Below are 57,317 nucleotides of genomic sequence, written 5' to 3'. Positions count from 1 at the left end.
GGTGATGGACAGGAAGCCGTCCTCGTCCATGACGCCGAGGTCCCCGGAGTGCAGCCATCCGTTCTGGTCGATGGTTTCTTCCGTGGCCTTCTCGTTATTGTAGTAGCCGCGCATGACGTTGTAGCCCCGGCAGCAGACCTCGCCCTGCACCCCGGCCGGACATTCCTCCCCGGTTTCGGGGTCCACGATGCTGACCTCGATCTCGGGCATGGAGCGGCCCACGGTCTCGGTCATCTGGCGCATGGTGTCGCCGATGCGGGTCTGGGTCATGACGGGGCTGGTCTCGGTCAGGCCGTAGCAGATGGTGATCTCGCTCATGTTCATGCGGTCGATCACCTGCTTCATGACCTCCACCGGGCAGGGGGAGCCCGCCATGATGCCGGTGCGCAGCGAGGAGTAGTCGAACTTGTCGAAGATCTTGTGCTGCAGGATGGCGATGAACATGGTGGGCACGCCGTAGAGGCTGGTGCACTTTTCCTGCTCCACGGCCACCATGACCTGCATGGGGTCGAAGTCCTCGAGGATGACCATGGTCACCCCGTGGTTCACGCAGGCCAGCACGCCCAGCACGCAGCCGAAGCAGTGGAACAGCGGCACGGTCAGGCACAGCCTGTCCTCGGCGGAATAGTTCATGTTCGCGCCGATCCAGTAGCCGTTGTTGCCGATGTTGTAGTGCGTGAGCTGCACGCCCTTGGGGAAGCCCGTGGTGCCGGAGGTGTACTGCATGTTGACCACGTCGTGCGGGTCGAGCGACTCCTGCCGCCGGGCGTACTCCTCCTCGGAGACCACGGCGGACATGCCGATGATCTCGGGGATGTTGTACATGCCCCGGTGCTTCTCCAGACCGAGGTAGAAGACGCGCTTGAGGTGCGGAAAGCGGTTGGTGTTGAGCCTGCCGCGCTCCTGCGAGCGAAGTTCCGGTATGAGCTCGTAGGTGGTGGAGAGGTAGTCGTGGTCGCGGTACTGGCCGATGATGAACAGGTTCTCGCACTCCGAGTTCTGGAGCAGGTACTCCAGCTCGTGGGTGCGGTAGTGCGTGTTCACGGTCAGCAGCACGGCGCCGATCTTGGCCGTGGCAAACTGCAGGGCCACCCAGTAGGGGACGTTGTTGGCCCAGACTGCGACCTTCTCGCCCTTTTTCACGCCCAGCGCCATGAGGCCCTTGGCGAGGTCGTCCACCAGCTCGCCGAACTCCTTCCACGTCAGGCGGAACTCGCGGTCCACATAGACCACGGCCTCCTGATCGGGGTACTGCTCGACGGTCTCGTCCAGAATCTGGCCGAGCGTTATTTCGCGAAGCGGTTGTTCTCGATGCATTGCTGCTCCTTCGGCTATTCGGGGAAATAGAGCACGGCGTATATCTCGGCCTTTTCGTCGCCGTGGGCCGAGACGTTGTGCGGCACTATGGAATTGAAATAGATGCTGTCGCCGGGACCGAGCACGGACTCTTCCTTGCCGTAGGTCACGGAGAGCTGGCCGGAGTGGACGATGATGAACTCTTCGCCCTCGTGGGAGGACAGGGTCTTGTCCTCACCGGATTCCGGAAGTATTTCAATGAAGAACGGTTCCATGTGGCGGTCGCTCTTTCCCTTGCCGAGGGAGTAGTACTTGAATTCGGCCACGTCCTTGTGGCGGTGCATGGTGAGCTCTTCCTCGCGCTCGTCCAGACGGACCACCAGCGGGTCGCGGCTGACTTGGTCGTCGAGGAAGGTGCCCAGCCGCACGCCGAGGGCGCGGGCGATCTTGAGTAGCGGTCCTAGGGAGGGGTACATGTCGTCGCTTTCAACGGCCTTGAGGAACTCGGCTTCGAGCCCCGTGCGTTCGGCAAGTTCATCAACGGTGATGTCCTGCTTTTCCCGGAACGACTTGATGCGGTCGCCAATCTTGCTATCCATGTACGGATCCTCCTTTTCCACCGGGCCCGGCCCGGCGACCGGCTCCTGCCGGCGTTTGTCAGTGAAACCTCTACCGTAAGCAGGGCGTTTACCCGAATCCGTGGCAAAAGTCACGAGGGGCGGGCCCCTCTTGCCGGGGACGGATTGTTACTTTACCATGCTTGAACGGGTGGCCGGATTGCGTATAATCCGAATCTGCACGACCGTGTTTCATGGCATATTCAGGAGAAGATCAGTGGGCAGGGAAAACGTCGCCGGCGACGACACCGCGGGCATGGACTTGAACGCCGAAAACGGCGGCCAGCGAAGGATTTCCGGTCTTTTTTCCACGCAGAACGTGGAAAAAGTCGGCACGGGCACCACCTCGCGCAAGACCATCAGCAAGATGTACTGGTACGCCATCGAGCGGCCGGACGGCGACGTGGTTGAGGTGCAGCCGCTAAACAAGCACAACATTCCGTCCGGGCCAAAGACCGAGGTGCCCAAGGAAGACTTTCTCGAACGCTTCAGCCCCGAGCCGGAGTATTATCAGAAGGAAGTCTACCCCTGCATGCGCGAGCTGGACGCCACTCTGGAACGCGCCGAGCAGCAGCGCAAGGACGGCGCCCTCTACAGCGCGCAGTTCGAGTACGAGCAGGCGCTGGACATCGACGAGGACAACGTGCGCGCCAACTTCGGCCTCGGGCTGACCTACATGGAGCGCGGCGATACCAACAGGGCCAACGACATTTTCAAGCGCCTCGTCACCCTCGACGCGGCCTTCTCGCCGGAGCACAAGCACCTGTTCAACGAGTTCGGCATCAACCTCAGAAAATCCAAACTCTACGAACAGGCCGTGGACTACTACGCCCGCGCCGTGGAGATGACGGATTCCGACGAGAATCTTCACTACAACATGGCCCGCGCCTACTTTGAAAAGGGTCAGGCCGAGGAGTGCAAGGACCAGCTCCAGCAGGCGCTGCTCATCAATCCCGACCATGAAGAAGCCGCCAAGTTTCTCGATTTCATAGAGAAGCGCATGGAGACTTCGGAAGGTGCCTAGCGACATCAGGCTGGAGGGCGTCTCGTTCGCCTATCCCGGGGGCCGTCCCGTGCTGGATCACGCCGACCTGTCCGTCCCGAAGGGCGGATACGTCGTTGTCCGCGGCCCGTCCGGCGCCGGAAAGTCCACGCTGCTGCGGCTGCTTTGCCGCCTCGAAGAGCCCGGCTCAGGCCGTATCCTCTTTCGCGACACCCCGTACGCCGACATGAAGCCCGAAGCATTGCGGCGTTCCGTGGCCTACGTGCACCAGACCCCGAACATGGTTCCGGGGACCGTGCGCGAGAATCTGCTGCTGCCCTACGGGTTCCGGGTCAACGCCGACATCCCGGTGCCGGACGGCGAAAGCCTGCGCTCCATGCTGGACTCCCTGCTGCTCTACGACGTCTCGCTCGACGCGGACGCTTCCGGCCTGTCCGTGGGGCAGGCGCAGCGCCTCTGCCTCGCCCGCACCCTCATGACCGTGCCGGACGTGCTCCTGCTGGACGAGCCCACGGCCTCGTTGGACGCGGACAGCGCGGAGGTGGTCCTCGAAGTGGTCGACAGGTTCTTCGGCGAGGACCGCACGGTGCTCATGATTTCCCATTCCGAGCGGGAGCCCGCGCAGGCCACCCACCGGCTGACCCTCGCCGAGGGCCGCACGGAGCTTTCCGCATGAGCGCTCAGGTCATCGACATCGGCCTCTGGCAGCTCTGCCTGTGCCTCGTGTTCGTGCTCACTGCCGGAGCCGCGTCCCTCTGGTATCGCCTCGGGCTGGGGCGGGACCTGCTGGTGGGGACCGTGCGCGCCGTGGCCCAGCTCTTCGCCATGGGCTACGTGCTCAAGTTCGTGTTCGCGCTGGAGATGGCCGGGCCGGTCATCGGCCTGTTCCTGATCATGACCGCCACCGCCGCGCATCTCGTGCGGGGGAGGGTGAAGGGATACGCCGTCCCCGTGGGCATCCCGACGTTTCTGTCCATGTTCATCTCCTACGGGCTGGTCTCGTTTCTGGTGGTAGGCGTCATCGTGGGCGCGAAGCCGTGGTGGACACCGCAGTACTTCATCCCGTTGGCGGGGATGATCGTGGGCAACTCCATGTCCGCCATCGCCCTGTCGCTGGAGCGCATGTTCTCCGAACTCAAGGCGCGCCGCGAGGTCATAGAGATGCAGCTGTGCCTCGGGGCCACTCCGTACGAGGCCGCGCGCGGCATCATGGCAGATGCCATCAGGGCGGGAATGATTCCGTCCATCAACTCGCTCATGGGCGTGGGGCTGGTCTTCCTTCCGGGCATGATGACCGGGCAGATTCTTGCGGGCGCGGACCCGCTGGTCTCCATCCGCTACCAGATAGTGGTCATGCTCATGCTGGTGGCTGCCACGGCCATCGGTTCCGTGCTGGTGACTCGGCTGGTCTTTCGGCGGTGCTTCTCCGAATCTGGCCGTCCGGTGCTGCGGGGATGACCGGAATGTCCGCACCGGTCACGGGCTGGGGCGGCAAGTTCGTTGCCTGAATCACCCTGTTCTGATACCTGTTTGTTCGTTCATGAATATTTATGCGAGGAAGACTGGCCGCTTCGGACGCCTCCCCGGCACAGGAGACCTCCCTTGCGGAGCGTGACCGCATTCAGCGTGGACCGTGTTCGAGGCTTTGCTGAAACAGGCGTCTGCCGCTGCATCGCCGACTGCACCGGTCTGGGCGTCCCCGTCAGGGCCCGGCGCCTTGGCGATGTGTCCGCTGAAATCATGGTCGCCGGAGGCCCGGCGCCGCCTCAGGAACAATAGAGAATGGAACGCAAGCGCATATATCTTTCGCCGCCGCACATGGGCGGCACGGAACTCGATCAGGTGCACCGCGCCTTTGATTCCAACTTCATCGCGCCGCTCGGCCCGCAGCTTGCGGAGTTCGAGCAGCGCTTCGCGGATCTGTCGGGGTTCGGCCACGCTGTCGGGTTGAGCAGCGGCACCGGGGCGCTGCATCTCGCGCTGCGTTGTCTCGGGGCCGGAGAGGGCGATGTGGTGATTTTTTCCACGCTGACCTTCATAGGCTCTGTCACGCCTGCGCTGTTCCTCGGTGCTGAGCCCGTATTCGTGGACTCGGACACCGAATCGTGGAACATGGACCCCGCGCTGCTTGAACAGGCGCTCGACCGCCTCGCCGCCGAGGGCCGCAGGGTGGCCGCGGTCATACCCACGGACATCTACGGCCAGAGCTGCGATCTGGACGCGATCCTTGAGATTTCGGGCCGTCACGGCATCCCGGTGGTCTGTGATTCGGCCGAGGCCGTGGGCGCGCTCTACAAGGGGCGCCACGCGGGAAAGGGCGCGCTGGCAGCGGCCTATTCCTTCAACGGAAACAAGATCATCACCACCTCGGGCGGCGGCATGCTGTGCACCGACGACGAGCCGCTGGCCGAGCGTGTCCGCTGGTTCTCCCAGCAGGCGCGCGAGCCCGAGCCGCACTATGAGCACAGCACCTTCGGCTACAACTACCGCCTCAGCAATGTGCTGGCAGGCATCGGCATCGGCCAGCTGGACGTTTTGCCGGAACGGGTGAGGCGCAAGCGCGAAATTTTCGACTTCTACCGGACCGAGCTCGGCGAGCTGCCCGGGGTCGACTTCATGCCCGAACCGGAGTGGAGCGCCGCCACGCGCTGGCTGACCGTCATGACCCTTGACGGCGCCTTCGGCGCACAGCCGGAAGCCGTGCGGCTGGCGCTGGAGGCGTTCAACATCGAGTCGCGCCCGGTCTGGAAGCCCATGCACCTTCAGCCGCTTTTCGCCTCCTCGCGGATTTACGGCGGGGGCGTGTCCGAGGACCTGTTCCGTCGGGGGCTCTGCCTGCCGTCCGGCACCGCCATGAGCGACGAGGACCTTGCCCTGATCGCGGACATCGTGAAGGGGTGCGCGGCATGAAACGGCTGGCGAACTTCGGGAACATGAACTTCTGGCTCATGCTGGTCGGGGACATGGTGGTGTTCACCTTGTCCGTGCTGCTGGCATTCTCTCTGCGGTTCGATTTCGACATCCCGTCGCAGTACGTCGAAAGAATGTTCCAGATGATCGCCTTCGGCGTGCCTCTCAAGTCACTGCTTTTCCTGTTCTTCGGCATGTACAGGGGCATGTGGCGCTACACCAGCCTCGACGACTTCTGGCGGCTGGTCAAGGTAACGGTCCTGCAAAGCGGGCTGGTGATCGCGGCCGCTGCGTTCGGTCAGAATTTCGAAGGCTACCCCCGTAGCGTCTTCCTGCTGGACTGGGGGCTGACCACGGTCATGGCGAGCAGCCTGAGGCTGGCCATCCGGGCCATGTACGCCCGGGGCGAGTCCATGCGTCTGCCCAAGGCCGCGCCGCGCCGGCTGCTGCTCATCGGAGCCGGTGATTCCGGTGAACGCATCCTGCGCGACATTCAGGCCGATCCGTCCGTGGGCGTGGTCATCGGCTTTCTCGACGACGACCGTTCCAAGCTCAGTCGGACCATTCACGGCGTTTCAGTGCTGGGAACCGTGGACGACCTGCCGGAGGTGGTGCGCTCGTACGACCCCGAAGAAATTTTCATTACTGTCTCCAACAACCTCTCGGCCGAGCGGATGCGCCGACTGGTGGATATGTGCAAGGCCACCGGGCTGCCGCACAAGGTGCTGCCGCCCATGAGCGAGATCGTGGACGGCAAGGTCAGCCTCGGCAGCCTACGCGAAGTGAATTACCGAGACCTGCTCGGGCGGACGGAGGTGCGCCTCGAGACCGGACGCATCCGCGGGTACATCGAGGACCGCGTGGTGCTGGTGACCGGCTGCGGCGGCAGCATCGGGTCGGAGCTTTGCCGCCAGATCGTGCGTTTCGGCCCCGCTCACATGGTGCTGGTGGACGCCTCAGAATACAACCTGCACTCCATCGAGATGGAGCTGCGCCACGAGTTCCGCTTCACCCGGTACTCAACGGTTTTGGGAAACATCGCCGACCAGTCGCTTCTGGACGCGGTCTTTGCCTCGCACCGGCCCGCGGTCGTTTTTCACGCCGCCGCGTACAAGCACGTTCCCATGCTGGAGCGCTGCCCGTGGCAGGCCGTGCACAACAACGTGCTGGGCTCGCGCTGCGCCATGGAGGCCGCGGTGAAGCACGGCGTTGACCGCTTCGTGGTGGTCTCCACGGACAAGGCGGTGCGACCCACCAATGTCATGGGCGCCACCAAGCGCGTCACCGAGCATCTCATGCGACACTATCAGGGGCAGGGCACCCGGTTCATGGCCGTTCGTTTCGGCAACGTGCTGGGCTCCAGCGGTTCGGTGGTGCCGCTGTTCCGCAAGCAGATAGAGCACGGCGGCCCCGTCACCGTCACCCACCCCGACGTGACGCGCTACTTCATGAGTATTTCGGAGGCGGCGCAGCTTATCCTTCAGGCCGGGAGCATGGTCGAGAACGGACGCGGCGGGGAAATCTTCGTGCTTGAGATGGGCAGGCCCGTGCGCATCGTGGACATGGCCCGCGACCTGATCCGTCTCTCGGGCATGGAGCCGGACAAAGACCTGCGCATAGAGTATACCGGCCTTCGGGAAGGGGAGAAACTTTACGAGGAGCTCATCACCGAGGGCGAGGACGTGGTCCGGACCGAGCATGAGAAAATAATGGTTCTGGACACGGACCGGCACATCGCGCCCGAAACCCTCCTCGACCACCTCGACTGTCTGGCGGAAGCCGCCAGAGACCATGACGCGCAGGCGATTCGCAGCGTCCTGCGGAAACTCGTCCCCGAATACCGCCCGCTTTCCTGAGCCCGGCGCACAAAGCGTCCTTCCGGAAGCCTAAATGGTTGACTCCGGAATAGTTCCAGTTTATCCAGTCTATTATCGAACGGACTCGCTCCGGAGTCCGCAACGTGTGAACATGTGTGGCGCGGATGCGAGTCTTTGTGATTATTCCGGAAAATATATCGCACGGGCTTGCTAAAAAAAGCCCGGTCGGTTAACACCTTGATTAACTGCCTATTTTCTCTCGTTATGAACGAGGGCGGAAACGAGGAGCGTCATGGTTCAAGATTGCATTTTCTGCCGCATAGCGGCCGGGGAGATTCCCTGCGCAAAGGTGTACGAATCGGAGACAGTGCTGGCCTTTCTGGACATTGCTCCAGTGAACGCGGGGCACGCCCTAGTTCTCCCCAAAGCGCACCACGAGACGCTGTGGGACCTTCCCTCGGAGCTCGGCGAGGATCTGCTCAGGGCCGTGAAAGCCGTGGCGGACGCCGTGAAGATCGAGACCGGGGCTCAGGGCCTCAATCTCATGCAGAACAACTACGAAGCAGCGGGGCAGCTGGTTCCCCATGTGCATTTTCATCTGATCCCGCGCTTCGAGGACGACGGACTCAAACTGTGGCCGCAGAAGCCCTACGGGGATGACGCGGAGATGCGGCAGCTCGCCGAGCGCATTGCCGCACGTGCCAAATAAACCAGAAGAAACGGAGGCCACCCCATGACCGGGCAGACGCTCACCAAAGCCGGCATCGTCGACTACATCTACGAGCGCACGGACAAGAACCGGGCCGAGATCAAGGATCTCGTGGAATCCATTCTGGACATCATGAAGCTGTCCATCAAAAAGGATCACGCGCTGCTGGTCAGCGGGTTCGGAAAGTTCGAAGCCTACGCCAAGAAGGCGCGCAAGGGCCGCAACCCGCAGACCAACGAGACCATCACCCTGCCGCCGCGCAAGGTCGTGGTCTTCAGGCTCTCCCGCAAGTTCCGCGCGGAACTCAACGGGTAAGGAAGCTCCCCGGATACTGATTCCGGAACCGGTCGAGATCGTCCCTGGCGCTCTGCTCGTCGGTAAAGCCTCCGGCCTGAACCTTGTAGAGGCCCGCGTCCTTGATCATGCGTGATCCCGTGTAGCCGTCCGACATAAGGGTGGCGAGCACTTTGCGGGCTTTTCCCGGGTCTTCGAACGCGCCCACCTGAATGAAATAGAGTCCTCCGCCGGCGACGGCTTCGTCGGTGTGGGACTCTTCTTTTGTGCGTGGCTCCGAAGCGGTCTCGGAGTCGTCCCTGACAGCGCTAACGGCGGCCACGGATTCCTCCGGCTTTAACGCTTCAGTTGTTTCGCGCTTTGCGGAAGCCTCCTGACCCACGGGTTCCTCCGTGATGCTCGACTCGGTAAAGGCGGGGGCCGTCGCCTCGGATGTCGTGTTCTCGGAAGTTCCCGTGTCGGCGGCCGTTTTGGGCGATGCCGTCCCTTCTGCGGTGCCTGCAGCAGGTTTTTCCGTACGAACGGGGGTTGCCTGTCCGTTGCCGCTGGAGTAAATGTGCTGTCGGGCGCAGCCGAAGGCCAGACAGAAGAAAAATGTCGCGATGAGAATTCGTAAAGCCATGAGAGGCCCCCTTGCAAAATCTAAATTTTCTTTAGAGTATGCTCGCGCGAGAGGATTATCAAGTGTTGCGCGCTGATCGTGAAAATATTCCCAATGTTTTCGAGCCTGAATCGGCGGGCCTCGCAGCTATTCGGATGCATTCAATAAATGCCTGTGTGAAACGAAAAAACGCATTGACGCGAATCGGTTGACTGTGGTAGTTCCAGTCAACTTGTGAAGGATTGCACGAACCGGTTTTTCTCCGGTCGGGTTCGCGCCGGTGAAAGGTGAAGGTCGGGCAAGACGACATGTTCTTTAAAAAAGACAGATTGCAGGACATGATGAAGGTCGGGGGCCCCGCAGGGGTGCTCGGGTTTCATATAGTGTCCTCGACATTTGTCGGGCTGGCCATGGGATACTTCCTCGGCGACTGGCTGGACGAGACGTTCGGCTGGGGGGTCAGGCCCTGGATGATCATACTTTTTCTGATCCTCGGCATTGTTGCTGGTTTCAGGATGGTCTTTCAGGACTTGAAGAAGATCGAGAGGGAGGAGGAACGTGGCCGTGAGAGCCTGCAAAAGCGGGAAACCGAAGACGGAGACGCGGATGATCCGGGCGCTTGATCGATTCTTGTTCAGGCACGGATTTCAGCATGCGGAAGTCCGCGGTCTCATGAGAAGTCAACTGATGGTGGCGACAACGTCATCACTGGCGCTGCTTGTTATGGGCGCGTTTTCGGAGTGGTCGCTGGCATTCATGGCGGGAGCCGTGATTGCCACGCTCAATTTCTGGGCCCTTGCCCGAGTGGGTCAGATTTTGGTGCATGTTCGCAGCGGAGCGGTCCTGACCCTGCTTTTGATATTCTACGGAAAGCTGATTCTGAGCGGCATCGCCCTGTATGTGCTGATCGGAGTCTGGCAGGTGCCCGTCTGGAGCCTGCTGCTGGGGCTTTCCACCGTGGTGGTGACCATCACCGCCTGGGGGCTGGTGTATTTCGGGCGAACTAAAGGCTAGTTTTTAAGGAGGCAAAGGATATGGCAATAGGTGGCGGACTTCCGCATCCCCTTTTGTACATGGAAATCCTGCGCAACGCGCTGCATTTGGAGTTCATTGAGTTGCACGTCTGGTACACCTGGCTTGCAATGCTCATCCTGTTCACCCTTGCGCTGCTCGTTCGCGGTCGTCTGCAGTTGGTCCCCGGTGGCCTGCAGAACGTTTTCGAAGTCATCATCGGCGGTCTCGAGGACTTTGTCGTCGCCAACATCGGCGAGGAAGGTCGTCGCGTTTTCCCCGTGCTGATCACCCTGTTCCTGTTCATTCTCACCATGAACTACATCGGGCTGGTCCCGGGCTGCGACGCGCCCACGGCGAACCTGCAGACCAACGCTGCCCTGGCTCTTTTCCTTTTCGCTTACTACAATTTCCACGGCATCCGTAAATGGGGCCCTGGTTACATCAAGCACTTCATGGGGCCTGTTCCTGTTATGGCACCCCTGATGCTGGTTCTGGAACTCATCTCCCACCTCGTTCGCCCGCTTTCGCTCACGCTGCGTCTGTTCGGCAACATCCGCGGTGAGGAAATCGTGCTGGTGCTGCTCTTCATGCTGGCGCCCATCTACAGCACGCTGCCGATCTACTTCCTGTTCCTGATCGCGAAGACCATTCAGGCCTTCATCTTCTTCATGCTCGGCATGATCTACCTGCAGGGCGCTCTGGACCACGCGCATTAGGAACAAGGACTTCATCCAAATTTGGGGAAACGGTCATTTGACCACAATCAATAATAATCTTTTGGAGGACTAAAATGAAAGCTCTCAAGACTCTCTTCGCCACCGTGGCCATGACCCTGGTTGCTACCGCCGCCTTCGCTGCCGACGGCGCCGCTCTCGGCTCTTCCGTCGCTTACGCAACCGCTCTGGGCATGGGCCTGGCTGCCGGTCTCTGCGGCATCGGTCAGGGCATGGGCCTCAAGGGCGCCGTTGAAGGCACCGCCCGCAACCCGGAAGCCGGTTCCAAGCTGACCACCACCCTGATCCTCGGTCTGGCGTTCATCGAGTCCCTGGCTATTTACGCCCTCGTTGTCTGCCTGATCCTCCTCTTCCTGAACCCGTTCGCCTAATGGGGATCCGGTAATTGGATTATCGAAGGGAGGCTTCGGCCTCCCTTTTTTCAGTATAGACTTGTTATATGTTTCACATGCTTGCGTAGGCAATACGAGATAATGAAAAGCGAACACATACCCAAAGCGACTATCGGCAGGCTTGCCGTTTATATTCAGGTACTGGAAAACCTCCTGCGCGACGGGGTCGAGGTCATCTCCTCCGAGAAACTGGCCCGGGCCTGTTCCGTCAACTCTTCCCAGATTCGCAAAGACCTCGCCTACTTCGGCGAATTTGGCGTTCGTGGGGTGGGGTATTATGTACAGGAACTCATCTCTTCCATCAAAGAGTCGCTAGGCATTGACCGCGCATGGAACTGCGCGCTGATCGGTGTGGGAAATCTCGGTACGGCCCTGCTCAAGCATCAGGATTTCGCTCGGCGCGGCTTCCATATCAAGGCCGCCTTCGATTGTGACCCTGACAAGATCGGTAAGGAAATTACCGGTATGGAGATCGTCTGTCCGACGCATCTCAAGGAGCGGGCCCCCGAACTGGGAATGGAGATAGGCATCATCACCACTCCGCCGGATCGCGCCCAGCGTGCGGCCAACCATCTGGTGGAGGCCAACATTCGGGGCATCATCAACTTTGCTCCGGCCCGGATTCAGGTGCCGCCGCACATCCCTGTCGAGTACGTCGATTTTTTCGACCACCTCTACTCCCTGGCCTTTCAGGTCTCGCTCGGCGACAACTAGATCGTGTAATTCCCCGCCCCACGGCGGGGTTTTCATTTCAGGGCCGACACGGATCACCGTGTCGGTCTTTTTGTGCATAATGAAACGAATGGAGCATCAGGGCCTACCGAAAATTGTGTTCTCTCTAAAGGGAATCCCATTTCTGACGATATGAATCTTGAAACGCCATGGAGGGAGCAATGAAAGTCGAAAGCGGCCTCAAAAACACCGTCATGCAGGAAGCTGAATCGGCGACGCAGCTGCACGTGGGCCCCACCGGCTACGGGAGCGAGGAGCGCGACAAATCCAATCCGCTGGGAATCGACCGCGTCAGCCTTTCCGAGGAGGGAAAGCGCCTTGCCAAGCAGGGCGAGCAGTACGATACCGGGGGAGATCCCATGGTAGAGCGCATCAAGGAGCGTATCGAACAGCTGCGAAAGGAGATTGAGGAGCTGGAGCAGAGCGACATGCCGGAAAAACAGAAACGCCAGCTGATTCAGGCCAAGCAGTCAGAAATAGCCGAACTGCAGCACCAACTCGAAGAGCTTCAGAGTAAGGCCGGAATGGCCGAGGGCGGCGGTACGCGCGCGCAGGGCATGGGCAACAGCCTTACCTAGCCTTAATCGGTAACGACATCTCGATCACGGCGGTCTTCATGGAAGGCCGCCGTTTTTTCATGTCGATTAATTGTGCCGCTCACGGCGACCTGACGTCATTCAACCGGTAGCGTACCGTTCACCCCATGGATTTGAACCGTTCACCTAATAACAGTCCCTGCTTTGAAAATCCTTCATATAGAAGTACAGTCAGCAATGATGCCTTTTGCATCATGACACTGGGGATTGCGGTCCGCCGTTCGGGCCGGTTTTGATAACGGCAAGATTTGAGGAGTTGCAATGAGTGAAGAACGCACCATTGAGAGCATGATGAAGGAAGGGAGAACCTTTCAGCCGTCGAAATCCGAAACCGCCCATGTGCAGGGGTATGACAAGCTGCTGGAACTGGAAAAACGCGCGGACGAGGATCCGGAAGGATTCTGGGCGGAACGCGCGGATGAGCTGGTCTCGTGGTTCAAGCCGTGGGACAAGGTTTTGGAGTACGACTTCCACAAGCCTGAAATCAGCTGGTTCAAAGGCGGCAAGCTGAATGTTTCCTACAACTGCCTCGACAAGCACATCGAAAACGGCAGGCGCAACAAGGCCGCTCTCATCTGGCAGGGGGAACCGGATGAGGACGTGAAGGTCTATACCTATCAGATGCTCTACACCGAGGTCTGCAAGTTTGCCAACGCGCTGAAGAAGATGGGCGTTCGCAAGGGCGACCGCGTAGCGCTGTACCTGCCCATGGTGCCGGAGCTTTCCATCGCCATGCTGGCTTGCGCGCGCATCGGGGCCATGCACTCTGTCGTCTTCGCCGGTTTCTCGGCAATATCGCTCCAGTCTCGCATTCAGGACTGTGAAGCGAAGGTGCTGGTCACCGCCGATGCTGTCATCCGTGCCGGGAAAACCATCCCGCTCAAGCCCAACGCGGACGAAGCCTGCAAGAACTGCCCGTCGGTGGAGCAGGTCGTGGTGGTCCAGCGCGGTGGAAACGACGTCGAAATGGTCGAAGGCCGAGATCGCTGGTGGCACGAAGTCATTGGCGAAGACGATGTGCGCGGCGACTGCCCGCCCGAGGAGATGGACGCGGAAGACATCCTGTTCATCCTGTACACCTCCGGCTCCACCGGCAAGCCCAAGGGCGTGGTGCACACCACGGGCGGCTACCTGACGTACGCGGCGCACACGCTGCAGTGGGTCTTCGACCTTCAGGAGGACGACGTCTACTGGTGCACCGCCGACATCGGCTGGATCACCGGCCATTCGTATATCCTTTACGGACCGCTCTGCCTTGGAGCCACCTCGCTGATGTTCGAGGGCGTGCCCAGCTACCCGAAGCCGGACCGCTTCTGGCAGATCGTCGAGAAGTTCAAGGTCAACCTGTTTTACACCGCGCCCACCGTCATTCGCGCGCTCATGCGTGAGGGCGAGTCGTGGACGCAGAATTACGACCTGTCCACCCTGCGCATCCTTGGTTCCGTGGGCGAGCCCATCAACCCGGAGGCGTGGATGTGGTACCATCAGCACATCGGCAGCGGGAAACTGCCCATTGTGGACACCTGGTGGCAGACCGAGACGGGCGGCTTCATGATCTCGCCGCTGCCTTATGCCACGCCGCTCAAGCCGGGCTCTGCAACGCGGCCCATGCCGGGGGTCTCCGCAAAAGTCGTCCGCGCGGACGGTTCGCCTGCCGATCCCGACGAAGGCGGACACCTCGTGGTGGATAAGCCGTGGCCCGGTATGCTTCGCGGGGTCTTCGGCGATCCCGAGCGGTTCAAGTCAACCTATTTCGAGCGGTTCCCGGGCATGTACGAATCCGGCGACGGCGCACGCTGCGACAAGGACGGCTACATGTGGATCATGGGCCGCCTCGACGACGTGATTAACGTCTCCGGCCACAGGCTCGGCACGGCGGAGATCGAGTCGGCGCTCGTGGCGCACTCGGCCGTCTCCGAGGCCGCGGTGGTCGGGATGCCGCATCAGGTCAAGGGCCAGTCCATCTACGCCTATGTGACGCTCAAGTCCGATGAAGAGGAATCCGATGAAATCCGCGCGGAACTCAAGAAATGGGTCCGCAGCGAGATCGGGCCCATCGCGACGCCGGAGGTCATCCAGTTCGCCGACGGGCTGCCCAAGACCCGCTCCGGAAAGATCATGCGTCGCGTGCTCCGCAAGATCGCCGCAGATCAGGACGACTTCGGCGACACCTCGACGCTGGCCGATCCCGGCGTCATCACCGACCTCGTGGAAGGAAAGAAGGACTTGCTCGGCTAACAACCGCCGACACTGTCTTGCCGCACAAGAAAGCCCCCCGCGACCAAGGTCGCGGGGGGCTTTGCGTATTGGCTCTATTCCTCCAGCCCCATGCCGGGGTGGTGGGCCGGGTAGTCCATTTCCATGGTGTGGCAGACCGAGCAGTTCCCGGCGCCGATGGGACGGCGATTGTCCTGATACTGCAGCGGCTGCATGTTGTCGCGGTCATACATGGCGGGATAGACGGCGTGCGGAGAACCGTGACAGGCGGCGCAGCGGACAGCGCCCACGTCGCCGTAGCGCTGGCTGTAGAGGCCGGCCTTCTCTTCCGTCCACTGGTTGGCCGCATCCACATTGTACGGGGCGGCGAACTCCTCGTGGCAGGAAAGGCAGTCGGGCTCCTGATGCCATGGCTTGCGCGGCTGCACGAACTCTTCGTCGGGCTCAAGCACCGCGAGGAGCTTGTCCGCGGCCTCGACGCCTGCCTCGCGTTCGGCGAGCAGCAGCGACCCTGCGTGCGTGGTCATGTCGCCGTGACAGGCAACGCATTCAAGGCCCATGTCGGCGTGAATGCCGCGATACATCGGGGTCTCATGACAGAAGTTGCAGGCGTCCTGTCCGCGGTCCTTGAGGTATACCGAATGGAAACCGTGCATGGCGGCGGACAGGTTGAGCATGTCGTCTCTGCCGTCTTCATCAATGTCAGGATCGGCGTGACAAGCGGCGCAGTCCACCACCTCACCGGACTCAGCCTGCTCCGTCAGGGAGGTGTCGTTGATGCGGTCATGCACCATGAGGATGTCCATGGCCGTGTCGGCGGACAGCCCGGCCTCTTCCTCGTCGTTCTGCCAGCCGCCGCCGTGGCAGTTGTTGCAGCCCATGCGCATGCCCACCGGAAGGACGGCCTTGGTCTGCGCGACCACCTCCCCGTTCTCGTCTCTGGCGGTGACAGTGGCGACGGGGTAGGGCGAGTAGCCTTCATCGGAGTACGGTTCGACCTTGATGCCTTCGGCCTTGAATCCGCCGTAGTCGCCGGGTGTCATGGTGCCCGAGGCTTCAGGGAACCCTTCTTCCAGTTCGTACTCCACGCTCATGCCCTCGGAGACGATCTCCGGCAGCATGCCGCGGTAAATGAGCGAGGCGTTGAGGGTCTCGCCTCCGGGGCGCAGGCGGATGACGCCGGATTCGGAAACGAAGCGCAGTCCCTTGTCGGCCCAAGCGAACAGGACAAACTCCGACTCTTCAGGGTCGTACTCGGGAACCTCGGCTTCGCCGGGCTCGGCAAAGGCCAGCTCGCCAGGCTCAAGATCGTGCAGGTCGCGCACTATGTACGCGGCAAGTGCGGCGCGTTCATCCGGCGTTCCGGCGAACGGCGGCATGTAGCGGCTGATCTTGCCCATGCCGGAGAGGAAGGCGTCGAAACCGGCCTCGGTGTATTTGTCGGTGTGCGGCAGGATATCGTTCATGGGGCCGCCGATGGAATGGCATGATGCGCACTGGTACTGAAAGAGCCATCGCCCGGCCTCGAGTTCGTTTTGGCCGGTGACCTCTCGGAGGTCGGTGGGAATCCATTTGGCGGTCTTGAGGAATCCCTTTTCGTTAATCTCGGGCATCTGCTCGGGCAGAATGCTGTTGGAATAGCGTTCGCCCCAGATGATGTAGGGCTTGCGTGCGGCCTCTCGGATGGATTCGAAGCTGCCGGTGAGCCCGAGGCCCAGAAGCAGCACCACGAGGGCGACTGGGAAGCCGAGGCTGCGGGGCATGCGGATGCCGAGCAGCAGCCCGCCAACGAGAACCGCGATGCCTATCCACCAGAAGCTGTTCATGAACCACTGTACCCGGGCGGATTGTTCCATGGCGAGCTGGTACTGCTCCGGCGGCAGGGCGTTGATGTACCACCATCCGGTGAGCGCCACCAGCGCCATGCCGACAACGGTCCACGCCGCACAGGTGCGCACCACGGTGCCGCGGGCCTTGTCCTCCTTGATAAGCGTGCCGGTGACGAAACCGAACAGGCCGGCGAAGGTCACGGAGAGCGCGGTGCGGAACACAAGCTGCGGCCAGAAGGTCGGGTTGAAGAAGCCATCCCAGAAGTTGCCGGTCTCAAGCCATTCGCCGGGGGTGAGCATGTAACCGATGATGCCGTTGATCATGAACAGCGACATCCATCCGAAGAAGAAGTACAGCCCGCCGATGATCTGGTGGTTACGCGCGCTGAGACGCTCCCAGCCGTAATAGTAGATCAGCAGAGATACGATCTCGGCCAGAAAGAACACCCACTCCGTGGCCCAGCCGAAGACGAACTGGTGAATCAGCGTCAACGCGGCGTCCGGAGCGAGCAGGGCAATGGTGAACCAGATCGCAACGCCGGTAACGGCGCCGAAGACCATGGTCAGCAAAAGAAAGAACTTCGAGTTGCGTTTGGCGTAGTCCATGAACTCCTGCGAGCCGGACTTGCGCGCCATGCGCTCGATGACCACGAGGAACAACCCACCGCCCACGGCGAACTGCGCCACGTAGACGTGAACCACGGAAATAAGCGCTATCCAGAACCCTCCGCCGAGGGTCGTCAGTTGCCATACGGGAAATTCCATGGCTTAGGCCTCCTTGCCGGATTTCAGGTACAGGCGAATCATCCAGGCTATGACGCACATGCCCAGGACGAGGGCCGCGAGGAACATGACGAGAGGCGAGGCCTGCCCCGTCACTTCGAGATCCGTCACGCTGTAATACGGCTCCAGCATGAGCTTGCGGACGGCATGGCGGGCCAGCGCCATGGTCAGCACCGTCAGGGCGCCCCACAGGATGCTGAGCCTGAGGTTGCGGCGACCACCCGCATGGATGATGAGCCCGGCACCGAAAAGCGCCGCCAGCAGGGAGCCGGTAGCAAGAGCATCGCCTCCCATGAAAGCCACCATGACGCGCTGCGGCAGAGCCACGAGAAACCAGAAGCCGAAGCCGATATTGATTACCGTAGCTCGGGCGAACCACATGAGCCCGACATGGACCTGATCTTCGCGTCCTGCCCGTCTGCCGACGATGGCGACGGCCACGCCGCCGATGGCGAGCGCTCCAGTCATGAAATGCAGATAGCGCGGCAGCAGGGTGGAGTCGCCGAAGTTCAGCATGGTCTCGCCGCCGTTCTTCAGGTAGGCCGTCCACTCGCCTGGCACCAGCATCAGGGTCATGTTGTTCACGAACATGAACCCGATGAACAGCATGCACCCAAGGGCAAGCGCGAGAAAAACATTACGGGACGAGCCAAGGGACTTGTAGCGAAAGTCCCAAATGTAGAAGCCGTAATACGCCACCAACAGAAACGGTATCACCGCCAGCCACCAGCCGCCCATGAGCACCGTCCCGGCATAGTCGAACTGACCGTAGTTGACCTGCAGAAACAGCAGCGGCGCCACACCGAAGTTGATGGTGAGCGCCAGCATGGTCGGAATCTTTTTCGACATGCCCCGAGCCAGCGGCTCGGTTTTTCCGCCGGAATTCAACAGAGAAATGACGCCGCCGCCAAAGACCGCGTTCATCATAAGGATATGGGCCCAGAAGCCCAGAACGAGCAGCACATCGAACCAGACCCAGCTCACGGGAATGGTCTGCGCCGCGGGGATCAGGGAGCTCGGATTCATAAGTCACCTCCAGTGCCGGGTACGATAACCCGATTTTTCGTAAAAAGTCACCCGGCTCCGATTATTTTACGTTCAGGCACCGCTTGCCTTTCCCCCCAGAAGGCGTACACACTTGCCCCATTCGATATTTTCAAGGAGGCGACACCATGTCCACCGCACTGCTCATAGATGCCGGAAACACCAACACCAAGCTCTGCATCGCAGACCAGACCGGTCTCAAATCCAGCTACACCCTGCCCACAAGGCCACGCAACACGGCCGACGACTGGGGATTCAAGCTCATAGAAATCCTGCGCAGGGAAGAACTGGCGCCGGAAGACATCGAAATGTGCGCCGTCTCCTCAGTGGTGCCGCCTCTGGACCCGCTGCTCTCCGAAATGAGCAAACGCTTCCTGAATGTTCGAGCCCGCTTCGCCCCCAAAGACCTGCCGCTGGCAATAGAGAACCGCTACGCGCGCCCCGAACAGGTCGGAGCCGACGTGCTCGTCACCGCTCTCGCGGCAAGACGCCTTCGCGAGGAACGCTGCATCATCGTCGTGGATTACGGCACCGCCACCACGCTGGCCTGCATCGTGGACGACGCCTTCATGGGCGGCCTGATCTGCCCCGGCGTGCTCTCCTCCATGCGTTCCCTGCACGAAGGAACAGCCAAACTGCCCGCCGTGGAACTCGAAGTGGCCTCAGACGAACTCTCATGGGGCAGAACCACTTCCGAGTGCCTCAACCAGGGCCTCGTGTTCGGCTTTGCCGAAATGACCTCCGGCCTCTGCCGCAAACTCGCCAAACAAATGGACGACACGCCCTACGTCATGGCCACCGGCGGACTCGCGCCCGGCATCGCACGCGTATGCCCCGAAATACGCGAAGTCCGTCCCGACCTGCTCATGGAAGGCCTCTGGATGGCCTGTTTTCAGTAGATGATAGCCCCCGGCGGCCCTTCGGGGACCCTCCGGGGGCTTAAGAACCCTTTTGCAAAAGGGTTCTTAAGAATCTCCCAAAAACCTTTGGCTTGCCAAGCCGTGTTGAGCTTTCCGAAAGCCTCAACGTGTAGGCGGCTTGGCAGGGGCGAACGGCAATTGCTGGTCACAAGGGACAGTGAACGCCTAGGGAGTATCAAACTGATCATTCCAGAAAGTTCACACATGAATTTCCGTCAGCCAAGCCCCACAGAATCCCAAATCCCCGTCAGCGGGGTTGCAGCATGGACGCGAATTGTGCGGTCGCATGAACCCTGCGCTGCAACCCCGCTGACAAACCGGGGATTGCAAAGGGGGCCCGCCCCTTTGCCGGGGTGCAGGGGCGGAGCCCCTGCCCGCCGGAGGCGTCACTTATTATGCGTTGACGTGCTGTTTGAAGGCTTGGACGGTGTTGACCAGCAGTTGTGCGATGGTCATGGGTCCAACGCCGCCGGGCACGGGGGTGATGGCGTGCACTTTGTCTTTGACGGCGTCGAAGTCGCAGTCGCCTTTGAGTCCGTCGTCGGTGCGGTTGATGCCGACATCGACGACGACGGCTCCTTCCTTGACCATGTCTTCGGTGACGAAGCCAGGTCTTCCCAGGGCGGCGACGAGGATGTCGGCGTCGCGGCATTCTGCTTTGAGGTCTTTGGTGCGGGAGTGTGTGATCACCGGGGTGGCGTTCCTGGCCAGCATCATGAGCGCCTGCGGCTTTCCGACGATGTTGGAGCGACCGATGATGACGCATTTCTTGCCGGAAGGGTCGATTCCGTAGCGCTCAAGCAGGTTCATGACGCCTGCCGGGGTGCAGGAGCGGAATCCGGGCAGGCCGAGGGTAAGTTTTCCTACGTTGACGGGGTGGAAGCCGTCCACGTCTTTTTCTGGGTCGATGAGTTCGAGGCAGCGTTGGCTGTCGAGTTCTTTCGGCAGGGGCAGTTGCAGCAGGATGCCGTCGACGGTTTCGTCGGCGTTGAGGTCGCTGATGAGTTTTTCGAGTTCCTGCTGGGAGGTTTCCGCGGGCAGTTTGTGCGGCACGGAAACGATGCCGGCTTCGGCGCAGGCGCGTTCCTTGTTGCGGACGTAGACCTGTGATGCCGGGTCTTCGCCGACGAGGATAACCGCCAGCCCGGGTGCGCGTCCGTGTTTGGGCGCGAGCGCCTCAACCTCTGCCTTGAGTTCACCGCGGATGGTTTTCGCGGTTTCTTTGCCGTCGAGCAGAATCATGTCTCAAATCCCCTGATTGGATGACTGTAAAAAAGAACGGATGAAGAAAAGGCCGCTTCGCATGAAGCGGCCCTGTTCGTCAAGCTGTGCGGGGACTAGCGGCGTTTCAGGATTGTCTTGTGCACGCGCGGCGTGGGCGGTCCTTCGGTGTAGAAGAGGACCATCATGTCGTCTGGCAGGAGGCTGCCTTGGGCTTCTCCGTCCACGTGTTCCTGGATGATGATTTCGTTGTTGTCGGTGATGCTGCCGCTGAGGGCTTCGGAATAATTCTTCCCTCCACGGGTCCAATGCTTCGTCCCGGCAAAAAGCGGTCCGTCCTGCGAGGTGATTTCGATGTAGCCGTCAACAGCCTTGGGGTTTTCGACCTTCTTGCCGTTAAGGTACATTTCGATCTGCTGCACCTCCCATGTCCCGACGATTGATTCGGTTGCGAAGGCGCTTGTTGCGGCAAAGACAACCGTAAGAACCAACAGTGCAATTGTTTTCTTCATACCCTCTCCATTGTTTTATGGTGGTCCGGCCGATCCGGGATAGGATATCCTTGTCATTTCCATGGACGCATTGCACTGATTAAATGAACTCTGTGCGTATTCCGTTCTCTTGTTCTTGCTGAGGTGCGGTGCTATCTCCAGTCTCATCAGGAAGGGGACATGATGCGTAAGGCTTTGGAATACACCTGGATCGTCTTCGGACTGGGGCTGGCGGTCAACAGCGGGCTGAAGCTGGGCGAGTCAGTTCAGTTTGCCGTTCATGCAGCGGCTTTGCTCGCCGGTTTGCTTTTTTCCGTCGCGGGGGCGCTCTCCCTGTTTCGCGTACGCGCTGCGCGGGCGTTGCTGTGGGCTTCGGCCCTGATGTCCGGAGCCTATTCATTCGGCGCGATGCTCATGATCGGCACCGAGTTCCCGTTGCCCATGGCAACGCTGGCTGTGCCAGTGTTCGTGCTTGCCCTCGCCACCGCCGCCAGCCTGCGAACAGGCCGAATTTGACGCCACTCAATAAAAAAGGCCGCCCCGAACGGGACGGCCTTCTCTTGTCGCGAAATGGCGTCTGCTAGTCTTCGTCAAACCAGCTTTCGCCGAGGATGGGACCGTAATAGATGCCGTCCTCGCCCAGCTCTTCCTCGATGCGGATGAGCTGGTTGTACTTGGCGAGCCTGTCGGAACGGCAAAGGGAACCGGTCTTGATCTGCCCAGCGTTTACCGCCACCGCGAGGTCCGAGATGAAGTGGTCCTCGGTTTCGCCGGAGCGATGGGAAACCACGTTGGTGTAGCTCGCGGTCTTGGCGAGCTCGATGGTGTCCAGCGTCTCCGTCACGGTGCCGATCTGATTCAGCTTGATCAGGATGGAGTTGCCGCAGCCGCGCACGATGCCTTCGGCCAGAATCTCCGGATTGGTCACGAAGATGTCGTCACCGACGATCTGGATGCTTTCACCGAGCTTCTCGGTCATCAGCTCCCAGCCTTCCCAGTCGGCCTCGGCAAGTCCGTCCTCGATGGAAACGAGAGGGAACTTGTCGCAGAGCTCGGCATAGTAATCCACCAGTCCGGCCGCGTCGAAGTCGCGTCCCTCACCGGCGAACACGTACTTGCCGTTCTTGTAGAATTCGCTCGCCGCAGCGTCGATGGCCAGCGCAATGTCAGCACCCGGCTCATACCCGGCCGACTCGATGGCCTTCATGATGTACTGGAACGCTTCCTCATGGGACTTGAGGTTCGGCGCAAAACCGCCCTCGTCACCCACACTGGTGACATGGCCGTCGTCGGCCAGCAGCTTCTTCAGCGCATGGAAGGTCTCGGCACCCATGCGAAGCGCCTCCGCAAAGGTCTCCGCACCCAGCGGCATGATCATGAACTCCTGAATGTCCAGGTTGTTCGGCGCATGTTCTCCGCCGTTGATGATGTTCATGAGGGGCACGGGCAGCAGCTTGGCGTTCGCGCCGCCAAGATACTGGTACAGGGGAAGGCCCAGCAGATTCGCCGCAGCACGGGCCACGGCCATGGAAACACCCAGCAGCGCATTGGCGCCCAGACGCTCCTTGTTCTCCGTGCCGTCCAGATCCAGCAGCGCATTGTCCACGGTCACCTGACGCAGCGCGTCCATGCCCATGATGCGCTCGGCGATCTCGCCACGCACGTTCTCCACGGCAGTCTGCACACCCTTGCCGCCGAAACGGTCTTCCTTGTCACGAAGTTCCAGCGCCTCGCGGGTGCCCGTGGATGCTCCGGACGGAACCGCAGCACGACCACGCGCACCTGATTCCAGCACGACCTCCACTTCAACCGTGGGATTGCCTCGACTGTCGAGAATTTCCCTTGCCCAGACTCCGGAAATAATGCTCATGGAAGACTCCTTATTCTTGAATGATTAAAGGCTGTTTTGATCACGATGCAGGGAATGTAAACGAAAACGCCTCACTATACAAACACCGAACGGCCAATGAATGTTATTATTTCACGACGGTTTCAGGCAAGACGACGCCTTCGGCGGGCAGGGGCTCCGCCCCTGCACCCCGGCAAAGGGGCGGGCACCCTTTGCAATCCCTGGGTTGTCAGCGGGGTTGCAGCGCAGGGTTCATGCGACCGCATAACTCGCGTCACAGCTGCAACCCCGCTGACGGAGGAATTGAGTTCTGTGCGTTTTGGCTGAACAGGTTGGGCAACCTGAGTTGTTACAACTCTCACTATCACAAAACGCCGCCAGCATAGCCGCCAAGCCGTCAAAGAGCCTCAGCGTTCCGAGCGCCCAGATTCGGCTTGGCAAACCAAAAGATTTTGGAGATTCTTAAGAACCTTTTGGCAAAAGGTTCTTAAGCCCCCGGAGGAAAAAAATAAATGATCATCAGACCGGGCGTGTCCCCGATATGGTCCGAGCCGTTTCCGGACATGGCGGCTGAGTTGGATGCTGCGTTTGAGCGAGCGGCTTCAGGTGTTCGGATTTTCTTTCGTGCAGACGACGTGGCCGTGCCGTCGGTTGCCTTCAAGCGCATGGTGGAGATTTTCAGGACGCATGAAGTGCCCTTGGAGATGGCGGTGACGCCCGCGTGGTTGCGGAAGGACCGAGCGTTGGACCTGCTGCGGCTGTGCCCTGAGACGAAACTGTTCCGGTTCCATCAGCATGGATGGCGGCATGTGAGCCATCAGCTTTCGGGAAAAAAGGGAGAGTTTGGTTCTGACCGTACCGAGCACGAGAAACGTGCGGATCTTGTTCAGGGGGCGCAAAAACTCTCGGAGTTGCTCGGCAAGCGGTTTGAAAAGCGGTTTACGCCGCCTTGGAATCGGTTCGACGGGGTGACGGCGAAGTTGCTGCGAGAGTTGGAATACCTGTGCGTTTCACGTTCCGAAGGCGAGGAGCGCAAGGTTCCGCTTCCGCAGGGGCTTCCGGACCGCTTCGTGAATGTGGACCTGCATACGCGCAACGAAGGGGACCCGGCGACGTCGCGCAAAGCGTTGCTTGCCGAGCTTGTCGAGGCGCTGGAGTCCGGGCATTGCGGGGTGATGCTGCATCATCAGCGCATGAACGGAGCCGCGTTTGTTTTTCTGGATGCTTTGCTGACTGCCTTGGACCGCTCCGGATTACGAGCGGTTTGCTTTGCGGACATGGATTAGCGGATTGATTTTTCAATGGGAACGCCCCGTCGAGCCTTTCGGTTCGGCGGGGCGTTCCTTTTCGGGGCTGCTGTCGAAGCTGCTCCGTGAGGATGCTTTGCATCAGGCGGCGTCGCGGATGCGTGCGCCGAAGAGTTCCCATGTTTTCAGAAAGGTCTGGTCGAAGGTGCGTTCCTCCATGCTGCCGCGGGCCTTGCGTCGCATGTAGGCGAGGCGTTCCGGGGCGTCTACGAGGTGGAGCACGGCGCGGATGAGGGCGTCCGGGTCGGCTGCGGGGATGACCAGGCCGGTCTCGTCCGGCTCGATGTTTTCGCACGGGCCGCCCTGGTCGGTGACGATGCAGGGCAGTCCCGAGGCCTGGGCCTCCAGCACCACGTTGCCGAAGGTGTCGGTGGCGGAGGGGAAAACGAAGATGTCGGAGCTGGCGTAGGCCTGCGAGAGGTCCTCTCCGTGCAGGGCTCCGGTGAACACGGCCGGAGTGCCGCGCAGGGTGCGCTTCATTTCCTCGAGGTAAGGGCCTTCGCCAACCACGGCCAGCGACAGACCGGGGCGCATCTTGGAGACCCTGCGGAAGGCTTCGGCGAGGGTGTCGAGTCCTTTTTCACGGGAGACGCGGCCCACATAGAGCAGCTTGGTTCCATCGAGGCTGTAGCGCGTGAAGAAGCCGTTTCGCTTGGAGGGGTGGAACCGTTCCACGTCCACGCCTCTGGGGTAGGTGGTGATCTTGCCGGGGTCGATGCCCCTGTCCACCAGCTCCTGCTTGGTTGCTTCCGAGGGCGCGTAGATGACCTGCATCTGGTTGTAGAACCAGGTCATGAAGCGCCAGCAGCCGTCTTCCATGGCGGTGTCTTCGGTGAAGGCTCTGACGTACTGGGGGAATGCGGTGTGGTAGGTGCCGTGGAAGGGAATCTTGAGAATTTTGGATACGGCCAGCCCGGCCAGCCCCACCGGGCCGGGGGTGGCGGCGAGGATGCAGTCGAATTCGCGTTCGAAGCAATATTCGAGCATTTCGAGCACGGGCGGGTAGCGCAGGGTCAGTTCCGGGTACTCGGGAATCTGGAATTCGCCGACCGGGTCGAAGTTGGCGAGGCCGGGACCGGATTTGTGGGAGCCGCTGGTGACGACGGTCATGCGTTTGCCGTGGCGTGAGACGAGTTCCAGCTGGCTGCGGATGGTGCCGGCCACGCCGTTGACCTCGTCGAAGGTGTCGGTGAAGTGGGCGATCCTGAGGGGCCGCTTGAGGTCCTGCCGTACGCCGAAGCGTTTCAGGGCCTGATTGCAGAAGCCGCGTTCGCGGCTGAACAGGTCGTACCCGACGAAATACGGGGCCAGCAGGGCGTAAAGGGAGCCGGCCGAGCCGATGGTGTGAAAGATGTCGAAAAGGTTTGCGCCCATGGCGCTGTCGAGCACCTTGTCCGCGAAGTTGCGCAGCACCCGGTTGGCCGATCCGGAGATGAAGCGGGCCACCTCGTTTTCCAGCGTCCGCGGTTCCCCGGCACAGCCTCTGGCCACCTTCATGAGGTCCGGGTCGGCGGTGATGATCTGGGCGGCGTTCTTGAGCAGCGAGTCCTGTACCGAGTCCTTGCCGGGGGCGAGGGAGTGCAGGGCGGCCCGGCCGCGTCCCATGAAACAGCGCAGGCGGTGGATGATGCCGGTGGGCTCGCTGCTGCGCGCCGGGTTCAGGCCGTTTTCCGCAAAGCGGATGACCACGTGCTGCTTGGCGGCGTCGGACATGGAGGCTCGGCGCGTGTAGAACTGGTAGGCGATGCCGTAGAGATTGTGAGCCATGGTTCGCGGCGTGGCAGCGTCGCCCGCCGGTTCGCATTGCCCGGCGCAGAGGGCGTCCAGCAGGGCCTGCTTGCGGGGGGCGCCGGTGAAGCGCGTGTGCATGCGGGCGATGTTGATGGAGCTGTGGTCGTCCGAGCCGCCGACGATGGTCTTTTCCCACGGGCGCTCGCCCACGGGTTCGAGGCCGTGGATGTCCGCCAGCCGTTCCACGTGCCTCGGCGTGAGGGCGTCGAGAATGGCGGTCAGGGATTCGTTCTGCCTCGCGTCCCGGGAGCCGTTGGCCTCAACGATGCCGAACATCAGCAGCGCCTGTTCGAGGTGTTCCAGAGTCAGGCGGTCGTTCACGGCGAAGAGCGGGTGGGCCAGGGCGTGGACGATGCCCTGTTCATGGAGATAGGGCACGAGGTCGAAGACGTTTTCGCGCGCCTTCTGGATGTCTTCGTGCTGGGCTTCGGTGATGTCCCAGGCGAGCACGTGGAGTTTGCAGCGGTCTTCCGGGAAGTAGGTGGTGATCTCTTCGCTGATGAAAGTGCCGGGCAGGTGGGCGATTTCGAGTGCGCCGTCGATGGTGTTGTGGTCGGTGATGGTGACGAGGTCCATGCCTCGCCTCAGGGCTGTCTCGTGGATGAGCCTGGGGTCGGTGAAGCTCTCCGGGCAGCCTATCTTTTGCAGAATCCACTGCGAGGGGCGTTTGGAGTGGCGCGAGTGAACGTGCAGGTCTATCCTGCTGATCGTGTCGCCCATGGGGGATTCCTCCGTTTCGGACGTTGTTAGGCGCATGCGGGCAGTCCGGATTCCCTTTCCTGTTGGCAGGCAACGCACAGACGCGCATCGGGCCGGGCCGTGAGCCGCGCCTTGCCGATGGGGTCGTCGCACTCGCGGCAGAGGCCGAAGTCCGGGGAGTTGACGCGCTCGAGAGCCCGTTCGATGCGGCGGATCTTGTCCAGATCGCGCTCTTTCAGGGCCAGAGTCATGGTGTGTGCGGTCAACTGGGACGCATAGTCCGCGTCGTCCGCGAAGTTTTCCAGGGAAAGGGGGGCATCTTCGCTGTGGAGACTGATCAGGTTTTCGAGCTCTTCGGTCAGGCGAGCGCGGATCATCCTTTTGTCTGCTTCGTTCATGACGGACCTCCCGTTGGGTTCTGGTGTTATGACTGTCCTGATGTACGCTCCCTGAAAAAGTTTGTAGTTGCAGGGGCGTTACGGTTGCGGGGAGCTTTTGTTGAGAAAACCGTATTCACGGGGCGTTTACCAAAGGCGCAAACCGGAGTAGTCTCTGCGCCCATGAAATGGATATTCATCGCCATAGCGTTTGCGGCGGGCGCGTGCGCCACCGTGCAGGTCGGGGTGAACAACACCCTTCGCGCGGCTCTGGGAGACCCGGTCCCCGCGGCGCTCGTATCCTTTGTGGTGGGAACGGCGGCCCTCGCGGGCTACGTGTGGCTCACGGGCACCCCCATGCCGCTGGCCAGAGCCGCCGCGGCGGGGCCCGGCTGGATGTGGTTCGGCGGGCTGCTCGGCGCGGTCTTTGTTGCGGCGAGCATTCTCGTGGCCTCCAAGATCGGCGCGGCCGGAGCGATGGTATGGATCATCGCGGCCCAGCTCATCACTTCGCTGGCGCTGGACCATATGGGTGTTTTCGGATTCGACACGCGCGCGGTGAGCCCACCGCGCATCGTGGGTGCGGTGCTCCTCTTTGTGGGCGCCTTTCTCGTCAGTCGCTACTAATCGTACCGGAGTGAAATGAACCAATGAGCAATGTCTTTGGAAATATCGGAAAAGTCTGCCGCATGATCAAGATCGAGCACTCGGTCTTCGCCCTGCCTTTCGCCTATGCCGGAGCGTTTTTCGCCGCCGGGGGCTGGCCCGGGTGGCGGATCATGCTCTTCCTGACCGTGGCGATGGTCGCGGTGCGCTCCTTCGCCATGGCCTATAACCGGCTGGCGGACGTGGACATAGACGCCAGAAACCCGCGCACGCAGGACCGCCCTCTTGTGAGCGGCGAGCTGACGCCGCGCTTCACCATGCAGTTCATCGTGGCCTGCGCCACCATCTTCGTGCTGGCCTGCGCCGGGTTGAACTGGGTCTGCTTCGCCCTGTCGCCGCTGGCCCTGATCTGGTCCGCGTTCTACTCCTACTGCAAGCGCTTCACCCACTGGTGCCACTTCGTGCTCGGCTCCGTGCTCGGGCTGGCGCCGGTGGCGGGCGGTCTCGCAGTGACCGCCGAGGTCTCCCTGACGTCCGCGCTGCTGTTTTTCGGCGTGCTGTTCTGGGTGGCGGGCTTCGACCTGCTCTACGCCTGTCAGGACCGTGAATTCGACCGGGCCGAGGGGCTCAACTCCATCCCCGCCAAGCTCGGGCTGCGCGCCGCGCTGGGCATCTCCTCGGTGAGCCATTTCGCCACGGCCGCGTTCTTCGTGCTTGCGGGCTGGGCCGCGGGATCCGGATTCGTCTACTTCCTCGCCGCGCTGGGCGCCGGGCTCTTCCTCATGTGGGAGCACCGCCTCATCTCCGCCGAGGACATGAGCCGCGTCAACGTGGCCTTCTTCACGATCAACGGCATCATCTCCGTCCTGCTCTTTGCGGGCGTTATCATTGATCTGGCCCTGCGCTGAGGGTAGGTAGGGACCATGCAGTATTCCGCGGGTCAGCTTCTTGAAAAGGCAAGGACCGCGGCCGTGGAGGTCGCGGACAGGGCGCTCGACTGGGAGGCCGCGCTTCAGGCCGGTCTCGTGGCCGTGAGCCTGTTGCTGTCGCTGGCTGTGTGGAAGCCTGCCCGCAGCCGCCTGTTTGCCAAGGCGGAAAGGATGCACGGCGAGTGGCTGGCCAAGGTCGTGCGCACCTTCGCCCGCTCCGGCTGGCTGCTGCCGTTCATGCTGCTGTGCCGCCTGTGTCAGGAGAGCCTCGGCATGTTCGAGCGGCCCGCCGTTCTGGTGGGCGTGTTCACCAACCTTTCCGCCGCGTGGCTGGCGGCCCAGCTGCTCCGCAGCGTCATCGCCAGCCGTTTCTGGGGCCGGGCGTTGGCCTATGCCGCGTGGGGCGTGGCCGCGCTGCATATCCTCGGCCTGCTCGAACCGGCCGCCGCGTTTCTGGACGGGCTTGGCCTGAGCTTCGGGGAGACCCGGCTCTCTGCGTTGGTGCTCCTCAAGGGGGTGCTGCTGGGCGTGCTCCTGCTGCAGGCGGCCTCCGTGACCTCGCGGATCATGGAACAGCAGATCTCCGGCTCCACGCTCTCGCCGTCGCTTCAGGTGCTGTTCGGCAAGGCGCTGCGCTTCGGGCTGTATGCAGGAGTCGGGCTGGTGGTCATCAGCAGCATGGGCATCAGCATGACCAGCCTCGCGGTCTTTTCCGGCGCGGTGGGCGTGGGAATCGGCTTCGGGCTGCAGAAGATATTCTCCAATCTTGTCTCGGGGGTCATCCTGCTGCTGGACCGCTCCATCAAGCCCGGCGACACCATCGAGGTGCAGGGCGCCTATGGTTTCATCCGCTCCCTGCACGCCCGCTACGCCTCGGTGCTCACGCGCGACGGCAAGGAATACCTCATTCCCAACGAGCACCTGATCACCAATCAGGTCATCAACTGGACCTTTTCAGACAATCAGGTGCGCCTGCGTCTGCCGGTGGGCATCAGCTACGAGTCCGACGTGCGCCTTGCGCTGGACCTGATGCTTCAGGCCGCGCGGCAGAGCCCGAGGGTCGTGACCGACCCGGCTCCCAACGCCCTGCTGGTTGGTTTCGGCGACAGCAGCGTGGATCTCGAATTGCGCGTCTGGATTGCGGACACGGATCAGGGTATCGGCGGCGTGCGCCATACGGTTCTGCTGGGTATTTGGGACCTCTTTCATGAGCACGGCATCCAGATTCCCTTCCCGCAGCGGGACGTGCTGCTCAAGCAGGATTCGGCGCTCAGAGTGTCGGTGGATGGCGGCGCGGCCAAGGCCGCAGGCGAGGGCGGCGGGAAGACCGATATATAATATTGATTTCCCGCGGCCGATGGTATGCCGGATTCATGCTGAGTCTATTCTCCCGCGGCGGCCTGTCCGTCCTTTTACTCTGGTTCACGCTTGCCGCGGCGGCCCCCGTTACGGTCTCCGCGGCCGACGTGCCGCTTACGCCCGAGGAACGGGACTGGATCGCCCGGTCCGACCCGATAACGGTGTGGGGAGGGGACTGGCCGCCTTATCAGTTTGAGGATGTGTCCCGGAGCGGCATCTGCGACGGCTACCTCAAGCTCATTTCCAAAAAGACGGGGCTTCGTTTCGAGGTCGTCCCGGCGGACATCCCGTGGAGCGAGATGCTGCGGAACATGCGGCAGGGCTCGTCCGAGTACGACCTTGTGCCGACTATCAAGCGCACCCCGGAACGCGCCAGCTTCCTGCGTTTCACCCGTCCCTACCTGTATCTCTCCTGGGTTATCGTGACCCGTGACGATTTCGGATATGTCGGTGGCCCGGACGATCTGGAAGGCATGACCGTGGCCGTTCAGGACGGTTACGTGGTACACCAGCGGCTGGGCAGGAACTTTCCACGGATGAAGCTGCTGCCGGTCGACGAAGCCGAGGACGCCCTCCGCCTCGTCGAGGCAGGAAAGGCGGACGTCTTCGTGGGCAACCTCACTGTGGCTTCATGGCTCATCGAGCACAGAGGGTTCAAGAGCCTCAAGGTTGCGGCCCCGGTCGCCATCGGCAATCATGACCAGCGAATGGCCGTGGCGAAGGACGACCGCATTCTTGCCTCCATACTGGACAAGGCGCTGGCCTCTATCACGCCGCGGGAGCGCGCCGCCGTCATGCAGGAGTGGCTGCTTGTCCGCTACGAGCACGGCACGTCGCTGAGAACGGTCATGCAGTGGGGGCTCGTCCTTCTGCTGCCGCTGGCGGGCGCATTGCTGGTTCTGGCCTACTCGAATCGCAAGCTGCGCCGCGAGCGGGACGCCCAGGTGCGCATGCAGCGGGAGCTCAAGGACAGTCAGGAGGCTCTCGACAGAGTCATCAAGGGCATCCGCGCAGCCATCGTCACGGTGGAGCCCCGGAATCTGACCATCCTCGACGCCAACGAAGAGGCCGAGAGGCTGCTCGGCTGGAGCCGCGAGGAGCTCAAGGGACGCGACTGCCGTTTCCTTTGCTGCAAGGGTGGCGAGAAGGGGTGCCCGGACCTGTGTCCGCTGCTCGAGCAGGACATCTTCATGGGCGAATATCTGATTTCCCGGGCCGACGGCACCTGCGTCCCCATCATGAAGACGGTGGTCTCCGTGCGGCGCGAAGGCAAAGCCGCCTTCATGGAGGTCATGCTGGATATCTCCGAGCGCAAGCGCCATGAGCGCGATCAGCTGCAGGCGCTGAAACTCGAGTCCATCGGCAGCCTCGCTGCGGGCATCGCGCACGAGATAAACACCCCGGCCCAGTTCGTGGGGGATAATGTCCGCTTCCTGCAGGAAGAGCTGGACCCGTTCATGAAACGCGTCCACGAAGCGGTGGAGCTCGCCTGCCCCGACCCCACGGCGCTGGACGAGGCGGCCTGTTCGCGTTTCCTCCGGCTGTGCGAGGAGTCGGGGGTGGAGTTTCTGGTCGAGGAGGTCCCGCAGGCCATACGCGAGACGCTCGAGGGCGTGGACCGCATCACGGGTATCGTGCGCAGCATGAAGGCCTTCTCGCATCCCGACGAGGTGAACCCCGTGCTGCTGGATGTGCCCGAAGCCGTTCGTAACACCGTCATGGTCGCCAGAAACGAGTGGAAGTACGTCGCGGGCGTGGAATTCGACTTCGAGGACGACCTGCCTGCCGTGCGCGTGGTACCGGGCCAGTTCAATCAGGTGGTGCTCAATCTGCTCATCAACGCTGCGCAGGCCATTGGCGAAAAGAACGCGGGGACGCAGGAGATAGGCTCCATTGTCATCGCTGCCCGTCGCTTCGGGAAGATGGTCGAGATCAGTGTCAGCGACGACGGCACCGGCATCCCCAAGGAGATGAACGGGCGCGTGTTCGACCCCTTCTTCACCACCAAGGAGGTGGGCAAGGGGACCGGGCAGGGGCTGGCCATAGCCTATTCCCTCGTGGTGGATACCTTCGGGGGCGAGCTGTCCTTCGACAGCGTCGTCGGAGAGGGGACCACCTTTTACATCCGTATTCCGACCGAAAGCTGACCACTCCCCGAAGGGCCTTGACCGTTCGCCGTATTGCCTGTGGACCGTGCTCCTCCCGAGGTGATAGGGTTTTTCCCTACGCTGGCAACAAACAGGAGACGACGCAATGCTGCTCGGAATAGACGTGGGAGGAACGCATACCGACGCCGTGGCGCTTGAGGAGCGGGGCGGCTGCATGGAGACGGCCGCATCCTGCAAGGTCCCCACCGATCACGACGACCTGCTGGGGTCGGTAACCGCCGCGCTCAGGGAAGTGCTGCGCGATGTGGATCCGGCTCGGGCCGTCGCGCTCAACCTGTCCACCACGCTTTCCACCAACGCCATCGTGGAAGGCAAAGTGGAGGACGTTGGGGTGCTGGTGAGCGCCGGACCCGGTATCGATCCGCATCATTTCATGCCCTGTCGTCATTTCTACGCCCTCGACGGGTATGTGGACCATCGCGGCAACGAGGTCCGCGCCCTGCGCGGCGGGCAGGTCCGCGAGGCAGTGGAGGCCTGCCGGAAGGACGGCGTGCGCGTGTTCGCGGCGGTCGGGAAATTCTCCACCCGTCACCCTCGCCATGAACGGGTCATACGCAACGCCCTGTGCGCCGTGGACGGCGACGAACCCTGCGAGGCCGCCGATTTCGTGACCATGGGCCACGAGCTGGGCGGCACCCTGAATTTTCCCCGCCGCGTGGCCACCGCCTATTACAACTGCGCGGTCTGGCGCGTCTTCAACGAGTTCGCCGAGGCCGTGAAGCTGTCGCTGGACGATCTCGGGCTCGGGCACGTGCGCGTCAACGTGCTCAAGGCGGACGGCGGCACCATGCCGCTGACCGAGTCGCGGCGCATGCCCGTGCAGTCCATCTTTTCCGGCCCCGCCGCAAGCGTCATGGGCATCGTGGCCCTGTGCGACATCGTGCACGACTCCGTCATCCTCGACATCGGCGGCACGACAACGGACATCGCGGTCTTTGCCAACGGCGCGCCGTTGGTGGAGCGCGAGGGCATCGACATCGGCTCCCTGCCCACGCTGGTGCGCGCGCTCAAGGTGCGCTCCATCGGCATGGGCGGCGACTCCGCCATCTCGGTGCTCGGGGACGAAGTGCGCGTCGGCCCCAACCGGCTCGGACCGAGCGCCTGCCACGGCGGCGAGCGCCCGACGCTGACCGACGCCCTCAACTGGGTGGGCGAGTCTGAGGTGGGCGACGTGGAAGCCTCCAGACGCGCCCTGCGCGACTACGCCGCCTCGCACACCATGCCCGCCGAGGTCCTTGCCGAGCGGGCCGTGGAGTACGCGTCCCGGACCATCCACCGGGAAACCCGCGCGCTGGTTGATGAGATAAACGCCAAGCCCGTGTACACCATCCACGAGCTGCTCGAGGGGAAACAGGTCGTACCCCGCAAGGTCTACCTCATGGGCGGGCCTGCGGAGTCCATGCGCGGTCCGCTCTTCGACCGTTTCAAGCTCTCGGTGGAGGTGCCGAGCGACTACGCGGTGGCCAACGCCATCGGCGCGGCGCTGACCCGCACCACGTGGGACCTGGAGCTGTTCGCGGACACCGAGCGCAACGTCATGTTCATTCCTTCGCTCTCGTACCGAGAGAACATCCCGTCCAACTACGGGCTGGAACAGGCCCGGCGCGACGCCGTGAATCAGCTGTCCATGCATCTGGACGCCATGGGCGTGAAGCTCGAGAAGGACGAGGCGCAGATCACCCACGCGTCCAGCTTCAACATGGTCAAGGGATTCGACATGGTGGGCCGCAACATCCGCGTGCGTTGTCAGGTGCGTCCGGGCGTGACGCATCGCATGGGCCGGGCCTAGACCGCCGGCAGGACACATACAGGGAGTACACATGCTCAAGGCTGACAAGTCTCTCGGAATCATATTCTTTCCGGCCTTCGACTGGGCCATTTCCCCCACGCACCCTGAACGCGAGGAGCGACTGCTCTACACGCAGGACCAGCTTCGCGAGGAGGGCATCTTCGACGTCGAGGGCATCGACGAATACAAGCCGTCCGTAGCCTCGGTGGAGGACGTGGAGCGGGTGCATTTCTGCTTTCCGGACGTGCCTTCGGTCGCCACGCGTTCACACATGGTCTCGGCCGGCGGGGCCATCCGCGCGGCGGAACTGGTCATGTCCGGCGAGAAGGAGCGCGCCTTCGCCATGGTCAGGCCGCCGGGCCACCACGCCATGAAGGTGGTCCACGGCTCTCGCGGGTTCTGCAACATCAACATCGAGGCGGTGATGCTGGAGTACATCCGGGCCAGACACGGGCGCAAGCGCATCGCCGTCGTGGACACCGACTGCCATCACGGCGACGGCACGCAGGACGTCTACTGGCACGACCCGGACACCCTTTTCATCTCCCTGCATCAGGACGGGCGGACCCTGTATCCCGGTTCGGGCTTCCCGGAGGAGCTGGGCGGACCGTGGGCGCGCGGGCGCAACCTGAACATCCCCCTGCCGCCCGGCACCACCGATGAAGGCTTTCTGGCGGTGATGGAGCGCGTGGTCATGCCCATTCTGGAGGATTTCGGAGCCGATCTGGTCATCAACTCTGCGGGACAGGACAACCACTTTTCCGACCCCATCACCAACATGAACCTTTCCGCGCAGGGCTATGCCCGCATGAACGAGATGCTCGCTCCGGACATCGCGGTGCTGGAGGGCGGCTACGCCATTCAGGGAGCGCTGCCGTATGTGAACCTCGGGCTGTGCCTCGCCATGTCGGGCATGGACTATTCCGGGGTGCGCGAGCCGGATTTCACGCCCGCTTCGGTGCGGCAGGAGAAACGGATCACGGAATACATCGACAGGCTCTGCGACGTGATGCCCGAGCTGTATTTCCACCCCCCGGCGTTCGACGGCTCCGAGAAGGCCCGCGAGGGCGTCATCTCCTCGGGCTGGTTCGTGCGGCACAAGGACATCTATTACGACGTGGACAACATCTCCGAAGCGCAGACCGAGATGGTTCGCGAATGTCCGGACTGCCGGGGCACCGTCCGAGTGGAGACGCGCTCCACCAACAACCCGCTCTGCCTCGGCGTGGAGATCCCCGCCGACGCCTGCGACGCCTGTCGCGACGAGGGCTACCGGATTCTGGAGGAGGCGCAGCTCAAGGGGGGATTCCGTTATATCCAGTTCATCAACCGCCGCGACGACGAAGTGGTTCGTCACGGTTTCTAGGTTCCGGGAATCGGGCTTCCGACAAAGGTGTGCAAAGGGGAATCGTAATGGATGAGCAGATGCTCGAGAGCGCCGTCAGGGCGTTTGGCAAGAATGGTTTCGGCGTACATCTGGCCGAGGACCCGGCGCAGGCGCGCGAGATCATCCTTGGTGACATTCTCCCCGGCATTGCGCCGGGGCTTGTCTCTTACGGCGATTCCATGACGCTTCAGGCCACCGGTGTTCTGGATGACATGCGCCGCATGGCGGGCACTGGCGGCTGGGATTTTCTCGACACCTTCGGCCGTGGCCTCTCGCGCGAGGAAATTCTCGAACGCAGGCGACAGGCCCTGCTGTCCGAGCTGTTCTTCACAGGAACCAACGCCCTCACCAAGCAGGGGCAACTGGTGAATCTGGACATGATCGGCAACCGTGTCGGCGGTATCGTCTGGGGCCCGCGCAACGTGGTCCTGACCATCGGCACCAACAAGATCGTGGACGGCGTGGACGCGGCCGTCGCCCGTGTCCGCGAGAAGGCCGCGCCGCTGAATGCCGCACGACACGGCGCGCGCACTCCCTGCGCGAAGACCGGCAGGTGCATGGACTGCGACAGCCCGCACCGCATCTGCAACGTCTGGACGATCACCGAAAAGAGCTGGCCCGCCGGACGCATCCGCGTCGTGCTGATTCGCGGCGACTACGGTCTGTAGTCATCCGCCGCGTCCATTCATTCCCGCCACAGGTCGGCAACCGAACCGTCTTTATCCGTCCGGTCAGGGCATCCTGTTGTCGCTGCGTGCAGAAGAGGGAGCATCCCTTTGCGTCCGCCGTGCCCTTTGACCGTCCGGGCGGTGATGATGCGGCCCACTTACCGTTGTCCCGGGTGGGACTTCTATTGGTACCCGAGGCTCACAGCGCTCTGCGAGAGCTGGGCTTTTCGAGAATTTGATTGAGCCCCACGGACGAAAAAAAGGCCCCGCCGGAGCGGGGCCTTTGAGGAGCGAGGGACTTGTGACGGTCTTACAGGACCGGCAGGTACCTTTCGAGTTCGAACTCGGTGACCTGGGTGCGGTAGGCATCCCATTCGGCCATCTTGTTCTCGACCAGTGCGTTGTGCAGGTGGTCGCCGAGAACTTCCTTCATGAACTTGGACTTCTTCAGGGCGGCGGTGGCTTCGTACAGGGAGCCCGGCAGCGCCTTGATCTTGTTGCGCTTGAGCTGGCGCTCGTTCATTTCGAAGATGTCGTCTTCCACCGGGGCGGCCAGCTTGTAGCCTTCCTCGATGCCCTTGAGACCGGCGGCGAGCTGCACGGCCCAGGCGAGGTACGGGTTGGCGGCCGGATCCGGGCAGCGCAGTTCCATGCGGGTGGCCATTTCCTTGCCCGGCTTGTACATGGGCACGCGGACAAGGGCGGAGCGGTTGCGGCGGGCCCAGGCGATGTAGACCGGAGCTTCGTAGCCGGGGACCAGGCGCTTGTAGGAGTTCACCCACTGGTTGGTCACGCAGACGAACTCCGGAGCGTGCTTGAGGATACCGGCGATGTAGGACTTGCCCTCTGCGGACAGGTGGTATTCGTCGGATCCGTCGTAGAAGACGTTCTTGCCGTTCTTGAAGATGGACTGGTGCACGTGCATGCCGGATCCGTTCTCACCGAAGATCGGCTTCGGCATGAAGGTGGCGTAGCAGCCGTGCTTGCGGGCGGTTTCCTTGACCACCACGCGGTAGGTCATGGCGATGTCGGCCATCTTGAGGGCTTCGTCGTAGCGAAGGTCGATCTCATGCTGGGACGGAGCGACTTCGTGGTGGGAGTACTCGACGTTGATGCCCATGGACTCCAGCGCGAAGATGATGTCGCGGCGGATGTTGTTGCCGAGGTCGAGCGGCGGAGCGTCGAAGTATCCGCCGTGGTCGAGGATCTCGGTGCCCTGATCGTCGGCGAACAGGAAGAATTCGAGCTCGGGACCCACGTAGGAGGTGTAGCCCTTCTCGGCGGCCTGTGCCAGCACGCGCTTGAGCACGCCGCGGGAGTCAGCGGCGAACGGGGTGCCGTCGGGGTTGACCACGTCGCAGAACATGCGGGCGACCGGACGCTCGGTGGGGCGCCAGGAGCAGATCTGGAAGGTGGTCGGATCGGGCATGGCGACCATGTCGGACTCGTCGATGCGGCAGAAGCCGAGGATCGAGGAGCCGTCGAAGCCCATGCCTTCCTCGAAGGAGGCTTCCAGTTCCTTCGGGGTGATCTGGAAAGATTTCAGGGTACCGAGAATGTCGACGAACCAGTACTGGATGAAGCTTACGTCATAGTCTTTGACGGCCTTCATTACGTCGTCGGCGTTCTTGCAGTTGAAAACGGGGATGTCCATATTTTCCTCCAGGGGTTTCCAGGTTCTTTTCGGGCAAAAAATTTTTTCCAACCGGACGGGCTCTCTATTATCAACCACCGTGCCAAAGAGAAAAAAATGTTTCAATTCAGCGCCTTGTGTTTTCGACTTCTAGAGTCGAGGAGGGTGGCGAGCGCGTTAGTTGCGGTTTTTGTAAAAAATCTTTGCCAAAAAGCCGTATTTGTTTCCCAAAATTGTCAACACGCGAACAATGTAGCAGGTGCCGCTTTTTTCATCAACCACAAAAATGTCAATATGGCTCACTGCAGAGCCGAAAAAGGCGATTTTTTCCGTCGAATCGATGCAGCCCCGACTGTCTCATGGCCACGAACGCTTCGCAAAGTTCCTTTCTTGTAAGAAGTCGGTCCATGCCTCCGAAGAGAGGGGCCTGAGCGCACGGATGATATTGCCCCATGACGTTGACCCATGTGTCGGGCGAAAGCTCGAAGAGCCACTTTGCCCACTGCCCGGAGCCGGAGCGAGCGTCCGGAAGCACAAGATGTCTGACCAGCAGCCCACGGGCAGCCAGTCCGCCGGCGATGGCGAGGTCGCCGACCTGCCGATGCATCTCCCGAATGGCGGCACGCGCCACTTCGGGGTAGTCTCCGGCGCGCAGCAGCTCCTCCGCGATGCGCGAGTCCCACACCTTGGCGTCGGGCATGTAGATGTCCACGACACCCTCCAGCATCGCCAAGGTAGCCACACTCTCATATCCGCCGCAATTATAGACGATGGGCAGGGAGAGGCCGTGCTCCACGGCCACGGGAAGGGCTTCCAGAATCTGGGGCACCACGTGCGAGGGGGTGACGAAGTTGATGTTGGCGCAGCCGCGGCGCTGCAGGTCGAGCATCACCCCCGCGAGGCCTTCGGCGTCGGCCTCCGGGCCAGCGTCGGGCGCGCGGCTGATGTCTTCGTTCTGGCAGAAAACGCACCCGAGGTTGCAGCCGGAGAGAAATATCGCCCCCGAACCGTCGCTGCCGACGAGCACGTCCTCCTCGCCGAAATGCGGACCGAAGCTCGCAACGTGGGCATGTCGGCCCACGCCGCAGAAGCCGGTTTCATCCTGCGTACGGTCCACGCCGCAATTTCGTGGGCAGAGATGGCACTGTCGAAGCGCACCAAGTGCCGTTTCGATGCGGCTGTGTAGCTCTCCGGTCTCGTACAGGCGCAGATAGCCGGGGGGATGATATGCAGAGTCTTGATTCATGGCTTTGAATGTAGCCGCAAAGGAATCTTTTCGACAAGGGGCGGCGGTGTCTGTTGGCCCTTCCTTCGTGGGGGAATGTGGGCTATCCTGTCCCGAAAAAAGGGAATCGCCCATGAATCAGGTATACAGGACTATGACGGGAGTGTTGCTGGTCGCGTTGCTGGCAGCCTGCGGCGGAGACATCGCGTCGGGGCGGGACGAGGCGCGGCACGGTGATTACGAGCCGGAATCCACGGCACAGGCGGCCACGGAAGAGGTGCGCGTTTACAGCGAGGCCGTGGGCACCGTCCGCGCACGCACCGACATCCGAGTGGAGGCGCAGATCACCTCGCGCGTGCTGGAAGTGAACGTCACGCCGGGAACGGATGTCGGCAGAGGCGACACGCTGGTGGTGCTGGATTCGCGTGCGGCGAACTCGCGTCTGGAGCAGGCCCGCCAGCGACTGGAGGCTGCCAAGAGCGGCAGACGGCAGGCCCGGCGCACGGTGGCGGCGGCGCAGGCGGCGTTCAACAAGGCGCAGTCGACGTATGAGCGGATGAAGAAGCTGCGGAGCGAACAGGTCATCACTGAGGAGGAGGTCGAGCAGGCCGAAACCGCCTATCTTCAGGCTCGCGCAGAGCTCAACCGCGCTCAGGCCGCGGCAGAGGGTTCTTCGGCGGATGTGGAGCAGGCGGAGAAGGCGGTTCAGGAGGCCGAAATCTCCCTTGACTACACCACCATCACGGCGCAGGAGGCCGGAGAGGTCGCCAAACGCTTTGTGGAGCCCGGGGATCTGGCGTTTCCGGGCAAACAGCTGCTGACGCTCCAGACCGGCGGAAGCTTGCGCATGGAGGCGCAGGTCCGGGAAGGGCTCATCGGCAGGTTGCGCCTCGGACAGCGGGTTCCGGTCGTCGTGGAAGCCCTGAAGCCGCAGGAGCGGCTGGAAGGCGTGGTTGAGGAGATCGAACCGCTGGCCGACCCGACAACCCGTTCTTTCGTGGTCAAGGCGTCGGTCCCGGAGCGCCCCGGCTTGTATCCGGGCATGTTCGGGCGTTTGCTGGTACCCATGGATACCCGCACGGCGGTAATGATTCCGGAAGAGGCCGTGACGCGCGTGGGGCAGCTGGAGACGGTCATGATCCGCACCCCGGACGGCTGGCAGCGGGTGCACGTCCGCACCGGGGAGCGCCGCAAGGGGGCCGTCGAGGTGCTTTCCGGCCTTGAGGGAGGCGAAACCGTGGGCATCGGAGGTCCGGGCGCATGAGCGAACCGAAAGGGATCATCCCCGCCATAGTGCGCTATTTCCTGACGTCGCAGATGTCGGTCATCCTGATCGTGGCCGCGCTGCTCATGGGCGCGGCAGCCATTCTGGTCACTCCCCGCGAGGAGGAGCCCCAGATCGTGGTGCCCATGGCGGACGTCATGGTGCAGGTCCCCGGAGCATCCGCACAGGAGGTGGAACGCCTCGTGACCGCCCCGCTGGAGCGGCTGCTCTGGCAGATAGACGGGGTCGAGTACGTCTATTCCACATCGCGGCGCGACTCTTCCGCCGTGACGGTTCGATTTTTCGTGGGAGAGAATCGTGAAGATTCGCTCATCAAGTTGCACAACGCCATTACCAAGAATCTGGAAATGGTGCCGGGCGTGGTCTCGGGCTGGGCAGTGAAACCGGTGGAGATAGACGACGTGCCCATCGTGACGCTGACGCTGCACGCCGAGGACGGCTGGGAAAACAGATACTCCGGGCATGACCTGCGGCGCATGGCCGAGGAGCTGTATCACCGGCTGGCCGAGACTGAAAACGTGTCGCGCCTGAGTCTGCACGGCGGACAGCCGCGCGAGGTGCGCGTGGAACTGCTGCCAAGGCGCATGGCCGGATACGGCGTCTCGCCCATGCAGGTGGCGGAAGCCCTTCGTGGCGCGAACCGCTCCCTGCCGGCAGGAGCGTTCGTGCGCTCGGACGAGCGGACCGAGGTGGTCAGTCGCTCCTTTCTGATGGCTCCGCAACAGGTGGCTTCGCTGGTCGTGGGCGTGTCCGGCGACCGACCTGTCTACCTACGCGACGTGGCGGAGGTGTGGGACGGCCCGGCCGAGCCGGAGAACTACTCCCGAATCGGATTTTCCTCACGTTACGAGCGTGAGAACGACATGGAGTCGGAAAACGGCGGAGTCTCAAGTCCGGCGGTGACGCTGGCGCTGGCCAAGAAGCCCGGAACCAACGCCGTGAACGTGGCGCGGAACATCCACGAGCGCATGAATGAGCTGCGCCGGAACGTGCTGCCGGACGGCGTGGCGGTGCAGGTGACGCGCGACTACGGCGAGACCGCCCAGACCAAGGTCAACGACCTGCTGGAGTCGCTCTTCTTCGCCATAGTCACGGTGGTAGCCCTGCTGGCGGTGGCGCTCGGCAGACGCGAAGCGCTGGTGGTGGCCGTTGCCGTGCCCGTGAGTTTCTCGCTGGCCCTGTTCTGCAGCTGGATGCTCGGCTATACCATCAACCGCGTCACGCTCTTCGCGCTCATCCTCTCGCTCGGTCTCGTGGTGGACGACCCCATCACCAACGTGGACAACATCCAGAGGCACATCCTCATGGGCCGCCGGAAGCCGCTGGGAGCCACGCTCGCGGCGGTGCAGGAGGTCCTCCCGCCGGTGATCATGTCCACGCTGGCCATCATCGTCTGCTTCCTGCCGCTGTTCTTCATCACCGGCATGATGGGACCATACATGGCGCCAATGGCTGCCAATGTGCCCCTTACGGTGACCTTCTCCACGCTGGCGGCCCTGACCGTGGTGCCGTGGATGACCTACATGCTGCTGAAAAAGACCCCGGCGCGCGAAAAGGGGGAGCAGAAGGCCGACGACGACTCTGTCCCGCCGATCATTCTGAAGACGTACCGTCGGGTGCTCGGGCCGCTGCTGGACAGCCGGGGCAGGCGTCGCCTGCTGCTTGCGGGAATTGCGGCGGGCCTGCTCCTGTGCGGGGCGCTGGTGCTGTTGCGGTTGGTGCCGCTGAAGATGCTGCCCTTTGACAACAAGAACGAGCTGCAGCTGGTCATCGACATGCCGGAGGGCGCCACGCTGGAGCGCACCGACCGGGTCGTGGCGGATTTCGAGCGGTTCCTGTCGGCGGTGCCGGAGGTGGACAGCTGGGTGACCTATGCCGGGTCGCCGTCGCCAATGGATTTCAACGGCATGGTGCGTCACTACTATTGGCGTGAAGAGCCGCATCAGGCGGACGTCCGCATCAACCTCGCGGACAAGTCGCGACGGCAGGCCCAGTCCCACGCCGTGGCCCTGCGGCTTCGCGACGGGCTCACGGCCATTGCCGAGCGGCACGGCGCGGTCCTGAGCATAGTGGAATCACCGCCGGGGCCGCCGGTGATCGCCACCCTGACCGGGGAGATCTACGGACGCCCCGGACAGCCTTATGATGAACTCGTGCAGGGCGCGCGGCATCTGCGCGAGGTCATGCGCGGCGAACCCGGCGTGGTGGACACGGACACCTCGGCCGAGGCTCCGCGGATGATCGTGGATTACGTTCTCGACAAGGAGAAGGCGGCCCTGCACGGCGTGGACGCCGAGGACGTGATGCGTACCATGAGCATGACCCTCGGCGGGGAAACTGTATCCGCCGTGCATGTTCCGGGCGAACGCCAGCCGCTGCCCGTGCGGCTCGTGCTGCCCACGCGGCTGCGAACCGGCAGCGAGGACCTGGGCGGGGTGCGCATGAAGACGGCTTCGGGCGGGATGATTCCGCTTGCCGAGCTGGGCGAATTCGTGCCGGTGCCGTCGGAGCAGCCCATCTGGCACAAGAACCTCAGGCGCGTGGCCTATGTGTTTGCTGAAACCGCCGGGACGCCGCCGGGCGAGGCGGTCATCGACGTGGATGCCCGGCTCGAGGATTCGCCGCTGCCGCCGGGATTGAGCGTGGACTGGGCCGGTGAGGGAGAGTGGAAGATCACGCTGGACGTGTTCCGCGATCTGGGCCTTGCATTCGCCGCGGCGCTGCTTGGCATTTACGTGCTGCTCATCGCCCAGACCGGGTCGTTCGTCATGCCGCTGCTGATCATGTCCGCCATCCCGCTGACCATGCTCGGCATCCTGCCGGGGTTCTGGCTGCTCAACGTGGTGGCGGGCGGCTCCGTGGGCGGCTATGGGAACCCTGTGTTCTTCACCGCCACCAGCATGATCGGCATGATTGCGCTCGGCGGTATCGTCATCCGCAATTCCGTGGTGCTCATCGACTTCATCCAGAAATCACGGGCCGCCGGACGCGACCTGCGCGAGAGCATCATCCTTTCCGGCGCGGTGCGGCTGCGGCCCATCGTGCTCACGGCGCTTACAACGGCTCTTGGCGCGTGGCCCATCACCCTCGACCCCATCTTCTCCGGGCTGGCGTGGGCGCTGATCTTCGGACTGGTGGCCTCAACGCTGTTCACCCTCGTGGTGGTCCCGAGCGGCTATTATGCCCTGTACGGCCCGAAGAGCTGATCCACCAAAAAGGGCGGCCCCGCTTTTCGGCAGGGCCGCCCGTTTCATTCTGGTGAGACGCGATCAATAGCGTTCGAAGTTGTCGCCCGGAGGCAGTGCCGCTGGACGGGCCTTGCGCGCCCCTGAGCCTTCATCCTCCAGTCGGAAGTAGCTCACGGCCTCCAGGAGGCGGTCGGCATTGCCGGCGAGCTCGTCGGAAGCGGAGGAGACTTCTTCGGCTTCCGAGGCGTTCTGCTGCACCGCGCTGTCCAGATCGCTGACCGCGGAGTTGATCTGGTCCGCGCCGGAGTTCTGCTCACGACTTGAGGCCGCGATGGTCTTGATCATCTCGGCGGTGTCGATGATGTCCGGCACCATTTGTTGCAGCATCTCGCCGGCCTCGTTGGCCACTTCAACGCTCTGGCCGGAAAGCTCGCTGATCTCGGAGGCAGCCTGTCCTGAGTGTTCGGCCAGCTTGCGCACTTCGGCGGCGACCACGGCGAAGCCCTTGCCGTGCTCCCCGGCGCGAGCAGCCTCGATGGCGGCGTTGAGGGCCAGCAGGTTGGTCTGTCGCGCGATTTCCTCGACCACGGAGATTTTTTCCGCGATCTGCTCCATGGCCTTCACGGTCTTGGAGACGGCTTCGCCGCCCTTTTCCGCGTCAGCCGCTGCCTTGCGCGCCTTGGCTTCGGTCTCGCCCGCGTTTTCCGTGTTCTGGCGGATGCTGCCGCTCATCTGCTCCATGGAGGCGGATATCTCCTCCACGTTTGCGGCCTGATTCGAGGCACTCTCCGCAAGGGTGGTGGATGTGGATGCCAGCTCGCCGCAGCCGTCCGCCACGTCGTTTGCGTTGTGGTTCACGGTCCGCATGACGTCGTTCAGCCGGGCGTTCATGGAGCCGACCACGTAGCCGAGCTCCAGCATCTCGTCGCCGAGAATGCTGCCGCGGATGCCGCGTCGTTCCCGAGGCTTTTCACGGGGAAGATCCTTGCTGCCGAGATCGCCATGGTTGATGCGGTTTACTGCGTCCATGACCATGCGCAGCTTCTTGGCGATGCTGCCAGCGAAAAGCAGGCCGAGGGTCGCGCCGAGGAGGATCATGAAGACCCCGACCCCGAAGGACCAGTTCTTGGCGCTGGTCAGGGCTTCGTCGGCGGCGCGCTGTCCGGCCATGAATTCGTGAATGGGCGCGGTGCCTATGATGACCCACTCCCAGGGTTTGAAATAGCTGGCGGAGAGGATGAGTTCCTGATCGGCGCTGTCGCCCGGCATGGTTGCTGAGGTCTCAACCGTAACGCTCCTGCCGCCGGCGCCCTTGGCCTTCTCGATGAGGTCCCGGTATGTCTGCGCGCTGTCTCCCTTCGTGATGACGCTTCCCACCACGGCGTCATCCTTGTGCATGCGCACGGTTCCGGTGGCGTCGCCCGAGGCCGCGACCAGCGTGAGATAGCCGCTCTTGCCGACCTGTACGGACTGAAGTCCCTGTTTCAGATCATCGATCCCCTGCTGGAGGATGCCGACGTACAGGCAGCCGATCACCTCGCCGGCCGCGTCGCGGATGGGTTTGTACTGCGTAAGGTACCACGCGTTGACCACGTAGGCGGTGCCCCGAAAGGTCTGGCCGGAGCGGATGGTCTGCGCCACCGGGCTGGAGGCCGGGATGTAGGTCCCGATGGCACGTTTGCCGTTCGTCTTGAGGATGTTGGTTGCCACGCGCAACAGGTCTCCCCGCTCGTTCATGCGCTGGAAGACCGTGCAGGTGGCGCCGCTCAGGTCCATGATCTTGTCTACGACCGGAGTCCGAACGTCCGGATTCGCGTTCTTGCCGAGCCACTGGTCGCCCACGGCCAGCCGGGGCAACTCGATGCGGTCCTCGCGTTTGGTTATCTGGTTGACGGCGCTCCATTCGGCGGTTCGTTCGAGCAGCTGCATGCCGCCGCGCCGCTGGACCAGATCCTCCAGTATGTTCATGGAGACGTCCAGCTCCTTTGTCAGCGTCGCGTGCTGGGTCTTGAGCAGGGTGCTGGCGTCTTTTACGGCAAGAGAGGCTTCCTTTCGTGCCTGCGCGTCGAAGTGAGACCTGAGGCGGGCGTCAATGGCATCGCTCTGCCAGAAGATGATGCCGAGGATTCCCGCTGCTGTAAGGAAAACCAGTAGAACGATCATCCCGGAAATCTTTGGTCCGATGCGCATGCTTTACTCCTTCTAAGCCCCTGTTAACATATGCTATTTATGAATAATGTTTTGCTTCTCAAAGCAGAAAACCTACTTTGATTGTTAGCTAGCCGTATGAAATTTGTCTATTAGTAACTGCAAAAAAGTGATGCCGTTCTATAGAAGAGTGGATTCATATTGCGCTACGCAACGAAATGCATGGGGTGTTCGGCCGCTTCCAACAGTTCAACTGAAAATTTGGCATGGTTCTTCAAAGTACGGCAACAAAAAAGGCCGCTCCTGACGGAGCGGCCTTGTGCGTGCTGTGGTGCCGGGGGTTAGTCGTACTGGACGGCGCTGAACTTCATCAGGGATTCCCAGTCGTGGATGGCTTCCACGTAGCGGATGGTGCCGGTCTTGCCGCGCATGACCAGCGAGGAGGTCTCGGCGCCGTGGCCGGTGTACTTCACGCCCTTGAGGAAGGTGCCGCCGGAGATGCCGGTGGCCGCGAAGAACAGGTCGTCGGAACCCACGAGGTCCGCGACTTTGTAGACGCGGCGCAGGTCCATGCCCGCTTCGGCAAGCGCGTTCTTCTCGTCCTGACGCTGGGGGTCCAGCTTGCAGAACATCTCGCCGCCCATGATGCGGATGGCGATGGCGGAGAGCACGCCTTCGGGGGTGCCGCCGGTGCCCATCATGACGTCCACCTCGCTGCGCGGGTCGATGGCCATGAGCGAGCCGGTGATGTCGCCGTCCGTGTGCAGCTGGATGCGTGCGCCGGACTCGCGGATTTCGCTGATGAGCTTCTTGTGGCGCGGCTTGTCGAGCACGAAGACCACGAGGTCGTCCACGTCCTTCTCCAGCGCCTTGGCGATGTATTTCAGGTTGTGCTGCGTCGGGGCTTCGATGTCCACCACGTGCTTTGCCTGCGCCGGAACGACGAGCTTCTGCATGTAGTAGCTCGGGCCCGGATCGAACATGGCTCCGCCGGGGGCCACGCCCACGACCGAGATGGCGTTGGGGCGGCCGAAGGCCAGCAGATTGGTGCCTTCCAGCGGGTCCACGGCGATGTCCACCTTGGGGCCGTTTCCGCGTCCGAGGCGCTCTCCGTTGAAGAGCATGGGCGCGTCGTCCTTTTCTCCTTCACCGATCATGACGGTGCCCTCGAGGTCGAGGGAGTTGAAGCAAAGGCGCATGGCGTCCACCGCAGCCTTGTCGGCGGCGTCCTTGTCTCCGCGGCCCAGCCAGCGGGCGCAGGCGAGTGCGGCGGCCTCGGTCACGCGAACGAGGTCCATGGCAAGGTTTTTCTGGGGGGCTTCCATGAGTATTCTCCTAGAATTTTTCCTTGATGATCCGGGCGAAGTTGTCCGGGGTGAATCCGTACTTCTCCGAAAGCAGCTTGCCGGGAGCGGACTGGCCGAAGTGGTCCAGACCGAGAACGACGCCGTTGCATCCGACGTATTTGTACCAGGTTTCCGGGCGTCCGGCCTCTGCGGCGGCGCGGGCGGTCACCTCGGGCGGCAATACCTCGGTTTTATACGATTCCGGCTGTTCGTCAAACAGTTTGAAGCTGACCATGTTGACCACGCGAACCTTGCGGTCCAGCAGCTTGGCGGTATCGAGCGCAAGCGCCACTTCCGAGCCGGAAGCCATGATGATCAGGTCCGGGGTGCCGTCGCAGTCCTTGATGACGTAGCCGCCCTTGGCGGTGCCTTCGGCCATGGCCGGGTATTCGGCCGGATCCAGCACGGGCAGCCCCTGACGGGTCAGGAACAGACTGCTGGGGTGCTTCTCGGAGCGAAGCGCCATGTCGATGCAGCGGGCGGTCTCGTTGGCGTCGCAGGGGCGCATGTCCACGAGGTCCGGGATCAGCCGCAGGGAGGCGATGTGCTCGATGGGCTGGTGCGTGGGACCGTCTTCGCCCACCCAGAAGGAGTCGTGGGTGAAGATGTACATGGCGGGCAGTTCCTGCAGCGCGGACATGCGGATGGCGTTGCGGCAGTAATCGGAGAAGGTCAGGAACGTGGCGCCGAACGGGATGATGCCGCCGTGCAGGCACAGGCCGTTCATGATGGCGGCCATGGGGAATTCGCGAACGCCCACGGCGAGGTTGCGCGCGCCGTAGCCGTCGATGCCAAAGTTGCCCACGGTCTCGCGGTAGTGACCGGTCTGGTTGGACGGGTCGAGGTCCGCGGAGCCGCCCATGAGGTTGGGCAGTTCGTCCATGATGGCGTTGAGGCAGGCGCCCCAGGCCTTGCGGGTGGCGATGGTCTCGCCCGGCTCGAAGGACGGCAGTTCGACCCTGAGCGCGCCGCGGTCCTGATTGATCTGCTCCCAGAGCTTCTTGAACTCGGGGTCTCTGGCGAGCTTGGCGTCGAGGTTGGTCTGCCAGTCCGCCACGCGCTTCTTCATGTCCGCCTGACGGGCGCGGAAGTGCTCAACCGCGTCGGCCGGGACGTGGAAGTCCTCCTCGGGCAGGCCGAGCTTTTCCTTGGTGGCCTTGATCTCGTCGGCCTTCATGGGAGCGCCGTGGGTGTTGTGGTCGCCTTCCATGTTGGCGGAACCCTTGGCCATGGTGGTGTGGCAGACGATGAGCGTGGGCTTTTCGGTTTCCAGCTGCGCAGTGGCGACGGCCTTTCGGATGGCGTCGTGGTCGTGGCCGTCCACGTCCAGCACCTGCCAGCACATGCCCTCGAACACCTTGCGGTAGTCGGTGCAGTCGGCGCGGTTGGTGGGACCGGCGAGCTGGATCTTGTTGGAGTCGTAAAATACCGTGAGCTTGCCGAGCTTCCACAGGCCGGCCAGCGAGGCCGCGCCGAGAGCGATGGGCTCCTGCAGGTCTCCGTCGGAGCTCAGGGTATAGGTGTAGTGGTCGCACACGTCGCTGCCGAGCTTGTCGCGCAGGAACGCTTCTGCCACCGCGAAGCCAACGGACATGGCGAAACCCTGTCCGAGGGGGCCGGTGGTGGCCTCGACGCCCGGCGTCAGGTGCGACTCGGGGTGGCCCGGGGTCAGACTGTCGAGCTGGCGGAAATTCTTGAGGGCGTCCATGTCCAGAAAGCCGGCCATGTGCAGCAGGCTGTAGAGCAGCATGGACTCGTGCCCGGCCGAGAGGATGAACCGGTCGCGGTTGAACCACTTGGGGTTCTCCGGATCGTAGTTCATGAAGCCGGAGTAGAGCAGGGTGGCGAAGTCGGCAGAGGACATGGCCCCGCCGGGATGGCCGGAGTTGGCCTTGGCCACGCCGTCCATGATCAGACCTTTGATCACGGCAACCGTTTTCTGGTCCATTTCGGTGTTGATAGTCATTTGGTTATGTCCTTGCGGGGGCTATTGTTTGACACTGTCGATGAGGTCGACGCGCCGCTTGTGGCGGTCGCCTTCGAACTCGGTTTCCAGAAATATCTTCAGGATGTCGAGGGCCACGCCGAGGCCGGTGACGCGTTCGCCCATGCAGAGCACGTTGGCGTCGTTGTGGGCACGCGCCAGTCTGGCGTGAAATTCGTTGCTGCACACGGCCGCGCGCACGCCCCCGTAGCGGTTGGCGGTCATGGCCATGCCCTGCCCGGTGCCGCAGACGAGAATCCCTGTGACGCCGTCCTGCACTTTTTCGGCAACCTTGGCGGCGTAGACCGGGTAGTCGCAGCTGTCCAGACAGTCCGGGCCCATGTCCTCGACGTCGTAGCCCCACTCCCCGAGCGCCTTGACGAACGCGGCCTTCATGTTGAATCCGCCGTGGTCCGAACCGATGACGATCTTCTTGCTCATTTTGCTCCGTCCTGCTTCTCGAACTCCCCGCGAAGCGTCTCGATCTCTTCCTTGAGGAAGGCGATCTGCTTCAGGCAGAGTTCCTTTTCCTGTTTTTTGCCTCGCGGCGATTCCGCGATGTGGCCGAGCGTCACATATTCTTCTTCGAGCTGTTTTTCAAGTCGGCTGATTTCGAAGCGGCGCATGCCCGAGCCCAGAAGTTTCTTCACCTCGCGCCACCATGTGGACAGGCCGAGTTTGAGGGTCTCGCCCAGGGTCTGCGTTGCGGTCTGCTGATCATTCCGGGTGGTCATGTCACACGCTCCTTGTCGAAATTGTGGTCAGGGCCGCTCATTCGGCCGGGGGAAACGCGCACACGGCGCGGATAACGGTTTTATCCGGTAGGTCCAGCTCAAGGGCCTTTTCCTCCCACGAAGTGAGCATAAGCTCTCGGTTGCGGATGCGCAAGACGCCCCGGTCGCCGTTTTCGAGGGTGAAAATGATGCGCTCGGGCGCGGGGCCGTCGTCGTAGCCGTCGATGTCGGCACGCCACGGGATCACACGGCCGGCGCGACGAATCTCGCCCTCCATGCGCAGCGGACGCCCGAGGGAGTCGGTCTGCAGCACGGATACGGGGCCATCTTCGAAGGTGTACGTGGGTCGGTCCTTCTGGACCATGGCGATGGTGAACCGGTCCGGCACCACGGAGTGGAAGGTGCCTCCGGCCAGCCGCGCGAGGTCGCTCAGGGAAAAGGGCAGCGGAAGCCCCAGCGCCATGGCCGCGATGACCGGGTCCTCGCACCAGTAGGCGGTTTCGCGGTCCGGATAGTAGGCCAGCAGGCCGCCTTCGTCCTCGCGCATCAGGGCCACGGTGGAACCGAAGCCTGCGGAAGCGTTCATGCGCAGGGCGCCGTCGAGTTCGCCCCACAGGTCGATGCTCAGGCGGCCGCTCTGCTTCTCCGGCAGCTTGCGGGAAAAGAGAAAGGAGGCCTCGGCGCGGATGCCGGTGGCCGGAAGCGGGGCGAGGTAGGTGCGCGTGAAGGCTTCCCACGCCTTGTCCGCCTCTGGCGGCGGCAGGGGAGTCGGCTTGGCGCAGGCCGTGAGCAGCACGGCGGCCGTGAGCATCAGCGGCAGCAGTCGCCTCATTGCAGCTCCCTGATCTTGGCTTCCATCGCGTCAGGGTCGGGATGTCCGAGGTCGATGGCCTTGCGGTAGGCGGCCCGGGCTTCGGACTTCTTGTCGAGGGCCGCGGCGATGTCGCCGTAATGGGCCCACAGGTCGGGGATGTTGGGTCGCTGCGTTACGGCCTCGTTGATGAACTTCCACGCCTTGTCGTATTCGCCCAGTTTGTAGTGCACCCAGGCGAGGGAGTCGGCGATGAAGCCGCTTTGCGGATCGAGCCGATAGGCCGCCTGCACGAGTACGAGGGCGCGGCGCAGGTCGCGGTCCTCCTCGGCGAGGGTGTAGCCCACGAAGTTCAGGGCCTGCGGATTGTCCGGGTGCGCGGCGAGCATGGTCTCCATGTGCTCCAGCGCGGCGTCGCGGCGGCCCATGGCTTCCAGAAGGGCACCCTTTTCATACATGAGTTCCGGGTCTTCAGCCTTGACTTTCAGGCCGGCTTCCAGCGTGTCGAGCGCCTGCGCCTTGCGGTCGGTATCTACGAAGATGCCAGCCTCAAGCAGATAGAACTGGTTGTTCTCGGGAAAGAGCTTGCGGCCTTCGCGGGTCAGCTCGAGGGCTTCGTCAGAGCGGCCGACCGAATGCAGCAGCCTGCCGCGGAATTCGAGGGCGCGGGCGTAGAAGGGGTGCCCCTTCTCGATCTTTTCGAGCGCCTTGGCCGCCTTGTTGCCGTCGTTCTCGCCTTCCCATGCGATGACGGCCTTGTAGAACCAGTATTCGCCCGGCGGATTGCCGTCGGAGGCCAGCGCGTCGAGCACGGTGGAGGCCTGCGCGTGAAAGCCCTCGTTGAGGAACAGTGATGCCGCGTCGAGCAGAAACGCCTTGCTGTTGGGGCCGTCCAGCGCCAGCCGCATGGCTTCGTCCACGTTGTTGAGCTTCAGGTTGAGCAGAATCACCCGCAGCCGGACCTCGTTGCGAACGTCCCCCATGGACAGGATGCGGCGGTAGGTCTTCTCGGCCTCGGAATACTTGCCCACGGTCTCGTAGAGGTAGGCCAGCTCGGCCAGCGCCTCGAAGTTGTCCGGGTCCTGCTCCAGGGCGTTCTTCAGGTCGGCGATGGCCAGCTGGGTCTCACCCAGACGGGAGCGCGCGCCGGCGAACAGCAGCAACACGTCCGGAGTGCGTGCCTCCTCGGAAAGGTGTTGAAGCTGGTCCAGCGCCTCGGCGGGCATACCTGAATCCAGATACGCCTGCGCAAGGCGGATGCGCACCTCGTATTCCTCGGGGTGCGCCTTGACGTAGTCCTCGAGGAGGGTGAGTCCCTTCTTGCGTTCGCCCTCCTGCATCCACGAGCGGGCGAGGTAGGTTGTCAGCAGCGGGTTTTCCGGAAACTTCTTCAGCCCGTCGGTCAGGATGTCGCGGGCTTTGGCGCCGGCATCCTGGCTGTTCCAGTGCAGGCTCGCCAGCTCAAGGTAGAGCTGCGGGTCGGGTTCGGCCTCGATGACGCGGCGAAGGGCGTCCGCGGCCGAGGTGCGGAGGGTGGCGAGCGTTTGCTGGTCCGGGGCTTCGCCGGACATGCTCAGGCGGTTCATCCGCGTAAGATAGTCCTGATAGAGCAGGTAATTGTAAGTGGTTCTGGCTTCGAGGGACTGCGGCGCGGCCTTGACCGGGTCGCTGGGCGCGGGCGCGGTCTTGGGCGCGCAGGCCCCGAGCAGGAGGCACAGGGCCAGGGGCAGGAGTGCGGTGCGCTTCATCGGGTCTCCATGGGTTTGGCTATGCCTCTTCCTCGATCCAGTCGCGGGAGAAGTCCTTGACCGCGTCTGCGAGGTGTTCGCGTATCTTCGTGAGCAGACGGGCCTCGATCTGCCGCACGCGCTCGCGGGTGACGCCGAAGCGCTCGCCCACTTCCCGAAGGGTCACGGGATTCTCGGACAGGAGGCGCTCGCGGAGGATGACCAGTTCCTTCTCGTTGAGGATGGGCTCGATGCCCCTGATGTTCTGCAGCAGGATCTCGGTGATCTCGTCATTGGCGAGCTTTTCCTCCACGCCGGGATCGAGCGCGGGCAGGAAGTCCATGCGCGTGGCGTCGGACTCCTCGCCGATGGGCGCGTTGAGCGACATGTCGTTGCGCGACAGGCGCTGGTCCATCTCCTCGATGTCCGTGGGGCTGACGTCGAGTTTTTCGGAGAGCAGCTCGGTGGTGGGGTCGAAGCCCATGGTCTGGAGGCGCTGGCGTTCCTTGTTCAGATTGTAGAACAGCTTGCGCTGGGTCTGCGTGGTGCCCACCTTGACCATGCGCCAGTTGTCCATGATGTACTTGAGGATGTACGCCTTGACCCAGAATGCCGCGTAATAGGAGAACTTGATGCCCTTTTCCGGGTCGAATTTCTGGACGGCCTTCATCAGGCCCACGTTGCCTTCCTGCACCAGGTCGAGCGCGTTCTGCATCCAGCGGCGCTGGAAGTCCATGGCGATCTTGACCACGAGCCGCAGGTGCGAGGACACCAGCCGGAACGCGGCGTCCTGATCGTTTTCATCGCGCACGCGGCGGGCCAGCTCCAGCTCTTCGTCAGGCTTGAGCATGGGAAAGCGCGCGATCTCTCGCAGGTACAACTGCAGCGGATCGCGGATGGAGACCTCCGAGCTCTTGCGGTCAAAGGACGCGGGCAGGCTCGGGGTCTTGGTCACCGGAAGGAATTCGTCTCGCGACGCCTCTTCTTCGGAGATGATCTCGGGATCGATCTCTTCTTCGTCGGTGATTTCGATTTCGGGATCGATGCTCTTCTTATCGGATGCCATTGTCGTGTCTGGGGTATATTCGGCGGGCGGATGCGCCCGTTCTCGGTTTCGGAACCATAAAAAGGAAGCGTATATTTTTTATTTGTCCTTTTCAATGTTTTTCGCTAGGGCCGGACTCTCCCCCGATCTCCGGAGGCTTGATTTTTCGCGACTTCCGGGTTATATCAAATAATCTTGATATTAGAATGAAGCTCCCCGAGCCCGGGGACGGCACTGGAGACCATCGTGGCTGATTTCAGGAAAGCGCTCGCAGACGACAAGGTATATTTCTTCGACGGCGGATACGGAACCCTGCTGCAGAGCAGGGGGCTGCCCGCCGGTCTTTCCCCGGAGCTGTGGGGAATGGAGGCGCCGGACGTCATCCGTTCGGCCTACGCCGACTACGTGGAGGCCGGGGCCGACCTCGTCACCACCAACACCTTCGGCGGCTCCGCCCCCAAGCTGGAGGGCAAGGCCGACGTCTTCGAGCTGAACCGCCGCATGGTGGAGCTCGCTCGCGAAGTGGCGGACGGGCGTTCCTTCGTCGCGGGATCGGTGGGGCCCACGGGAAAGTTCGTTGAGCCGCTGGGCCCCCTGAGCTTCCGGGAGATGGTGGACATCTATCGCGAGCAGATTCGGGGCATCGCCGCAGGCGGCGCGGACCTGATCCTTGCCGAGACGCATTTCGACCTCGCCGAGATCAAGGCCGTGGTGGTGGCGGCGCGCGAAGTGTGCGACCTGCCCGTTGCCACGTCCATGACGTTCGAAGGCTCCGCCTGTCTGACCGGGACCTCTCCGCAGACTTACGTGGACACCATGCAGAACCTCGGCGTGGAGCTGATCGGCACCAACTGCTCCGCTGGGCCGGAGCAGATGTACGACACTTTGGTACAGTGGCTGCCCCGGCTGGAGACACCGGTGTTCGCCGAGGCCAACGCCGGCCTTCCGGAGCTGGACGAGGAGGGCAACACCGTCTTCCGCCTTGCCCCCGAGCCGTTCGCCGAACAGGCCGTGAAATTTCTGGACGTGGGCGCGAAGATCATCGGCGGCTGCTGCGGCACCACCCCGGACCATATCCGGGCCCTGCGCGCCAAAGCCGAGGGCCGCAGCTGGACCATGCCGCAGAAGACCGACCACGCCAGCGCCGTGGTCACCTCCCGCGCCGTGTCCGTGCCGTTCGGCTTCGACCACCGCTCGGTCATCATCGGCGAGCGCATCAACCCCACGGGCAAGAAGCTGCTCACCGAAGAGCTCCAGGAAGGCCGCTTCAACGAGGCCATGCGCTTCGCCTCGGAGCAGACCGAGCTGGGCGCCCCGGTGCTCGACGTGAACGTGGGCGCGCCCATGGTCGATGAAGGCGAGCTGCTGCCGGAGCTGGTCAAGTCGCTGGCGGCCCGCTACCAGTGTCCGCTTGCCATCGACTCCAACGACTCCGACGCGGTGGAAAACGCGCTGTGGAACTACCCCGGCTCTCCGCTGGTCAACTCCATCACCGGTGAGCCCGGCAAGATGGAACGCCTCGGCCCGCTGTGTCGCAAGTTCGGCGCGCCATTCATCCTGCTGCCGCTGGAGGGCAAGAAGCTGCCCGTGACCGCAGCCGAACGCATCGAGGTGCTGGAGCGGTTGCTGGCGGAAGCCGACGCGCTGGGCATCCCGCGGCGTCTGATCGTGGTGGACGCGCTGGCCCTGACCGTGTCCTCCAAGCCGGAAGCGGCCCGCGCGAGCCTCGAGTTCATCCGGCACTGCAAGGAGAACCTCGGGCTGGCCACCACCATCGGCCTGTCCAACATCTCCTTCGGGCTGCCTGCCCGCGAGCTGCTCAACTCCAATTTTCTGGCGCTCGCCATGGGCGCGGGGCTGACCTCCTGCATCGCCAACCCCAACTCCGCGCGGCTGCAGGAGACCCTGCACAGCGTCGAGGTGCTGCTGGATCGCGACAAGCAGGCGCAGCGGTATATCGAGGGCTATTCAGACTGGACTCCGGGTACGGCCGCACCCGCGGCAACCGGTGGAGGCGCTCCGACATCCTCCGGCTCGCAGGACGACGCGGATCCGGTTTTCTCCGCCGTGGTCAAAGGCGACCGCGACGCCATCCTCACTCTCGTGGAAGAGAAGCTGGGGGCCGGCATGTCCGCCATGAATCTGGTGAACGACCTGCTCATTCCCGGCATCATGGAGGTGGGCGAGAAGTACGAGCGCAAGGAGTATTTCCTGCCGCAGCTGCTGCGCTCCGCGGAAACCATGAAGACCGCCTTCGGCCGCCTGCAGCCGCTGCTCGAGGCCGAATCCGAGGGCGGCAGCAAGCCCGTGGTCATCATGGCCACCGTCGAGGGCGACATTCACGACATCGGCAAGAACATCGTGTGCCTGATGCTCGGCAACCACGGCTTCGAGGTGGTCGACCTCGGCAAGGACGTCCCCGCCGAGCGCATCGTGGAAGCCGCGGTTGAGCACAAGGCCAGCATCATCGGCCTTTCTGCGCTCATGACTACGACCATGGTTCGCATGGAGGACACGGTGAAGCTGGTGCGCGAGCGCGGCATGGACGTGAAGGTCATCATCGGCGGCGCGGTGGTCACCGAGAAGTTCTGCAACGCCATCGGCGCGGACGGGTGGAGCACGGATGCTCTCGACGCGGTTCGGATCGCGCAGAACCTGGTCCAGTAGGGTCGGATTCTTGCCCTTTGATTCCGCGGCGATCCCTGCTATGATGTTGCGATGAAAACCGCACGCTTCATCCCTGCGTCCGTCGCGGCGCTGATAATCCTGCTGGCCGGGTGTCTGCCTTCGGCCGCCGAATATCCCGTGCTCGACCCCTCCGCCATGGAGGCGAAACTGTCGGAGTCCGAGGGGACGCCGACCTTGGTGGTCTTCTGGGCCACGTGGTGCCCGCCCTGCATGAAGGAGATCCCGGCGCTTGAGGACTACAAGCGCGAAGTGGGGGACGGCGTGGATATTCTGGCCGTCTCCGTCAACGACGGCCCGGAGCAGATCGACAAGTTCTTCGGCGGCGAGACGCCGCTCGACGTCTACCGGGCCACGGAAGGGCTGCTGCGCAAGCGCGCCATCCGGGGCATCCCCCGCAGCGACTTCTACGACGCCTCCGGCAGTCACCTCTACAGCTTCGAAGGCTTCAGCCCGGAAGTGCTGCACACGCTGATGCGCAGCCTGACCCATCCGAACGAATTCTCCGCCGCGGAGCACGACGCGATGCGCAACCGCTTCCCCGCAAAATAGAACGGACCGAGCATGATAATCCGCAAGGCCAAAATCCCGGACGTCAGGGCCATCCATACTCTCCTGCTCCGGCAGGAGGATCACGAGTCGCTCGTCCTGCCGCGCTCCTTCAGTCAGCTGTACAGCCATCTGAGGGATTTTTTCGTGGTGGAGGAAGACGGCGGAATAGTGGGCTGCGTGGCCCTCTCCATTACCTGGGCCGATCTGGCGGAGATCCGTTCGCTCGTTGTGAGCAAGGACTGCCGGGGTTCCGGACTCGGGCGGAAGCTCGTGGACGCCGCCCTGAGCGAGGCCGTGACCCTCGGCATCTACTCGATATTCACCCTGACCGAGGTGCCGGGATTCTTCGAGCGCATGGGCTTTGCCTACACCGAAATGGAAAACCTCAACCAGAAGATATGGGCTGACTGTCTCAACTGCCCGAGGTTCCCGGACCTTTGCAACGAGACGGCCATGACCATTGAACTGTAATCCGACGGGACCGATAGCAATGGGCCATAAACTGACCCCCTTCATTACCGGCGAAACCATCCGCGAGCGCATAGACGTTCTCGGGCGCGAGATAGTTCAGAGTTACGAAAGCAATGACGAACCCCTCGTGTGCATCTGCGTGCTCAAGGGCGCGTTCCTGTTCTTCTCGGACCTGATCCGCAGGATCGACAGGCCCATGGAGGTGGATTTCGTGCGGCTGGCGAGCTACGGCTCCGCCACCTCCCGCAGCGAGGACGTGATTTTCTCCAAGGATCTGGAGATTCCCATCGAAGGCAAGGACGTGCTGGTCATCGAGGACATCGTCGACACCGGC

The 57,317-nt window shown here is 62.6% G+C and carries 51 protein-coding genes (2 of these 51 only partly in view); 31 read left to right on the top strand and 20 right to left on the bottom strand.

Annotated features, from left to right (window positions below; all coding sequences use genetic code 11):
• Positions 1–1,317, bottom strand: partial view of an AMP-binding protein gene (locus BR24_RS06145; RefSeq protein WP_496540611.1) — the 5' portion only. Its footprint begins 333 nt before the window's first position; only the first 1,317 of its 1,650 coding nucleotides appear in the window; its start codon is at positions 1,315–1,317; its stop codon lies beyond the left edge, outside the window.
• Between the two features lie 14 nt (positions 1,318–1,331).
• Positions 1,332–1,895: a helix-turn-helix domain-containing protein gene (locus BR24_RS06140; protein WP_496540610.1), complete on the bottom strand. Its 564-nt coding sequence runs from the start codon at positions 1,893–1,895 to the stop codon at positions 1,332–1,334.
• 235 nt (positions 1,896–2,130) lie between these two features.
• Here BR24_RS06140 and BR24_RS06135 point away from each other — a divergent pair, with 235 nt between their 5' ends.
• The 8 genes from BR24_RS06135 to BR24_RS06100 all read left to right on the top strand — a co-directional run bounded on the left by BR24_RS06135 (position 2,131) and on the right by BR24_RS06100 (position 8,667).
• Entirely contained in the window at positions 2,131–2,937 is an 807-nt protein-coding gene (locus BR24_RS06135; RefSeq protein WP_496540609.1) for a tetratricopeptide repeat protein, read from the top strand.
• Positions 2,930–3,592 (top strand): ABC transporter ATP-binding protein, encoded by a 663-nt coding sequence (locus tag BR24_RS06130; protein WP_496540608.1) that lies wholly within the window; start codon positions 2,930–2,932, stop codon positions 3,590–3,592. The genes BR24_RS06135 and BR24_RS06130 overlap by 8 nt, the downstream gene beginning before the upstream one ends.
• A complete protein-coding gene (locus BR24_RS06125) occupies positions 3,589–4,374 on the top strand; it encodes an ABC transporter permease (protein WP_496540607.1) in 786 nt (261 codons plus the stop codon). Before BR24_RS06130 ends, BR24_RS06125 begins: the two co-directional genes overlap by 4 nt.
• 144 nt (positions 4,375–4,518) lie before the next feature.
• Positions 4,519–4,695 (top strand): hypothetical protein, encoded by a 177-nt coding sequence (locus BR24_RS06120; RefSeq protein ID WP_496540606.1) that lies wholly within the window; start codon positions 4,519–4,521, stop codon positions 4,693–4,695.
• A 3-nt stretch (positions 4,696–4,698) separates the two neighbouring features.
• Positions 4,699–5,826, top strand: a complete 1,128-nt coding sequence (locus BR24_RS06115; protein ID WP_496540605.1) for a DegT/DnrJ/EryC1/StrS family aminotransferase — start codon at positions 4,699–4,701, stop codon at positions 5,824–5,826.
• Positions 5,823–7,682 carry a polysaccharide biosynthesis protein gene (locus tag BR24_RS06110; RefSeq protein ID WP_496540604.1) on the top strand — a complete coding sequence of 620 codons (1,860 nt, stop codon included), beginning with the start codon at positions 5,823–5,825 and terminating at the stop codon, positions 7,680–7,682. Before BR24_RS06115 ends, BR24_RS06110 begins: the two co-directional genes overlap by 4 nt.
• A gap of 253 nt (positions 7,683–7,935) precedes the next feature.
• A complete protein-coding gene (locus BR24_RS06105) occupies positions 7,936–8,352 on the top strand; it encodes an HIT family protein (protein WP_496540603.1) in 417 nt (138 codons plus the stop codon).
• 24 nt (positions 8,353–8,376) lie between these two features.
• Positions 8,377–8,667: an integration host factor subunit alpha gene (locus BR24_RS06100; protein WP_018124323.1), complete on the top strand. Its 291-nt coding sequence runs from the start codon at positions 8,377–8,379 to the stop codon at positions 8,665–8,667.
• On the opposite strand, the gene BR24_RS06095 is transcribed toward BR24_RS06100, so the two are convergent.
• A complete protein-coding gene (locus BR24_RS06095) occupies positions 8,657–9,268 on the bottom strand; it encodes an SPOR domain-containing protein (RefSeq protein WP_496540602.1) in 612 nt (203 codons plus the stop codon). The two genes, BR24_RS06100 and BR24_RS06095, sit on opposite strands and share 11 nt — an antisense overlap.
• Before the next feature lie 287 nt (positions 9,269–9,555).
• On the opposite strand from BR24_RS06095, the gene BR24_RS06090 reads away from it, so the two are divergent.
• From BR24_RS06090 to acs, 7 genes are all read left to right on the top strand, one after another.
• Positions 9,556–9,870 carry an AtpZ/AtpI family protein gene (locus BR24_RS06090; protein ID WP_496540601.1) on the top strand — a complete coding sequence of 105 codons (315 nt, stop codon included), beginning with the start codon at positions 9,556–9,558 and terminating at the stop codon, positions 9,868–9,870.
• 49 nt (positions 9,871–9,919) lie between these two features.
• Entirely contained in the window at positions 9,920–10,261 is a 342-nt protein-coding gene (locus tag BR24_RS06085; RefSeq protein ID WP_496540600.1) for an ATP synthase subunit I, read from the top strand.
• 26 nt (positions 10,262–10,287) lie between these two features.
• Positions 10,288–10,977, top strand: a complete 690-nt coding sequence (gene atpB / locus BR24_RS06080; RefSeq protein ID WP_496540760.1) for a F0F1 ATP synthase subunit A — start codon at positions 10,288–10,290, stop codon at positions 10,975–10,977.
• A 74-nt stretch (positions 10,978–11,051) separates the two neighbouring features.
• The gene (locus BR24_RS06075) at positions 11,052–11,366 is read left to right on the top strand and encodes an ATP synthase F0 subunit C (RefSeq protein ID WP_018124328.1); all 315 of its coding nucleotides are present in this window, start codon (positions 11,052–11,054) and stop codon (positions 11,364–11,366) included.
• 102 nt (positions 11,367–11,468) lie between these two features.
• Positions 11,469–12,101, top strand: a complete 633-nt coding sequence (locus BR24_RS06070) for a redox-sensing transcriptional repressor Rex (RefSeq protein WP_496540599.1) — start codon at positions 11,469–11,471, stop codon at positions 12,099–12,101.
• 179 nt (positions 12,102–12,280) lie between these two features.
• Positions 12,281–12,697, top strand: coding sequence for a hypothetical protein (locus BR24_RS06065; RefSeq protein WP_496540598.1), 417 nt, complete (start codon positions 12,281–12,283; stop codon positions 12,695–12,697).
• A gap of 279 nt (positions 12,698–12,976) precedes the next feature.
• Complete coding sequence (gene acs, locus BR24_RS06060; RefSeq protein WP_496540597.1) at positions 12,977–14,953, top strand: acetate--CoA ligase; 1,977 nt, start codon at positions 12,977–12,979, stop codon at positions 14,951–14,953.
• Between the two features lie 74 nt (positions 14,954–15,027).
• Here the strand turns inward: acs and BR24_RS06055 are convergent, their stop codons facing one another.
• On the bottom strand, positions 15,028–17,526 hold the full coding sequence (locus BR24_RS06055; protein WP_496540596.1) for a cytochrome ubiquinol oxidase subunit I: 2,499 nt from the start codon (positions 17,524–17,526) through the stop codon (positions 15,028–15,030).
• Between the two features lie 3 nt (positions 17,527–17,529).
• Complete coding sequence (locus BR24_RS06050) at positions 17,530–18,570, bottom strand: hypothetical protein (RefSeq protein WP_496540595.1); 1,041 nt, start codon at positions 18,568–18,570, stop codon at positions 17,530–17,532.
• 146 nt (positions 18,571–18,716) lie between these two features.
• Here BR24_RS06050 and BR24_RS06045 point away from each other — a divergent pair, with 146 nt between their 5' ends.
• The gene (locus tag BR24_RS06045; RefSeq protein ID WP_496540594.1) at positions 18,717–19,487 is read left to right on the top strand and encodes a type III pantothenate kinase; all 771 of its coding nucleotides are present in this window, start codon (positions 18,717–18,719) and stop codon (positions 19,485–19,487) included.
• Positions 19,488–19,901: 414 nt separating this feature from the next.
• Here the strand turns inward: BR24_RS06045 and folD are convergent, their stop codons facing one another.
• On the bottom strand, positions 19,902–20,750 hold the full coding sequence (folD, locus tag BR24_RS06040; RefSeq protein WP_496540593.1) for a bifunctional methylenetetrahydrofolate dehydrogenase/methenyltetrahydrofolate cyclohydrolase FolD: 849 nt from the start codon (positions 20,748–20,750) through the stop codon (positions 19,902–19,904).
• 95 nt (positions 20,751–20,845) lie between these two features.
• The gene (locus BR24_RS06035) at positions 20,846–21,241 is read right to left on the bottom strand and encodes a hypothetical protein (protein ID WP_496540592.1); all 396 of its coding nucleotides are present in this window, start codon (positions 21,239–21,241) and stop codon (positions 20,846–20,848) included.
• Between the two features lie 159 nt (positions 21,242–21,400).
• Between BR24_RS06035 and BR24_RS06030 the strand changes: the two genes are divergently transcribed.
• Positions 21,401–21,736 carry a hypothetical protein gene (locus BR24_RS06030; protein WP_496540591.1) on the top strand — a complete coding sequence of 112 codons (336 nt, stop codon included), beginning with the start codon at positions 21,401–21,403 and terminating at the stop codon, positions 21,734–21,736.
• A 64-nt stretch (positions 21,737–21,800) separates the two neighbouring features.
• On the opposite strand, the gene eno is transcribed toward BR24_RS06030, so the two are convergent.
• Positions 21,801–23,090, bottom strand: a complete 1,290-nt coding sequence (gene eno, locus BR24_RS06025; protein WP_496540590.1) for a phosphopyruvate hydratase — start codon at positions 23,088–23,090, stop codon at positions 21,801–21,803.
• Positions 23,091–23,632: 542 nt separating this feature from the next.
• Between eno and BR24_RS06020 the strand changes: the two genes are divergently transcribed.
• Positions 23,633–24,355 carry a polysaccharide deacetylase family protein gene (locus BR24_RS06020; protein WP_496540589.1) on the top strand — a complete coding sequence of 241 codons (723 nt, stop codon included), beginning with the start codon at positions 23,633–23,635 and terminating at the stop codon, positions 24,353–24,355.
• A 102-nt stretch (positions 24,356–24,457) separates the two neighbouring features.
• Here the strand turns inward: BR24_RS06020 and BR24_RS06015 are convergent, their stop codons facing one another.
• Positions 24,458–26,887, bottom strand: a complete 2,430-nt coding sequence (locus BR24_RS06015) for a glycosyltransferase (RefSeq protein WP_496540588.1) — start codon at positions 26,885–26,887, stop codon at positions 24,458–24,460.
• Positions 26,888–26,913: 26 nt separating this feature from the next.
• Positions 26,914–27,264, bottom strand: coding sequence for a TraR/DksA family transcriptional regulator (locus BR24_RS06010; RefSeq protein WP_496540587.1), 351 nt, complete (start codon positions 27,262–27,264; stop codon positions 26,914–26,916).
• Positions 27,265–27,426: 162 nt separating this feature from the next.
• Between BR24_RS06010 and BR24_RS06005 the strand changes: the two genes are divergently transcribed.
• The 7 genes from BR24_RS06005 to BR24_RS05975 all read left to right on the top strand — a co-directional run bounded on the left by BR24_RS06005 (position 27,427) and on the right by BR24_RS05975 (position 36,149).
• Positions 27,427–27,870 (top strand): DMT family transporter, encoded by a 444-nt coding sequence (locus BR24_RS06005; protein WP_496540586.1) that lies wholly within the window; start codon positions 27,427–27,429, stop codon positions 27,868–27,870.
• A gap of 23 nt (positions 27,871–27,893) precedes the next feature.
• Positions 27,894–28,757, top strand: a complete 864-nt coding sequence (locus BR24_RS06000) for a UbiA-like polyprenyltransferase (RefSeq protein WP_496540585.1) — start codon at positions 27,894–27,896, stop codon at positions 28,755–28,757.
• Between the two features lie 15 nt (positions 28,758–28,772).
• A complete protein-coding gene (locus tag BR24_RS05995; RefSeq protein ID WP_496540584.1) occupies positions 28,773–30,116 on the top strand; it encodes a mechanosensitive ion channel family protein in 1,344 nt (447 codons plus the stop codon).
• Positions 30,117–30,151: 35 nt separating this feature from the next.
• Entirely contained in the window at positions 30,152–32,284 is a 2,133-nt protein-coding gene (locus BR24_RS05990; RefSeq protein ID WP_496540583.1) for an ATP-binding protein, read from the top strand.
• 106 nt (positions 32,285–32,390) lie between these two features.
• Positions 32,391–34,094, top strand: a complete 1,704-nt coding sequence (locus BR24_RS05985; RefSeq protein WP_496540582.1) for a hydantoinase/oxoprolinase family protein — start codon at positions 32,391–32,393, stop codon at positions 34,092–34,094.
• A 31-nt stretch (positions 34,095–34,125) separates the two neighbouring features.
• Entirely contained in the window at positions 34,126–35,460 is a 1,335-nt protein-coding gene (locus BR24_RS05980; RefSeq protein WP_496540581.1) for a histone deacetylase family protein, read from the top strand.
• A gap of 47 nt (positions 35,461–35,507) precedes the next feature.
• On the top strand, positions 35,508–36,149 hold the full coding sequence (locus tag BR24_RS05975; RefSeq protein WP_496540580.1) for a lactate utilization protein: 642 nt from the start codon (positions 35,508–35,510) through the stop codon (positions 36,147–36,149).
• A 310-nt stretch (positions 36,150–36,459) separates the two neighbouring features.
• Here the strand turns inward: BR24_RS05975 and BR24_RS05970 are convergent, their stop codons facing one another.
• Both BR24_RS05970 and BR24_RS05965 read right to left on the bottom strand, forming a co-directional pair.
• Positions 36,460–37,803, bottom strand: coding sequence for a glutamine synthetase family protein (locus BR24_RS05970; protein WP_496540579.1), 1,344 nt, complete (start codon positions 37,801–37,803; stop codon positions 36,460–36,462).
• Between the two features lie 268 nt (positions 37,804–38,071).
• Positions 38,072–39,028, bottom strand: coding sequence for a radical SAM protein (locus BR24_RS05965; protein ID WP_496540578.1), 957 nt, complete (start codon positions 39,026–39,028; stop codon positions 38,072–38,074).
• Positions 39,029–39,140: 112 nt separating this feature from the next.
• Here BR24_RS05965 and BR24_RS05960 point away from each other — a divergent pair, with 112 nt between their 5' ends.
• Together BR24_RS05960 and BR24_RS05955 are read left to right on the top strand one after the other, a co-directional pair.
• Complete coding sequence (locus tag BR24_RS05960) at positions 39,141–40,271, top strand: efflux RND transporter periplasmic adaptor subunit (protein ID WP_496540577.1); 1,131 nt, start codon at positions 39,141–39,143, stop codon at positions 40,269–40,271.
• The gene (locus tag BR24_RS05955) at positions 40,268–43,498 is read left to right on the top strand and encodes an efflux RND transporter permease subunit (RefSeq protein WP_496540576.1); all 3,231 of its coding nucleotides are present in this window, start codon (positions 40,268–40,270) and stop codon (positions 43,496–43,498) included. Before BR24_RS05960 ends, BR24_RS05955 begins: the two co-directional genes overlap by 4 nt.
• A gap of 63 nt (positions 43,499–43,561) precedes the next feature.
• On the opposite strand, the gene BR24_RS05950 is transcribed toward BR24_RS05955, so the two are convergent.
• The 8 genes from BR24_RS05950 to BR24_RS05915 form a co-directional block, all read right to left on the bottom strand.
• On the bottom strand, positions 43,562–45,670 hold the full coding sequence (locus BR24_RS05950) for a methyl-accepting chemotaxis protein (RefSeq protein WP_496540575.1): 2,109 nt from the start codon (positions 45,668–45,670) through the stop codon (positions 43,562–43,564).
• Positions 45,671–45,969: 299 nt separating this feature from the next.
• Positions 45,970–46,953, bottom strand: a complete 984-nt coding sequence (gene glpX / locus BR24_RS05945; RefSeq protein WP_018124397.1) for a class II fructose-bisphosphatase — start codon at positions 46,951–46,953, stop codon at positions 45,970–45,972.
• A 10-nt stretch (positions 46,954–46,963) separates the two neighbouring features.
• The gene (gene tkt, locus BR24_RS05940; RefSeq protein ID WP_496540574.1) at positions 46,964–48,940 is read right to left on the bottom strand and encodes a transketolase; all 1,977 of its coding nucleotides are present in this window, start codon (positions 48,938–48,940) and stop codon (positions 46,964–46,966) included.
• 21 nt (positions 48,941–48,961) lie between these two features.
• A complete protein-coding gene (gene rpiB, locus BR24_RS05935) occupies positions 48,962–49,399 on the bottom strand; it encodes a ribose 5-phosphate isomerase B (protein WP_496540573.1) in 438 nt (145 codons plus the stop codon).
• The gene (locus tag BR24_RS05930) at positions 49,396–49,692 is read right to left on the bottom strand and encodes a hypothetical protein (protein ID WP_496540572.1); all 297 of its coding nucleotides are present in this window, start codon (positions 49,690–49,692) and stop codon (positions 49,396–49,398) included. Before BR24_RS05930 ends, rpiB begins: the two co-directional genes overlap by 4 nt.
• Before the next feature lie 37 nt (positions 49,693–49,729).
• The gene (locus BR24_RS05925) at positions 49,730–50,524 is read right to left on the bottom strand and encodes a hypothetical protein (RefSeq protein WP_496540571.1); all 795 of its coding nucleotides are present in this window, start codon (positions 50,522–50,524) and stop codon (positions 49,730–49,732) included.
• The gene (locus tag BR24_RS05920) at positions 50,521–52,251 is read right to left on the bottom strand and encodes a tetratricopeptide repeat protein (RefSeq protein WP_496540570.1); all 1,731 of its coding nucleotides are present in this window, start codon (positions 52,249–52,251) and stop codon (positions 50,521–50,523) included. Before BR24_RS05920 ends, BR24_RS05925 begins: the two co-directional genes overlap by 4 nt.
• A gap of 19 nt (positions 52,252–52,270) precedes the next feature.
• Entirely contained in the window at positions 52,271–53,296 is a 1,026-nt protein-coding gene (locus BR24_RS05915) for a sigma-70 family RNA polymerase sigma factor (protein WP_496540569.1), read from the bottom strand.
• A 225-nt stretch (positions 53,297–53,521) separates the two neighbouring features.
• On the opposite strand from BR24_RS05915, the gene BR24_RS05910 reads away from it, so the two are divergent.
• The 4 genes in view from BR24_RS05910 to hpt are tightly spaced (at most 51 nt apart) and all read left to right on the top strand, a layout consistent with a single transcriptional unit that may run on beyond the window.
• On the top strand, positions 53,522–55,942 hold the full coding sequence (locus tag BR24_RS05910; protein WP_496540568.1) for a homocysteine S-methyltransferase family protein: 2,421 nt from the start codon (positions 53,522–53,524) through the stop codon (positions 55,940–55,942).
• A 51-nt stretch (positions 55,943–55,993) separates the two neighbouring features.
• On the top strand, positions 55,994–56,512 hold the full coding sequence (locus BR24_RS05905; RefSeq protein WP_496540567.1) for a TlpA family protein disulfide reductase: 519 nt from the start codon (positions 55,994–55,996) through the stop codon (positions 56,510–56,512).
• Between the two features lie 12 nt (positions 56,513–56,524).
• Positions 56,525–56,983, top strand: coding sequence for an N-acetyltransferase (locus BR24_RS05900; protein WP_496540566.1), 459 nt, complete (start codon positions 56,525–56,527; stop codon positions 56,981–56,983).
• Between the two features lie 19 nt (positions 56,984–57,002).
• Positions 57,003–57,317, top strand: partial view of a hypoxanthine phosphoribosyltransferase gene (hpt, locus tag BR24_RS05895; protein ID WP_496540565.1) — the 5' portion only. 225 nt of this gene lie beyond the right edge of the window; the window shows 315 of its 540 coding nt (coding positions 1–315); its start codon is at positions 57,003–57,005; the stop codon falls past the right edge of the window.

This window comes from Pseudodesulfovibrio halophilus DSM 5663, assembly GCF_059568665.1.
Note: the sequence above shows the minus strand (reverse complement) of the source record. Positions and strands in the feature narration are given on the sequence as shown.

Bases quoted from the DNA above. Each gene is read 5' to 3' on its own strand.
- BR24_RS05980 (WP_496540581.1), top strand. From the start codon at position 34,126: ATGCTCAAGGCTGACAAGTCTCTCGGAATCATATTCTTTCCGGCCTTC.
- BR24_RS05975 (WP_496540580.1), top strand. From the start codon at position 35,508: ATGGATGAGCAGATGCTCGAGAGCGCCGTCAGGGCGTTTGGCAAGAAT.
- BR24_RS05990 (WP_496540583.1), top strand. From the start codon at position 30,152: ATGCTGAGTCTATTCTCCCGCGGCGGCCTGTCCGTCCTTTTACTCTGG.
- BR24_RS06075 (WP_018124328.1), top strand. From the start codon at position 11,052: ATGAAAGCTCTCAAGACTCTCTTCGCCACCGTGGCCATGACCCTGGTT.
- BR24_RS06055 (WP_496540596.1), bottom strand. From the start codon at position 17,526: ATGGAATTTCCCGTATGGCAACTGACGACCCTCGGCGGAGGGTTCTGG.
- glpX (WP_018124397.1), bottom strand. From the start codon at position 46,953: ATGGAAGCCCCCCAGAAAAACCTTGCCATGGACCTCGTTCGCGTGACC.
- BR24_RS05915 (WP_496540569.1), bottom strand. From the start codon at position 53,296: ATGGCATCCGATAAGAAGAGCATCGATCCCGAAATCGAAATCACCGAC.
- BR24_RS06095 (WP_496540602.1), bottom strand. From the start codon at position 9,268: ATGGCTTTACGAATTCTCATCGCGACATTTTTCTTCTGTCTGGCCTTC.
- BR24_RS06070 (WP_496540599.1), top strand. From the start codon at position 11,469: ATGAAAAGCGAACACATACCCAAAGCGACTATCGGCAGGCTTGCCGTT.
- BR24_RS06020 (WP_496540589.1), top strand. From the start codon at position 23,633: ATGGCGGCTGAGTTGGATGCTGCGTTTGAGCGAGCGGCTTCAGGTGTT.
- BR24_RS05950 (WP_496540575.1), bottom strand. From the start codon at position 45,670: ATGCGCATCGGACCAAAGATTTCCGGGATGATCGTTCTACTGGTTTTC.
- BR24_RS06100 (WP_018124323.1), top strand. From the start codon at position 8,377: ATGACCGGGCAGACGCTCACCAAAGCCGGCATCGTCGACTACATCTAC.
- BR24_RS06065 (WP_496540598.1), top strand. From the start codon at position 12,281: ATGAAAGTCGAAAGCGGCCTCAAAAACACCGTCATGCAGGAAGCTGAA.
- BR24_RS06090 (WP_496540601.1), top strand. From the start codon at position 9,556: ATGTTCTTTAAAAAAGACAGATTGCAGGACATGATGAAGGTCGGGGGC.
- BR24_RS06105 (WP_496540603.1), top strand. From the start codon at position 7,936: ATGGTTCAAGATTGCATTTTCTGCCGCATAGCGGCCGGGGAGATTCCC.
- BR24_RS05905 (WP_496540567.1), top strand. From the start codon at position 55,994: ATGAAAACCGCACGCTTCATCCCTGCGTCCGTCGCGGCGCTGATAATC.
- eno (WP_496540590.1), bottom strand. From the start codon at position 23,090: ATGAGCATTATTTCCGGAGTCTGGGCAAGGGAAATTCTCGACAGTCGA.
- BR24_RS05920 (WP_496540570.1), bottom strand. From the start codon at position 52,251: ATGAAGCGCACCGCACTCCTGCCCCTGGCCCTGTGCCTCCTGCTCGGG.
- BR24_RS05970 (WP_496540579.1), bottom strand. From the start codon at position 37,803: ATGGACATCCCCGTTTTCAACTGCAAGAACGCCGACGACGTAATGAAG.
- BR24_RS06110 (WP_496540604.1), top strand. From the start codon at position 5,823: ATGAAACGGCTGGCGAACTTCGGGAACATGAACTTCTGGCTCATGCTG.
- acs (WP_496540597.1), top strand. From the start codon at position 12,977: ATGAGTGAAGAACGCACCATTGAGAGCATGATGAAGGAAGGGAGAACC.
- BR24_RS05955 (WP_496540576.1), top strand. From the start codon at position 40,268: ATGAGCGAACCGAAAGGGATCATCCCCGCCATAGTGCGCTATTTCCTG.
- BR24_RS06005 (WP_496540586.1), top strand. From the start codon at position 27,427: ATGAAATGGATATTCATCGCCATAGCGTTTGCGGCGGGCGCGTGCGCC.
- BR24_RS06010 (WP_496540587.1), bottom strand. From the start codon at position 27,264: ATGAACGAAGCAGACAAAAGGATGATCCGCGCTCGCCTGACCGAAGAG.
- BR24_RS06140 (WP_496540610.1), bottom strand. From the start codon at position 1,895: ATGGATAGCAAGATTGGCGACCGCATCAAGTCGTTCCGGGAAAAGCAG.
- BR24_RS05995 (WP_496540584.1), top strand. From the start codon at position 28,773: ATGCAGTATTCCGCGGGTCAGCTTCTTGAAAAGGCAAGGACCGCGGCC.
- folD (WP_496540593.1), bottom strand. From the start codon at position 20,750: ATGATTCTGCTCGACGGCAAAGAAACCGCGAAAACCATCCGCGGTGAA.
- BR24_RS05985 (WP_496540582.1), top strand. From the start codon at position 32,391: ATGCTGCTCGGAATAGACGTGGGAGGAACGCATACCGACGCCGTGGCG.
- BR24_RS06045 (WP_496540594.1), top strand. From the start codon at position 18,717: ATGTCCACCGCACTGCTCATAGATGCCGGAAACACCAACACCAAGCTC.
- BR24_RS06030 (WP_496540591.1), top strand. From the start codon at position 21,401: ATGATGCGTAAGGCTTTGGAATACACCTGGATCGTCTTCGGACTGGGG.
- BR24_RS06125 (WP_496540607.1), top strand. From the start codon at position 3,589: ATGAGCGCTCAGGTCATCGACATCGGCCTCTGGCAGCTCTGCCTGTGC.
- BR24_RS06035 (WP_496540592.1), bottom strand. From the start codon at position 21,241: ATGAAGAAAACAATTGCACTGTTGGTTCTTACGGTTGTCTTTGCCGCA.
- rpiB (WP_496540573.1), bottom strand. From the start codon at position 49,399: ATGAGCAAGAAGATCGTCATCGGTTCGGACCACGGCGGATTCAACATG.
- BR24_RS05960 (WP_496540577.1), top strand. From the start codon at position 39,141: ATGAATCAGGTATACAGGACTATGACGGGAGTGTTGCTGGTCGCGTTG.
- BR24_RS06050 (WP_496540595.1), bottom strand. From the start codon at position 18,570: ATGAATCCGAGCTCCCTGATCCCCGCGGCGCAGACCATTCCCGTGAGC.
- BR24_RS06085 (WP_496540600.1), top strand. From the start codon at position 9,920: ATGAGAAGTCAACTGATGGTGGCGACAACGTCATCACTGGCGCTGCTT.
- tkt (WP_496540574.1), bottom strand. From the start codon at position 48,940: ATGACTATCAACACCGAAATGGACCAGAAAACGGTTGCCGTGATCAAA.
- BR24_RS05900 (WP_496540566.1), top strand. From the start codon at position 56,525: ATGATAATCCGCAAGGCCAAAATCCCGGACGTCAGGGCCATCCATACT.
- BR24_RS05965 (WP_496540578.1), bottom strand. From the start codon at position 39,028: ATGAATCAAGACTCTGCATATCATCCCCCCGGCTATCTGCGCCTGTAC.
- BR24_RS06000 (WP_496540585.1), top strand. From the start codon at position 27,894: ATGAGCAATGTCTTTGGAAATATCGGAAAAGTCTGCCGCATGATCAAG.
- BR24_RS05930 (WP_496540572.1), bottom strand. From the start codon at position 49,692: ATGACCACCCGGAATGATCAGCAGACCGCAACGCAGACCCTGGGCGAG.
- BR24_RS05925 (WP_496540571.1), bottom strand. From the start codon at position 50,524: ATGAGGCGACTGCTGCCGCTGATGCTCACGGCCGCCGTGCTGCTCACG.
- BR24_RS06015 (WP_496540588.1), bottom strand. From the start codon at position 26,887: ATGGGCGACACGATCAGCAGGATAGACCTGCACGTTCACTCGCGCCAC.
- BR24_RS06115 (WP_496540605.1), top strand. From the start codon at position 4,699: ATGGAACGCAAGCGCATATATCTTTCGCCGCCGCACATGGGCGGCACG.